The sequence below is a fragment of the Alsobacter sp. R-9 genome, from assembly GCF_054612375.1.
This window is the reverse complement of the sequence record NZ_JBTSWJ010000006.1, coordinates 223,578-280,206: the sequence shown is the minus strand read 5'-3', so window position 1 is coordinate 280,206 and position 56,629 is coordinate 223,578. Positions and strand designations below refer to the sequence as shown.

46 protein-coding genes (2 of these 46 only partly in view) are annotated in these 56,629 nt (G+C 70.7%); 22 read left to right on the top strand and 24 right to left on the bottom strand.

The genetic code is table 11. The features are described 5' to 3' along the window. The 3 genes from ACX9GQ_RS12340 to ACX9GQ_RS12330 form a co-directional block, all read right to left on the bottom strand. Positions 1–964: the 5' portion of a Gfo/Idh/MocA family protein gene (locus tag ACX9GQ_RS12340; RefSeq protein WP_459629843.1), read on the bottom strand. The gene continues 83 nt to the left of window position 1, outside the view; only the first 964 of its 1,047 coding nucleotides appear in the window; the start codon lies at positions 962–964; its stop codon lies off the left edge, out of view. A gap of 39 nt (positions 965–1,003) precedes the next feature. Further along, positions 1,004–1,558, bottom strand: a complete 555-nt coding sequence (locus tag ACX9GQ_RS12335) for a DUF4142 domain-containing protein (protein ID WP_459629842.1) — start codon at positions 1,556–1,558, stop codon at positions 1,004–1,006. A 92-nt stretch (positions 1,559–1,650) separates the two neighbouring features. Beyond that, a complete protein-coding gene (locus ACX9GQ_RS12330) occupies positions 1,651–4,395 on the bottom strand; it encodes a glycoside hydrolase family 2 protein (protein WP_459629841.1) in 2,745 nt (914 codons plus the stop codon). 373 nt (positions 4,396–4,768) lie between these two features. Here ACX9GQ_RS12330 and ACX9GQ_RS12325 point away from each other — a divergent pair, with 373 nt between their 5' ends. The 4 genes from ACX9GQ_RS12325 (at position 4,769) to chlG (ending at position 9,453) form a co-directional block, all read left to right on the top strand. Further along, complete coding sequence (locus tag ACX9GQ_RS12325) at positions 4,769–6,070, top strand: glycosyltransferase (RefSeq protein ID WP_459629840.1); 1,302 nt, start codon at positions 4,769–4,771, stop codon at positions 6,068–6,070. Continuing rightward, positions 6,063–7,187 carry a UDP-galactopyranose mutase gene (glf, locus tag ACX9GQ_RS12320; RefSeq protein WP_459629839.1) on the top strand — a complete coding sequence of 375 codons (1,125 nt, stop codon included), beginning with the start codon at positions 6,063–6,065 and terminating at the stop codon, positions 7,185–7,187. Before ACX9GQ_RS12325 ends, glf begins: the two co-directional genes overlap by 8 nt. A gap of 123 nt (positions 7,188–7,310) precedes the next feature. After that, positions 7,311–8,534, top strand: a complete 1,224-nt coding sequence (locus tag ACX9GQ_RS12315; protein WP_459629838.1) for an MFS transporter — start codon at positions 7,311–7,313, stop codon at positions 8,532–8,534. Positions 8,535–8,565: 31 nt separating this feature from the next. Beyond that, the gene (chlG, locus tag ACX9GQ_RS12310) at positions 8,566–9,453 is read left to right on the top strand and encodes a chlorophyll synthase ChlG (RefSeq protein WP_459629837.1); all 888 of its coding nucleotides are present in this window, start codon (positions 8,566–8,568) and stop codon (positions 9,451–9,453) included. Positions 9,454–9,460: 7 nt separating this feature from the next. Here the strand turns inward: chlG and ACX9GQ_RS12305 are convergent, their stop codons facing one another. Further along, a complete protein-coding gene (locus ACX9GQ_RS12305; RefSeq protein ID WP_459629836.1) occupies positions 9,461–10,879 on the bottom strand; it encodes a lipopolysaccharide biosynthesis protein in 1,419 nt (472 codons plus the stop codon). Between the two features lie 253 nt (positions 10,880–11,132). Here ACX9GQ_RS12305 and groES point away from each other — a divergent pair, with 253 nt between their 5' ends. After that, on the top strand, positions 11,133–11,423 hold the full coding sequence (groES, locus tag ACX9GQ_RS12300; protein WP_459629835.1) for a co-chaperone GroES: 291 nt from the start codon (positions 11,133–11,135) through the stop codon (positions 11,421–11,423). A 58-nt stretch (positions 11,424–11,481) separates the two neighbouring features. Then, positions 11,482–13,119 (top strand): chaperonin GroEL, encoded by a 1,638-nt coding sequence (groL, locus tag ACX9GQ_RS12295; RefSeq protein ID WP_459629834.1) that lies wholly within the window; start codon positions 11,482–11,484, stop codon positions 13,117–13,119. Positions 13,120–13,316: 197 nt separating this feature from the next. On the opposite strand, the gene ACX9GQ_RS12290 is transcribed toward groL, so the two are convergent. The 8 genes from ACX9GQ_RS12290 to ACX9GQ_RS12255 all read right to left on the bottom strand — a co-directional run bounded on the left by ACX9GQ_RS12290 (position 13,317) and on the right by ACX9GQ_RS12255 (position 22,256). Next, positions 13,317–13,757, bottom strand: coding sequence for an META domain-containing protein (locus ACX9GQ_RS12290; RefSeq protein ID WP_459629833.1), 441 nt, complete (start codon positions 13,755–13,757; stop codon positions 13,317–13,319). A gap of 284 nt (positions 13,758–14,041) precedes the next feature. Further along, complete coding sequence (hisG, locus tag ACX9GQ_RS12285; protein WP_459629832.1) at positions 14,042–15,028, bottom strand: ATP phosphoribosyltransferase; 987 nt, start codon at positions 15,026–15,028, stop codon at positions 14,042–14,044. Continuing rightward, positions 15,025–16,149, bottom strand: coding sequence for an ATP phosphoribosyltransferase regulatory subunit (locus ACX9GQ_RS12280; RefSeq protein ID WP_459629831.1), 1,125 nt, complete (start codon positions 16,147–16,149; stop codon positions 15,025–15,027). Before ACX9GQ_RS12280 ends, hisG begins: the two co-directional genes overlap by 4 nt. Positions 16,150–16,368: 219 nt before the next feature. Then, positions 16,369–17,439 carry a M23 family metallopeptidase gene (locus ACX9GQ_RS12275; protein WP_459629830.1) on the bottom strand — a complete coding sequence of 357 codons (1,071 nt, stop codon included), beginning with the start codon at positions 17,437–17,439 and terminating at the stop codon, positions 16,369–16,371. A 287-nt stretch (positions 17,440–17,726) separates the two neighbouring features. After that, positions 17,727–19,241, bottom strand: a complete 1,515-nt coding sequence (gene hisS, locus ACX9GQ_RS12270) for a histidine--tRNA ligase (protein ID WP_459629829.1) — start codon at positions 19,239–19,241, stop codon at positions 17,727–17,729. Positions 19,242–19,312: 71 nt separating this feature from the next. Next, a complete protein-coding gene (locus tag ACX9GQ_RS12265; RefSeq protein ID WP_459629828.1) occupies positions 19,313–20,029 on the bottom strand; it encodes an ABC transporter ATP-binding protein in 717 nt (238 codons plus the stop codon). Beyond that, positions 20,026–21,261 (bottom strand): ABC transporter permease, encoded by a 1,236-nt coding sequence (locus ACX9GQ_RS12260; RefSeq protein WP_459629827.1) that lies wholly within the window; start codon positions 21,259–21,261, stop codon positions 20,026–20,028. The genes ACX9GQ_RS12265 and ACX9GQ_RS12260 overlap by 4 nt, the downstream gene beginning before the upstream one ends. Beyond that, positions 21,258–22,256: an efflux RND transporter periplasmic adaptor subunit gene (locus ACX9GQ_RS12255; RefSeq protein ID WP_459629826.1), complete on the bottom strand. Its 999-nt coding sequence runs from the start codon at positions 22,254–22,256 to the stop codon at positions 21,258–21,260. The genes ACX9GQ_RS12260 and ACX9GQ_RS12255 overlap by 4 nt, the downstream gene beginning before the upstream one ends. 280 nt (positions 22,257–22,536) lie before the next feature. Here ACX9GQ_RS12255 and aptA point away from each other — a divergent pair, with 280 nt between their 5' ends. From aptA to ACX9GQ_RS12235, 4 genes are all read left to right on the top strand, one after another. Further along, the gene (gene aptA, locus ACX9GQ_RS12250; protein WP_459629825.1) at positions 22,537–23,886 is read left to right on the top strand and encodes an omega-aminotransferase AptA; all 1,350 of its coding nucleotides are present in this window, start codon (positions 22,537–22,539) and stop codon (positions 23,884–23,886) included. A gap of 342 nt (positions 23,887–24,228) precedes the next feature. Further along, entirely contained in the window at positions 24,229–25,098 is an 870-nt protein-coding gene (locus ACX9GQ_RS12245) for an HAD family hydrolase (RefSeq protein WP_459629824.1), read from the top strand. Between the two features lie 181 nt (positions 25,099–25,279). Continuing rightward, the gene (locus ACX9GQ_RS12240; protein ID WP_459629823.1) at positions 25,280–27,412 is read left to right on the top strand and encodes an ABC transporter ATP-binding protein/permease; all 2,133 of its coding nucleotides are present in this window, start codon (positions 25,280–25,282) and stop codon (positions 27,410–27,412) included. A 79-nt stretch (positions 27,413–27,491) separates the two neighbouring features. Then, positions 27,492–28,064, top strand: coding sequence for a tetratricopeptide repeat protein (locus tag ACX9GQ_RS12235; protein ID WP_459629822.1), 573 nt, complete (start codon positions 27,492–27,494; stop codon positions 28,062–28,064). A 3-nt stretch (positions 28,065–28,067) separates the two neighbouring features. Here ACX9GQ_RS12235 and ACX9GQ_RS12230 read toward each other — a convergent pair whose 3' ends face one another. Then, positions 28,068–28,457 (bottom strand): RidA family protein, encoded by a 390-nt coding sequence (locus tag ACX9GQ_RS12230; RefSeq protein ID WP_459629821.1) that lies wholly within the window; start codon positions 28,455–28,457, stop codon positions 28,068–28,070. Between the two features lie 128 nt (positions 28,458–28,585). Between ACX9GQ_RS12230 and ACX9GQ_RS12225 the strand changes: the two genes are divergently transcribed. After that, entirely contained in the window at positions 28,586–30,241 is a 1,656-nt protein-coding gene (locus tag ACX9GQ_RS12225) for an EAL domain-containing protein (protein ID WP_459629820.1), read from the top strand. Positions 30,242–30,245: 4 nt separating this feature from the next. On the opposite strand, the gene ACX9GQ_RS12220 is transcribed toward ACX9GQ_RS12225, so the two are convergent. After that, positions 30,246–31,490 (bottom strand): DUF1501 domain-containing protein, encoded by a 1,245-nt coding sequence (locus tag ACX9GQ_RS12220; protein WP_459629819.1) that lies wholly within the window; start codon positions 31,488–31,490, stop codon positions 30,246–30,248. Positions 31,491–31,498: 8 nt separating this feature from the next. Further along, complete coding sequence (locus ACX9GQ_RS12215; protein ID WP_459629818.1) at positions 31,499–32,932, bottom strand: DUF1800 domain-containing protein; 1,434 nt, start codon at positions 32,930–32,932, stop codon at positions 31,499–31,501. A gap of 239 nt (positions 32,933–33,171) precedes the next feature. Here ACX9GQ_RS12215 and uvrB point away from each other — a divergent pair, with 239 nt between their 5' ends. The 5 genes from uvrB (at position 33,172) to ACX9GQ_RS12190 (ending at position 39,422) form a co-directional block, all read left to right on the top strand. Continuing rightward, complete coding sequence (gene uvrB / locus ACX9GQ_RS12210) at positions 33,172–35,916, top strand: excinuclease ABC subunit UvrB (protein ID WP_459629817.1); 2,745 nt, start codon at positions 33,172–33,174, stop codon at positions 35,914–35,916. 119 nt (positions 35,917–36,035) lie between these two features. Next, positions 36,036–36,836 carry a hypothetical protein gene (locus tag ACX9GQ_RS12205; RefSeq protein WP_459629816.1) on the top strand — a complete coding sequence of 267 codons (801 nt, stop codon included), beginning with the start codon at positions 36,036–36,038 and terminating at the stop codon, positions 36,834–36,836. Between the two features lie 214 nt (positions 36,837–37,050). Then, complete coding sequence (locus ACX9GQ_RS12200) at positions 37,051–37,848, top strand: hypothetical protein (protein WP_459629815.1); 798 nt, start codon at positions 37,051–37,053, stop codon at positions 37,846–37,848. A gap of 121 nt (positions 37,849–37,969) precedes the next feature. Next, positions 37,970–38,818, top strand: coding sequence for a polyphosphate kinase 2 (gene ppk2 / locus ACX9GQ_RS12195; RefSeq protein WP_459629814.1), 849 nt, complete (start codon positions 37,970–37,972; stop codon positions 38,816–38,818). Between the two features lie 79 nt (positions 38,819–38,897). Further along, positions 38,898–39,422, top strand: coding sequence for a DUF427 domain-containing protein (locus ACX9GQ_RS12190; protein ID WP_459629813.1), 525 nt, complete (start codon positions 38,898–38,900; stop codon positions 39,420–39,422). A gap of 229 nt (positions 39,423–39,651) precedes the next feature. On the opposite strand, the gene ACX9GQ_RS12185 is transcribed toward ACX9GQ_RS12190, so the two are convergent. Next, positions 39,652–40,770, bottom strand: a complete 1,119-nt coding sequence (locus ACX9GQ_RS12185) for a PQQ-dependent sugar dehydrogenase (RefSeq protein WP_459629812.1) — start codon at positions 40,768–40,770, stop codon at positions 39,652–39,654. Between the two features lie 51 nt (positions 40,771–40,821). Continuing rightward, positions 40,822–41,025 (bottom strand): hypothetical protein, encoded by a 204-nt coding sequence (locus tag ACX9GQ_RS12180; protein ID WP_459629811.1) that lies wholly within the window; start codon positions 41,023–41,025, stop codon positions 40,822–40,824. A 233-nt stretch (positions 41,026–41,258) separates the two neighbouring features. On the opposite strand from ACX9GQ_RS12180, the gene ACX9GQ_RS12175 reads away from it, so the two are divergent. Beyond that, entirely contained in the window at positions 41,259–42,461 is a 1,203-nt protein-coding gene (locus tag ACX9GQ_RS12175; protein WP_459629810.1) for a pyridoxal phosphate-dependent aminotransferase, read from the top strand. A 434-nt stretch (positions 42,462–42,895) separates the two neighbouring features. Beyond that, a complete protein-coding gene (locus ACX9GQ_RS12170; RefSeq protein WP_459629880.1) occupies positions 42,896–44,965 on the top strand; it encodes an elongation factor G in 2,070 nt (689 codons plus the stop codon). A 599-nt stretch (positions 44,966–45,564) separates the two neighbouring features. Here ACX9GQ_RS12170 and ACX9GQ_RS12165 read toward each other — a convergent pair. Genes ACX9GQ_RS12165 through ACX9GQ_RS12155 form a run of 3 tightly spaced genes read right to left on the bottom strand, consistent with a single transcriptional unit; the run spans position 45,565 to position 48,506 of the window. After that, positions 45,565–46,482, bottom strand: coding sequence for a LysR family transcriptional regulator (locus ACX9GQ_RS12165; protein WP_459629809.1), 918 nt, complete (start codon positions 46,480–46,482; stop codon positions 45,565–45,567). Next, complete coding sequence (gene trxB, locus ACX9GQ_RS12160) at positions 46,482–47,444, bottom strand: thioredoxin-disulfide reductase (RefSeq protein WP_459629808.1); 963 nt, start codon at positions 47,442–47,444, stop codon at positions 46,482–46,484. The genes ACX9GQ_RS12165 and trxB overlap by 1 nt, the downstream gene beginning before the upstream one ends. A gap of 54 nt (positions 47,445–47,498) precedes the next feature. Then, on the bottom strand, positions 47,499–48,506 hold the full coding sequence (locus ACX9GQ_RS12155; protein WP_459629807.1) for a mitochondrial fission ELM1 family protein: 1,008 nt from the start codon (positions 48,504–48,506) through the stop codon (positions 47,499–47,501). A 104-nt stretch (positions 48,507–48,610) separates the two neighbouring features. On the opposite strand from ACX9GQ_RS12155, the gene ACX9GQ_RS12150 reads away from it, so the two are divergent. After that, the gene (locus tag ACX9GQ_RS12150; RefSeq protein WP_459629806.1) at positions 48,611–49,333 is read left to right on the top strand and encodes a class I SAM-dependent methyltransferase; all 723 of its coding nucleotides are present in this window, start codon (positions 48,611–48,613) and stop codon (positions 49,331–49,333) included. 121 nt (positions 49,334–49,454) lie between these two features. On the opposite strand, the gene ACX9GQ_RS12145 is transcribed toward ACX9GQ_RS12150, so the two are convergent. Further along, positions 49,455–49,859, bottom strand: a complete 405-nt coding sequence (locus tag ACX9GQ_RS12145; protein WP_459629805.1) for a GtrA family protein — start codon at positions 49,857–49,859, stop codon at positions 49,455–49,457. A 246-nt stretch (positions 49,860–50,105) separates the two neighbouring features. Here ACX9GQ_RS12145 and carB point away from each other — a divergent pair, with 246 nt between their 5' ends. From carB to ACX9GQ_RS12130, 3 genes are all read left to right on the top strand, one after another. Further along, the gene (carB, locus tag ACX9GQ_RS12140; protein WP_459629804.1) at positions 50,106–53,438 is read left to right on the top strand and encodes a carbamoyl-phosphate synthase large subunit; all 3,333 of its coding nucleotides are present in this window, start codon (positions 50,106–50,108) and stop codon (positions 53,436–53,438) included. 112 nt (positions 53,439–53,550) lie between these two features. Then, positions 53,551–54,024, top strand: coding sequence for a transcription elongation factor GreA (gene greA / locus ACX9GQ_RS12135; protein WP_459629803.1), 474 nt, complete (start codon positions 53,551–53,553; stop codon positions 54,022–54,024). Positions 54,025–54,058: 34 nt separating this feature from the next. After that, positions 54,059–54,607, top strand: coding sequence for a hypothetical protein (locus tag ACX9GQ_RS12130; protein ID WP_459629802.1), 549 nt, complete (start codon positions 54,059–54,061; stop codon positions 54,605–54,607). A gap of 141 nt (positions 54,608–54,748) precedes the next feature. On the opposite strand, the gene ACX9GQ_RS12125 is transcribed toward ACX9GQ_RS12130, so the two are convergent. The 3 genes from ACX9GQ_RS12125 to ACX9GQ_RS12115 form a co-directional block, all read right to left on the bottom strand. Next, positions 54,749–55,210, bottom strand: a complete 462-nt coding sequence (locus ACX9GQ_RS12125) for an Lrp/AsnC family transcriptional regulator (protein WP_459629801.1) — start codon at positions 55,208–55,210, stop codon at positions 54,749–54,751. Between the two features lie 158 nt (positions 55,211–55,368). Continuing rightward, positions 55,369–55,689, bottom strand: coding sequence for a c-type cytochrome (locus ACX9GQ_RS12120; RefSeq protein ID WP_459629800.1), 321 nt, complete (start codon positions 55,687–55,689; stop codon positions 55,369–55,371). Positions 55,690–55,780: 91 nt separating this feature from the next. Next, positions 55,781–56,629, bottom strand: partial view of an MATE family efflux transporter gene (locus tag ACX9GQ_RS12115; protein WP_459629799.1) — the 3' portion only. 567 nt of this gene lie beyond the right edge of the window; the window shows 849 of its 1,416 coding nt (coding positions 568–1,416); its start codon lies off the right edge, out of view; it ends in the stop codon at positions 55,781–55,783.

The following is a 56,629-nucleotide window of genomic DNA, read 5'->3' as shown; positions in this document are numbered from 1 at the left end:
CCGCCGACAGGGGCGCGACGCCCCGCACCGCTTCGCCGAAGGCTTCGGCCTGGAGCTGGTACTGGTCGACGGCGGGGAACTCGATCTCCCTTGCGCTGCGTCCGCCCGGCTTCGAGCCGTCGTCGAGGAAGATCCGGCAGGGCTGGTCCGGCGGCGCGTTGAAGGGGATCTCGATCTCGATGCGCCCTTTTGTGCCCAGCGCCTGCACCCGCTGGAACGGCACGAGCTGCGTCGAGACGGTGAAGCCCAGGTGGCGGCCCCGGCCGAAGTCGAGAAGGCCGCTTGTCAGAACGTCGGTGCCGAACGCGGCCGAGCGCTCGACCAGCGCCGCGGCGCGGAGCGGGTCGGCGCGGAAGAGCAGGCGCCCGGACATCACGGCGTAGCAGCCGATGTCGAGCAGGCCGCCGCCGCCAATGTCGGCCCGGTTGCGGATGTTGGCGGGATCGTCGTTGAAGTAGCTGAACAGGACCTGCACCGACCGAAGCTCGCCGACCGCGCCTTCGGCGACCAGCTGCGCCGCACGTTTCCACTGGGGGTGGTGGCGGATCATGAAGGCCTCGGCCACCAGCACCCCGGCGGGGACCTGCCGCAGCGCCTCCGCTTCGGCCGCCGTGATCGCGACCGGCTTCTCGCACAGCACGTGCTTGCCGGCGCGCGCGGCGGCCAGCGTCAGCGGCACGTGGAGATGGTTGGGCAGCGGGTTGTAGATCGCCTCGACGTCGGGATCGGCGATGAGCGCCTCGTAGCTGGCGTGCGCGCGCGCCGCGCCGCATTCGGCGGCGAAGGCGGCGGCTCGGTCGGCGTCGCGCGAGGCGACGGCGACGATGCGCAGCCTGTCGCTGCGCAGCATGCCGGGCACCACCTTCTGGCGGGCGATCCGGGCGGCGCCGAGGATGCCCCAGCGAACGGGTTGGGTCGGTGATGTCACGGCGGTGTCTCCCGGGCCCGGACGGGCACGGCCCATTCAGGCCCGGAAGCCGTCGTCACGCAAGCCGAAGTCTCCTCAGGACATGGGGGCGCCGAGGCGCTCCAGCATCCGGGCGTGGCCGCGCAGGGCCGGCAGCGTCCGGGACGCGAAGCGGCGCAGGCCGGGGTCGTCGCCGCGCCGGGCGTAGTCGCCGAACAGCGCCAAAGCCTCGCGATGGGCCTGCGCCTGCATGGTCAGGTAGGCGTCGTCGAAGGCCGGCCCGGACGCCGCGCGCAGGCTCGCCAGCATGGCCGCGTGCCGGGCATCGAGCTGCATCGGCGGCGCCGCCATGCCGCTGCGCTCGAGGACAGCCATCATCTGCTGGGTCGCGCGGGTGTGGTCGCGGATCATCCGGTCGGCGAAGCGTCTCACGGCGGGGTTCGAGGCGCGCTCCATGGCGACGCGGCTCGTCTCGATCTCGAACAGGTTGGCACCGGCCGCCATGGTGGCGAATTCCGCCGCCGACGAGGCGGTGGTGGCGGGTGTCGCCGACATCATCGGGGCGAGCGGCATCGGCGCGCAGGCGGCGGCCGAGAGCGCCAGCGCCACGGCGAGCATGGGAGGCCGCATGGTGTGCGGGAGGGTGGACATGGGCGTCTCCTTGGAGGGGATGAGGAGACCCGGCAATGCGGGGGCTGCCCGCGTTGTTCCATTTCGCTGCCGTGACGACCGGCACCGTGGCGTCAGGCTGCCTCCTCGCCCGGACCGAGGGGCGGCTCGTCGCTGTCGGAGGCGGGATCGCGGGCGCGCAGGGTGGCCAGCCCGATCAGCTGGTCCAGGAGCACCGTGGCCGTGGGATCGGCTCCGGGGGGATCGCGCAGCACGCGGAACGTGGAGACCACGACTCGGCCCCGGCCGTAGGGGCGTTCCAGCGACAGGGCGACCGGCTTGTGGATCCAGCCGATCACGAGGCCGGCATGCACGCGCGACTGGAAGTCGAGCAGGTTCGGCCCCGCGATCACGTGGTCGGGGATCACGCGGTCGAACGTCTCGTCGATCATCGGGCCACCCGGCAGGGCCGCGAAGGGGCCCCGGCGGACCAGCCAGGCGAAGGTCGAGGCCCAGTCGCCGGCCCAGAGCGTGTCCTTGCGCGCCTTCACGGCCACGTTCTGCCAGTGCGGGAAGAACGGATAGAGGCTCATGGGCGCAGCCGGCAGCAGGACCAGCCGCCCGCCGCGGCGCACCGCGTCGGCCAGCGGCTTGTCGAAGGCCTGTGCCACCACGACGTCGGCCGTCTGCAGGTCGTCGGCGAGGCGGTGGCCGATCGCGGCGAGCCGCTCCCGCACGGCAGGATCCGGTGACCAGACGAGTCGCCGGCCGTCGCCGGCCGGGTCTCGGCGCGGGTGGAGCGCGGTCTGGATCCGGTTCGTGGCGAGCAGGCGGTGGCCGTCGTCGCGCAGCGTGAACGCCACCTCCACCATCCGCGGCTCGGCTGTCTCCGGCAGCCCGACGTCGACGATGCCGGACGCCGCGCCGGCGAACGGCATGGAGACCGGATCGGCGCCGTCGACCGACATCTCGACCACGCCGGGGCCGAGTGCCGGACCGGCGCCGTGCGCCACGGAAAGGTCGATCCGCATCGTCTCGCCCGACCAGTGGGAGAGCCGCTCCCAGCGCGGGATGACGACCGTGTCGGCGTTGATCTCGGCGAACACGCGGTGGAACACCCGCGGGTTGCGTCGCATGTCGAGCAGGCCGTTCGCCTCCCAGTGGACGTCGGTGAACTCGGTGATGACGTAGCCGGCGATGCCCGGGCGGCGGCGCATCGTCTCGATTTCGTACTTCAGCGCCCGGTACTGCTGCCACTGGCAGGCCATGACGAAGCCTCGCATCGAACCGAAGACGCGGCCCAGGCTCCAGTCGTTGAAGCGGTTTTCGACGCCGTGGGCGTACATGATCCCCTCGCCCCAGTCGTGGCCGGTCTCGAACCACCAGGGTTCCTCGCCGTTCTCGTCGCGCAGGTCGGCCGGGTCCGGCAGGCCCCAGTTCCCGAACTCCGAGCACATCAGGGGCTCGTCACCGCGGATCACGGCGTCGCCCTCGGGGCTGAACAGCCAGTCCGGGCGGCTCGCCAGCTTCTCCACGAAGTGGTCCCAGGCGCGGCGGTTGTCGGGATAGGCGGCATAGTAGTGGATGTCGGCGATGTCCGTCTCGACGTGGAAGGACGGGGCCAGCGGCGAGTTGTCCACCACGAGGCGCGTGGGGTCGTACGCCTTCAGCCAGTGGTAGGTCTGCTTGAGCCACGCGCGGTGGTCGGCGTCGTGCACGAGGTCGACGCCCCAGTTCTCGTTGATGATCGTCCAGATGACGATGGAGGGGTGGTTCCCGTCCCGGTCGACGATGCCCTTGAGCAGGCGTTCCTTGCGGGCACGGGAGCGTTCGGTGGAGAGGCCGCCGTTGGGCAGCTCCGTCCAGATCAGCAGGCCCATCCGGTCGGCCACCTCGTAGTACCGGGGATCGGGCGCCTTGATGTGGCAGCGCAGGCAGTTCAGGCCGAGTTCCTTCGCCTTGCGGAACTGGTCCTCCAGGAACGCAGTGGAGGGAACGGTGCAGATCGTGTCGGGGTAGTAGTCCTGATCGAGCGCCGCCCGCAGCACGATGGGCTCGCCGTTGAGATACAGGCGCCCGTTCCGTGCCTCGATGGTGCGGAAGCCGAAGTGGTCCGCCGTCGTGTCGATGGGGTCGCCGCCCTGCATCAGCGAGACGGACAGCGCGTAGAGGTTGGGCTTGTCGGGCGACCACGGCCTCGCCTGGGGCACGTGCAGCACGACGCAAAGCTCCTCGTCGCCCGGAAGCACCGTCTCCGTGGTGGCGGCCACGACCTCGCCGTCGGGCGCGGTGATCATGAAGCGGAGCGCGTGGCCGTGGTTCAGGGGCGCGAAGAAGTGGGCCGTGGCGCGGACCTCGCCCGTCGCGAGGTCCGGAACGATCCGCAGCCGCGACACGTGGTCGTGGTGGCGCTGCTCGATCCAGACCGACTGCCAGACGCCGGAGAGCGGCCCGTACCAGCTCTGCTTGCCAAACGGAATCTCGGCAAAGGGGGCGTCGGGGTAGAGGGTGGGATCGTCGGTGGGGCTCTCGACGCGGAGCTTGAGTTCGTTCTCGCCCTCGACGAGGTATTCGCTCACGTCGAAGGCAAAGGGCAGGAACCCGCCTTCGTGCCGCCCCACCGGGATTCCGTTGAGCCAGACCCGGGTGTGGTGGAACACGGCGCCGAAGTGCAGGACGAGCCGACCGTTCTTGAAGCCGACCGGCACGTCGAACACGCGGCGGTAGATTCCGGTGCCGGCCCGGGTGCGCAGGTCGCGGAACTGCGCCTGCCACGGCCCAGGCACCGTGATCGAGCGGACCTGGATCGGCTCGATCTGGCGGTCGTCGGCCACGTACAGGAACTCCCAGACGCCATCCAGCGCGATCGTCGGTCTCATGCGCGGGCCCTTGCTTGCCGGTGTGCGGGACGCATCGTGGGGAAGGGGATCGGTTCGCGGGCGCCAGGGCGGCGCGGGCGTTCAGCGGGCGCGGCCGGCTCCGGGAGGAGCGGGGGCCAGGGCACGAGCGAGCATCGGCGTGATCATGGCCGCCTCCCTTTTCTCCTCAACTGCAGCGATGCCGATCCGGTTCCCCGTCGTGGTCCGCCGCGTGCCGGAGCGGCGTTGACGGCGCGGGAACCAGCACCCGCGTGCCACGTTGCAGCAGCAGCCCTCTCCGCGGCGTCTCCCACGTTTTCAACGGATCCCGCCGTCACCCACGGTTGATCGGACCGGCCGCGGAGCCATGCCCTCTTGCAAGGACGGTCCGGCCATGCCGCAGACACCGCCGCTTTCCCGCCATGCCCGCAGCCTTGGCCGACCCCAGACGTCGACCGGCGGCTCGCCCGCCTCGATGCTCGCCCGCGCCGCCACGACGCTGGTCGACGGACCGGGACCGGCCGCCGCGTCGAAGCCTTTGCTGATCTGCTTCTCCCACCTTCGGTGGAACTTCGTCTTCCAGCGGCCACAGCACCTCCTGACGAGGGCCGCGCGGCACTACCGCGTCGTCGTCTTCGAGGAACCGGTGTTCGGCGCCGTCGAGAGCCCGTCGCTCGACGTCTCTTCGTCTCCCGAGGGCGTGACGGTGGTGGTGCCGCAACTGCCCGACGGGATGAGCGAGCGGGCCGGGGCGCTGGCGCAGCGGCACCTGCTGGATGCCTTCGTCGCCCGCGAGGGCGCGCCCCAGATCCTCTGGTACTACACGCCGCTCGCCATGCAGTTCTCCACCCATCTCGCGGCGCCGGTCCGGCTCTACGATTGCATGGACGAGCTGAGCGGGTTCCGGAACGCGCCCGCCTCGCTGCCGCTCATGGAGCGGCGCCTGATGGCCCGGGCCGACCTCGTCTTCACCGGCGGCATGAGCCTCTACGAGGCGAAGCGCGGGCGGCACCCCAGCGTCCATGCGTTCCCCTCCAGCGTCGAGCAGGGCCACTTCCGACGCGCCAGGGCACCCGACCGGACCGACCCGCAGGACCAGGCCGGCCTGCCCCGGCCGCGGCTGGGATTCTTCGGAGTCGTCGACGAGCGGATGGACCTCGGCCTCGTCGAGGCCGCCGCGTCGCTGCGGCCGGACTGGCAGTTCGTGATGCTGGGGCCGGTCGTGAAGATCGACGAGGCGTCCCTGCCGCGCCGGCCGAACCTGCACTGGCTCGGCGGCAAGGCCTATCGCGACCTGCCGGACTATCTCGGCGGCTGGAACGCGGGCATCATGCCCTTCGCCCTCAACGAGGCGACCCGCTTCATCAGCCCGACCAAGACGCCCGAGTTCCTCGCGGCGGGGCTCCCCGTCGTCTCGACCCCCGTGGCCGACGTCGTGCGGCCCTACGGCGACCGCGGGCTCGTCGCGATCGCGGCCGACCCCGGGGCGTTCGTCGCAAGGGCGGCAGAGCTCATGGCGGGGCCGCCGGCGGGATGGCGGGAGGCGGTGGAGAGGCATCTCTCGACCATGTCGTGGGACCGCACCTTCGACGCCATGCACGCGCTCATCCGGCGGGTGGCGGCAGACAAGGCGCGGACCGACCGACCCGCCGTGGCCGTTCCGCCGCGGGTCGCCTCGGAGGGCGCCCATGTTTGACTGGCTCGTCGTCGGGGCTGGCTTCGCCGGCAGCGTCCTGGCCGAACGCCTGGCCAGCCAGCGCGGGGAGCGGGTGCTGGTGATCGACCGGCGCAACCACGTGGGCGGCAACGCCTACGACCGCACGGATGATCACGGCCTGCTGATCCACCAGTACGGGCCGCACATCTTCCACACCAACGCCCGGTCGATCGTCGACTACCTCTCGTCGTTTACCGCATGGAGGCCCTACGAGCACCGGGTGCTGGCGGAGGTCGACGGGATGCTGGTGCCCATCCCGATCAACCTCGACACGGTGAACGCGCTCTACGGCCTCTCGCTGAAGGAGGACGAGGTCGAGGCCTTCTTCGCACGGCAGGCGGAGGCCGTCGAAACGATCCGCACCTCCGAGGACGTGGTCGTCTCCCGGGTCGGCCGCGACCTCTACGAGAAGTTCTTCCGCGGCTACACGCGCAAGCAGTGGGGGCTCGACCCATCCGAGCTGGACAAGTCGGTGACGGCACGCGTCCCTGTCCGCACCAACCGGGACGACCGCTACTTCAACGATGCGTTCCAGATGATGCCGCTGCACGGATACACGCGGATGTTCGAGCGCATGCTCGACCACCCCAGGATTCACGTGATGCTGCAGACGTCGTTCGAGCAGATCCGCGAGGTCATCCCCTACCGACGGTTGATCTACACCGGCCCTGTCGACGCCTTCTTCGATTACCGGTGCGGGCCGCTGCCGTATCGCTCGCTGCGCTTCGAGCATGTCGCGCTCGACAAGACGTGGCACCAGCCGGTGGCCGTGGTGAACTACCCGCAGACGCAGGACTACACCCGCGTCACGGAGTACAAGCACCTCACCGGCCAGCGCCACCCGATGACGGCTCTCACCTCCGAATACCCGAGCGCCGAGGGCGATCCCTACTACCCGATCCCGATGCCGCGGAACGCCGAGCTCTACCGGCGCTACGAGGCGCTGGCGCGGGCGACGCCGGACACCTGGTTCGTCGGCCGGCTCGCGACCTACCGCTATTACAACATGGACCAGGTGGTCGGGCAGGCGCTGGCCACCTTCCAGAGGATCCAGCAGGGGCTGCCCGCGTCGGCGGCCGCCGAGGCGGCGGAGTAGCGGCAGGGGAGGCGCCCGCGCGGCGCCTCCCCTGCCTGACCGCGGCCGTGCGCAGAGCGACGGTGCGCCCGGCGCAGGGCTTTTCGCACCGCACAGTGCCCCGACTTCCAGTATCAAGCGGGGATGACGCTTCGCGAGCTCATCCTGCGCCACGGCGGGACCGTGGCCTTCGGCTACGGCCTGGCCCTGAGCTCGTCCTTCGGCCAGACCTTCTTCGTCTCCCTCTCGGGGCCGGGCATCCGGGAGGCCTTCGGGCTCTCCCACGGCGGCTTCGGCGCCGCCTACTCGCTCGCGACGCTGTGCTCAGGGATGCTGATGATCTGGGCCGGCGGCGTCCTCGACCGCGTCTCCACGGAGGCCTACGCGGCCGTCTCCGTGCTCGGCCTGGCGCTGGCGGCCCTGTCGATCTCGCTGGCCCCGGGCGTGGCCGCGCTGGTCCTCTCGCTCTTCGCGCTCCGGCTGTTCGGGCAGGGCATGCTCGGCCACGCGGCCATTACCAGCACCGCGCGCCTGCCGCAGGCCATCCGCGGCCGCGCCGTGGGCATCGCCACGCTGGGGTTCTCGACGGGCGAGATGGTGATCCCCGGCATCGGCCTCGCCGTTCTCGCATCCTTCGGCTGGGAGGTCCTGTGGCGCGGTGTCGCCGGCGTGCTGGCGGTCGTGCTGCTGCTCATCCTGTTGAAGGCCTGGCGCGACAAGACGGTGGAGGTCCGGCCGGTCTCCACCGTCCCGGACGCGGCGTCGCCACCGGCCGGCTTGCTCCAGCGGAGGCGGGACGTGCTGCGCGACTGGCGGTTCCTCTGCTACGTCCCGGCGATGATCGCCCCGCCTGCGATCGTGACCGGCTACTTCTTCCATCAGCGGTTGATCGGCGAGCAGGTCGGCTGGGGCCTCGAGGCGCTGGCACTGGGCGTCCCCTCCTATGCCGTCTCCGGGCTCATCTCGACCATGGTGGCCGGCTCCCTGGTCGACCGGTTCCGCGCGGTACGCATGTGCCGCTTTCACCTCAGCGGGATCGCGGTGGCGTCGCTCGCCCTGGCGCTCTGGCCCGGCACGCCACCCGCGGTGCTCCTGTTCCCCCTGATGGCAGTCTCCGCCGCCGGCAACGGCGTCGTCACGCCGGCCCTGCTGGCCGAGCTCTACGGCACGGCCCGCCTCGGCACGATCCGGGCGCTCGCGGGGGCGATCATGGTGGTCGGCTCCGCCACGACGCCCGTTCTCTTCGGCATGCTGTTCGATGCGGGCGTCGGCATCGGCGCCATCGGCATCGGCAGCGCGCTGTACCTTGCGGTGGCTTCGGCCTTGACCATCCCCATCGGCCGCGGGGTCCGTGTCAATCCAAATTGACGCTCTGCGGTGTGAGGTCTAGCGTTCGGGCATGTCCGGCCGGCCTCTCACCTATCCTGCGCCCTCGGCGGTTCTCGAACTGCTGAAGCCGATCACGTGGTTCCCGCCGATGTGGGCCTTCGCCTGCGGCGTGGTCTCGTCGGGCGTCTCGATCTCGGCGAACTGGGGCGTGGCCCTGGTAGGGGTCCTGCTGGCCGGCCCGCTCGTTTGCGCCACCAGCCAGGCGGTCAACGACTGGTACGACCGGGAGGTCGATGCCATCAACGAGCCGCAGCGCCCCATTCCGTCGGGGCGCATCCCGGGGCGCTGGGGCCTGTGGATCGCCTGTGCGTGGACGGCGCTCTCGCTCGCCGTCGCTGCAATGCTGGGGTCGTGGGTGCTCATCGCGGCTGCGCTCGGCCTCGCGCTCGCCTGGGCCTACAGCGCCCCGCCGCTGCGTCTCAAGCGCAACGGCTGGTGGGGCAACGCGGCCTGCGCCGTGTCCTACGAGGGGCTTGCATGGGTCACCGGAGCCGCCGTGATGCTCGGCGGCGCACTGCCGCCGGCCCCGGCGCTCTGGCTCGCGGCGCTCTACAGCATCGGCGCACACGGCATCATGACGCTCAACGACTTCAAGTCGATCCGCGGCGACACGGAGATGGGCATCGACTCGCTGCCGGTGATGCTCGGCGCGGACGGCGCGGCCCGTGTGGCGTGCGCCGTCATGGCCCTGCCGCAGGTGGTGGTCATCGCGCTGCTGCTGAAGTGGGGACAGCCGCTGCACGCGCTGGGCGTTCTCGCGCTCCTCGCCGGGCAGGCGGTGCTCATGCGCCGGTTCCTGCGCGCGCCGGTGGAGCAGGCGCTCTTCTACAGTGGCTTCGGCGTCCCGCTCTACGTCAGCGGGATGATGGTCGCGGCCTTCGCCGTGCGCGGGTTCTGACGCGGCACTAGCCTCCCGCGCGCTCCACCCGCAGGGTCCGCCACCGCGACCGCGCGCCGGCGCCGTCCAGCAGCACGAGCACCATTCCATAGACGCCGCCGCCCACGGCCATGCTGGCGAGGAGCCCGGCCGCGGGGTGGCCGATGCCACGCAGCGGCCAGACGGCCGCGGTCATGGCCACGAGCGCGGCGACGATTCCCGCGCATTGGCTCCAGGGCACGGGCACCGGAGCGCGGGCGGCCACGAGCACCGCGGCGAGGAGGAGCGCTCCTCCCATCGCGAGGCTGAAACCGACGGCGTAGCCGATGGGACCGAGAGCCGGGGCCAGCCCCATGCCCAGGGCGACGGTACCGCCGAGCCCGGCCGCATGGGGAAGCAGCATCGGCAGCGTCCGGCTGCGGATCTGGAAGGCGGGAGACAGGGCGAACTGGATCAGCGCCCATGCGGCGAGGCCCGGGAGCAGCGCGAGCGAGTAGGCGGCGAAGGCGCCGCGGAACGCCTGCGGCACCAGGAGCCCGTCGACGTGCGGGAGGACGAGGCCATAGCCCAGTGCCGTCGGCAGCAGCACGGCGAGCACGACGACGAGGTTCTCGCCGACCTGCCGGCGGGCGGCGTCCTGTCCGTCCGTCGTCTCCTTCCGCACGGCGAGTTGGAACAGCAGCACGTCGAGGGCCGTGGCGGTGACGGCCACGACGCGGATGCCCATGTCGTAGGCGAGGGAGAAGCGCCCTGCCTCGGCCAGCCCGGCGTCCCCCGCCACCGCGGCGCGTGTCCAGAAGGCCTGAACCATGGCGAAGCCGCCGGCGGCCATCAGTGGCACGCCGTAAAGGGCGAAGCGGGCGACGAGATCACGGCGGGCGAGGGCGAGCCGGGCGCCGGGGTCGCGCAGGCCCCGCCCCCCGAAGCCGAGGCAGGCCGCGAGCGCTGCCGTTCCCGCCGCGAGCGTCGCGGCGGCGTCGTGGGTGAGGGCGGCCGCCGGCACCATCAGCCCCAGCATCAGGCCGTTGCGGAGCAGGACGAGCCGGGCGTAGTGCGCCTGCAGGAACCGGGCCCGGGCAAGGGCCGAGACGTAGTCGAAGAGTGCGTTCAGCGTGCAGAACAGGATCGCCAGCGCGGCCACGCCCGGGTGCGCGAGAACCGCCTGTCCGGCCACAACCGCTACCAGCGCGAGTGCTCCGAGCACCCCGGCGGTCGCGGCGACGGCGGCGTCGAGCGCGGCGCGCACCGCGGGGTCCTGCCCGTCCCGGCCGGCGTGGCGGGTGGCGGCGTGGCGCAGCCAGTCGAGCGCGGGTGACGCGAGGGCGCCGGCTCCCGCGACGCTGACCGCATAGAGGCCGAAGGCCGACGGCCCCAGCGCCGCGGCCAGCAGCAGGCCGAGCGCGAAATTGCCGAGCGAGTTGACGAGGAAGCTTGCGATCAGGCCCAAATCGGCGTCCGGAAGCGGTGGCGCGGGCCGCCATCGGCCCGCCTCGTTCGCGTGCGACGGTAACCAAACCGGGTGGCGGATCGATTAAGACGGCGCGCCGCCGTGTTTTGGCGATGCGCTCGGCCTTGACAGCGCGATGGGGCCTGCCTATCTCCGCAACGCCTTTGGCACTCGCTCAGACTGAGTGCTAACAGGTCCCCGTTCAGGATCGCTTCAGCGCCGTTGGGCGCGTCGCCGAGAGGAAAGAGACACCATGAAGTTCCGTCCGCTGCACGACCGCGTCGTCGTCCGCCGCCTCGAGTCCGAGGAGAAGACCAAGGGCGGCATCATCATCCCGGATTCCGCCAAGGAGAAGCCCCAGGAGGGCGAGATCATCGCGGTGGGCTCGGGTGCCCGCGACGAGACCGGCAAGCTCGTGCCGCTCGACGTGAAGAAGGGCGACCGCGTCCTGTTCGGCAAGTGGTCGGGCACGGAAGTGAAGATCGACGGCCAGGACCTCCTGATCATGAAGGAGTCCGACATCATGGGCGTGATCGGCAAGTAAGGCTCCGGCCTGCTCGCACACGCCACCCCGTAAATCCCTGCATTAGGAGCTAAACGTCATGGCTGCCAAGGACGTACGCTTTTCCTCCGACGCCCGCGACAAGATGCTGCGCGGCGTGGACATCCTCGCCAACGCGGTGAAGGTGACCCTCGGCCCCAAGGGCCGCAACGTCGTCATCGAGAAGAGCTTCGGCGCTCCCCGCATCACCAAGGACGGCGTCACCGTCGCCAAGGAGATCGAGCTCGAGGACAAGTTCGAGAACATGGGCGCCCAGATGGTGCGCGAAGTGGCCTCGAAGACCAACGACGTCGCCGGTGACGGCACGACGACGGCCACGGTGCTCGCCCAGGCGATCGTGAAGGAAGGCGCCAAGGCGGTGGCCGCCGGCATGAACCCGATGGACCTGAAGCGCGGCGTCGATCTCGCCGTCGCCGCGGCCATCAAGGACATCTCGGCCCGCGCCAAGAAGGTGAAGTCCTCGGCCGAGGTGGCCCAGGTCGGCACGATCTCCGCCAACGGCGACTCGTCGATCGGCGAGATGATCGCCCAGGCGATGCAGAAGGTCGGCAACGAGGGCGTCATCACGGTCGAGGAGGCCAAGAGCCTCGAGACCGAGCTCGACGTCGTCGAGGGCATGCAGTTCGACCGCGGCTACCTCTCCCCGTACTTCATCACGAACGCGGAGAAGATGGTCGCCGAGCTCGAGGACCCCTACATCCTCATCCACGAGAAGAAGCTGTCGTCGCTGCAGGCGATGCTGCCGATCCTCGAGGCGGTCGTGCAGACGGGCAAGCCGCTGCTGATCATCGCCGAGGACGTCGAGGGCGAGGCCCTCGCGACGCTCGTCGTCAACAAGCTGCGCGGCGGCCTCAAGGTCGCGGCGGTGAAGGCCCCGGGCTTCGGTGATCGCCGCAAGGCGATGCTCGAGGACATCGCGGTCCTTACGTCGGGCCAGATGATCGCCGAAGACCTCGGCATCAAGCTCGAGTCGGTGACGCTCAACATGCTCGGCCGCGCCAAGAAGGTGCGCATCGAGAAGGAGAACACCACGATCGTCGACGGCGCCGGCAAGAAGAAGGACATCGAGGCCCGCGTCCAGCAGATCAAGGCGCAGATCGAGGAGACCACCTCGGACTACGACCGCGAGAAGCTGCAGGAGCGTCTGGCGAAGCTCGCGGGCGGCGTCGCGGTGATCCGCGTCGGCGGCGCGACCGAGGTCGAGGTGAAGGAGAAGAAGGACCGCGTCGACGACGCGCTCAACGCCACCCGCGCTGCGGTGGAAGAGGGCATCGTCCCCGGCGGCGGCACCGCTCTCCTGCGCGCCAAGGGCGCCGTGTCGAAGCTGAAGTCGGACAACGCCGACGTTCAGGCCGGCATCAACATCGTGATGAAGGCCCTCGAGGCCCCCATCCGCCAGATCGTCGAGAACGCGGGCGTCGAGGGTTCGATCGTCGTCGGCAAGATCGGCGAGAACAAGTCGCAGACCTTCGGCTTCAATGCCCAGACGGAGCAGTACGTCGACATGCTCGACGCCGGCATCGTCGACCCGGCCAAGGTGGTCCGCACGGCTCTCCAGGATGCCGCTTCGGTGTCCGGCCTGCTGATCACGACCGAGGCCATGGTGGCCGAGCTGCCGAAGGACAAGCCGGCCCCGGCGATGCCGGGCGGCGGCGGCATGGGCGGCATGGACTTCTGATCCACCGTCCGGTCACGGAACACAGAAAGGGCGCCGCGAGGCGCCCTTTCTCGTTTGGACGCATCCCGGGAGGCGTCGGCAGCCACCGCGGCGGACCAGGTTCGCGCGCACGCGCATCCTGCCGGCAGGCGGTGCCGGAGAACCCCTTCAGTCGGAGAGATTCGAGAGTGCGGGCGCCGGCGTGCGCGCCGGGCGCCTCAGAGCGTGCGGTCGAAGCGCAGTTCGCCGTTCTGGCCGGTGATGACGAGCTGGCCGTCCTTCACGTCCCACGTCGCGGCCGTGCGCAGGATGACCAGGAAAGCACGCTCGCGGTCCATCAGGGCCTTGTCGCAGGCCTTGCGGGTCACGGCGAGGGGGCCGACTGCGAAGCGCTGCTGCGCCAGCGGGTAGGCGGACGCGGAATAGGTATTGCAGCCGGCGAAGCCGCGGGCGCGCAGGGACTCGTCGACGATGATCGTCGGCTTGTTGTCGGCAATCGGCTTGCCGGCGAAAGTCTGCAGCGTCCACTGAGAGCCGAAGGGGAACTGCTTCGGCTTGGCGCCCTGGGCGAGGGCCGGCGCGCCTGCGGCGGCGACACCGGCTGCGGCGGCAAGGCCGAAGAGGGCGGCGCGGGCGGACGACGAAAGGCGCAGGGGCATGGTCGCGATGGACTCCGTGAAGCGGCGCGGAGAATAGACATGTCGCCCCATCGCCGCAACGCCGGGTGGCATGCTCCGCGAAGGAACATTTTTTCTCAGGCTGTCGTGATCCGGGCCCGACGACAGGGCGTAGATCAAGCCGACGTCCCCCGACGTCTCTCCCCGGCAGGCGGCATACCCCCCGTAAGCTTGCCTGCCATCTTCGCCGAGGCCGCCCTCTCCCCCGGGGGCGGCCTCTTTTTTGGGCGGAGGACCGGTGCAAGGACCAGATCCCTTCCCCGTCCTCAGCCGATTCGCCGCTCCAGCCGCTCGATGAGCGGGTTGGACGCCGTGAAGACGTAGTCGGCCTCCGCGACCGAAACGCGGGTGGCGCCCTGGCCGACGAGCCATTCCGCCAGCGCGAAGACGGTGTTCCGCGGGCACTCCAGCACGATGCGCTCGCCGAGGTCCGTTCCTGTCCACAGGCCGCGGGCACTGAAGCGCGCCTCGGCCGTCGCGATGTCGGCGGGAGTCGCCCCGGGCCACAGCGCGCGGACCTCCCGCGAGGTGCGGGCCTGCTCCTCGGCGGCGATGCGCGCGAGGATGGAGGTGACGGCCGCGCGGGCGCGGGTCCCCCACGGCGCCGTCACGGAGGCGACGAGGTTCGCCTCGCTGCGCAGCATGATGCCATCCTCCACCACCTTCAGCGCGTTGGCGGCGAGCGTGGCGCCCGTCGTGGTGATGTCGACGATGAGCTCGGCCGAGCCGGACGCGGGGGCCCCCTCGGTGGCGCCGAGGCTCTCGACGATCCGGTAGTCGGCGACGCCATGGCTGGCGAACCAGGCGCGGGTCAGGTTCACGTACTTCGTCGCGACCCGCATCTTGCTGCCGTGGCGGGCGCGGAAGGCGGAAGCCACGTCCTCGAGGTCGGCCATGCGGCGCACGTCGATCCACGCCTGCGGCACCGCCACGACCACGTTGGCATGGCCGAAGCCGAGCGGCGTCAGCAACTCCAGCTTGCGGTCGGCGTCGGGGATCGACTCACGGATGAGGTCCTCGCCGGTGATGCCGAGGTGAGCGCCGCCCTGCGAGAGCTCTCGCGCGATCTCGGAGGCGGAGAGGAACAGGACCTCGACGTCCGCGACGCCGGCGATGGTGCCGCGGTAGTCGCGGCTGCCGCGTCCCTGCACCAGCGGCAGGCCGGCGCGGGCGAAGAAGGAGAAGGTGTTCTCCTGCAGCCGGCCCTTTGAGGGGACGGCGAGGGTGAGGGGGGCGTCCAGCGACACGCTCATCGCACGGCCTCCGCGAGGCGTTCGAGCCAGATCGAGCAGCCGACGGCGGGAACGGCGCGGTCGGCGCCCAGCGTCTGCAGCAGGCGGTCGTAGCGGCCGCCGCCCACGAGCGGCGGGGCAGCGGGGCGGCGGGCGTCGCGGATCTCGAACACGGCGCCCGTGTAGTAGTCGAGGTTGCGGCCGAACGCGGCGGAGAAGGCCAGCGTCGTCACGTCGACCCCCCGTGCGGCGATGAATCCGGTGCGGGCGTCGAAGGCGTCGAGCACCGCGCCGAGGTCGAGCCCGGCCTCCGCTGCGATGGCCCGCAGGGCCGCCGATGCGGCGTCGGGGTCGCCCCGGACGGCGAGGAAGCGCGCCAGCACGGCCCGCGTCTCGGCGGGAATGCCGCCGTCGGCCTCGGCCGCGGCCTGCGCGAGGAAGCGCTCGGCGATCTCGGCGGCCGTGCGCCCGCCGACCGACGCGATGCCGGCGATCTTGAGGACGTCCTCGACGAAGGCGCGCGCCGCGCGAGGATCCTGCCCCTGCATGGCCTTGAGGAGGCCGGCATGTTCGCCGCCGGCCGCGCTGGCGTCGGCGAACTGGTCGAGCATGGCGGCGTCGAGGGTGCCCTGCGCATAGGCGCGCTTCAGCTTGCGGGCACGCGCCGGCGGCAGGTCGAGGGCGTCGAGCAGGGCGGAGAACAGTCCGACGTCGCCGAGACGGATGTCAGGCCGGGCAAGGCCCGCCGCCTCCACCGCCTCGAGGGCGAGGGCGAGGACCTCGGCGTCCGCGGCCTCGACGTCGGAGCGGCCGAAGGACTCGATGCCGACCTGCACGAACTCGCCGACCTCGCCGGGCCGCAGGCGGAACACGGGGCCGCAATAGCTGAAGGAAGCGCTGTCACCGGCGCCGGCCGCCAGCCAGGCACGGGCGACGGGGATGGTGAACTCGGGCCGCAGGGTCCATTCCCGGCCGTCGGCGTCCGTGGTGACGAACATGCGGCGGCGGATGTCCTCGCCCGACAGGTCGATGAACACCTCCGCCGGCTGCAGCACGGGCGGCTCGATGCGCGTGTAGCCGGCCTCGGCGAAGCGCGCGAGCAGCGCCTCCGCCCCGTCCGGTGTGCTCGTCTCAGGTCCCACGTCTCGTCCCCTGCGTCCGGGCGCCTCGTGCTGGCGGTCGCATGCCGTTGCCGAACAAGCCGGAATCCAGCTTTGCGCGGCATGCTCTAGCAGGCTGCGCCGTCTCGCGCGACCCCGCGCCGCCGATCGGCGCGCAAGAGCGCGCGAAGACCGCGGAGGCCGCCGCCGATCCCTCTAGCACGGCGAGTGTGAACGAGCGGTCAGCGACCGGCAGGGTGATCAGCCGTCGATGCGGACGGTGAAGGTGTGCGAAAGGACCGGCTTCTGGTCCCGCAGCACCTCGTAGAGGGCCGTGTACTCCCCGGCGGGGAACCCGGAGGGCGGGCGCTTGCGGCCGGCGAAGATCATCGACTGGGCCTGGTCGCGCGGCAGCGGCTTCAGCGCGGACTGCACGACCTGCCGGCCGTCCGGGCCGGTGATCGTCATGCGCTGGACGTCGCCCTGCTTGAGGCCGATAGCCCGGGCGAAGGCGACCAGCGCCTCGCTGTCACGAGAGGGCGGCGTCGCGCCGGCCGCTCCGGCCTCGATGGCCGGCATGTCGACCGGTCCTGCGGCAAAACCGGTATTGAGGACCGCGCGCGGAGCGTAGGCGAGGGCCTGCGCGACCGCCGGCGACCAGGCCACCCGCTGCCCGCCCGTGCCGCAAGTGCCGGGCGCGGCGTCGAGGGCGAAGGGATCGACCACCGTGTCGCCGCGGCGGACGGTGAAGTGGAGGTGCGGGTACTCGGTGTTCCCGGAGAGCCCGACGAGACCGAGCCTGTCCCCGGCGCCGACGGTGTCACCCGGCTTCACGGCGATGCTGCCGCGCGCCATGTGGCAGTACTGGGTGGTCCAGCCGCCGCCGTGGTCGATGACGAGGCCGTTGCCGCATTCCCGGCCGGCGACGGCGGCGAGCGTCCGCTCGCGGACGGAGATGTCGGGCTCCTCGTCCCGGATGGCGCGGACCTTCCCCGGCGCCGCGGCCAGCACGGCGACGCCACGCTTCTGGTCAGCCATGGAGAGGACCCGGATGTCCGTGCCATTGTGCTTGTCGTAGGTGCGCGTGCCGCAGGTGAAGTCCTTCGCCCCTTCGCCGGGATCGGCGTCGACGTAGTTCTGCACGAAACAGCTCGTGCCGATCCGGCAGTCGATCGGCAGGACGAAAGGAACCGGCGGCGCTGGGGACTGGGCGAGCGCGATGGCCGGCGTCAGGAGGAGCATGAGCCCAAGCCCAAGCCCGGCCATGGCATTCCGGGGGCCGGCGAAGGGCAGCGGGCAGAGCAGGGCGGAGGGGGCGTCGTCGCGGGTCATGGCCGCAGTCTACCTGCGATCGCGGCGCCTTCGCGACGAACCGCCGGTGGTATCGTCACCGGAATCCTTCCGGCGTTGCATTCAGGGCAATGTCTGCGCGCTCCGTTCACTTCGCCGGCAGCATCAACACCGTCATCCCCGGCAACCGCGAAGCGGTTGGGAAGGGGATCCAGACGCTGAGCACGCGTCCTCGCGGCCTCCCCTGGATCCCTTTCCCCTCCGCGGCCTTGCCGCTCCGGCCGGGGATGACGCCGAGGTTGAACGCTTCGTCGCGTGACTGCCGCCCCTCAGCGGTGCCGGGCCAGCACCTTGCGCACCGCCTCGACCAGCCCGGTCTCGGGCACGGCGAACTGGGCCTCGGCCTGCTGGCGCAGGTAGGTCTCGCGGTCGGGGGCGGAAGACAGCGTGGCGCCGAGCACGAGGTCCTTGATCGACACGGTGCCCTCGGCGCGCTCGTTCGAGCCCTGGATGACCGCGCAGGCGGCGTTGCGGCGGTTGGCATACTTCAGCTGCGCGTTCATGCCGCCGGCGCCGCCGAGGTAGAGCTCGGAGCGGATGCCGGCGTCGCGCAGCGTCTTCACGAAGCCCTGCAGGCGGGCCATCACGGCGCTGCGGTCCTCTGCCTTGTCGACGAGCGACAGCACGACGACCGGGCCGGCCTCCTCCTGCGCGCCGACCTTGCCGAGCACCTTCAGCGCCGCGAGCAGGCGGGAGACGCCGATGGAGAAGCCGGTCGCCGGCACGGGCTCGCCGCGGAAGCGGGCGACGAGGCCGTCGTAACGCCCGCCGCCGGCCACGGAGCCGAAGCGCACCGGGCGGCCGTCGTCGTCCTTCACCTCGAAGGTGAGTTCGCCCTCGTAGACCGGCCCCGTGTAGTACTCGAGGCCGCGGACGACCGAGGGGTCGATGGTGACCCGGCCGTCGTCGTAGCCCGCCGCCGCGACGAGGGCGGCGATCTCGGCGAGTTCCGCCACGCCCTCGGCGCCGCGCTCCGAGCCCGTTACCACGCCGGCGAGGTTGGCGACGGTGGCCGCTGTCGTGCCGCCACGCGCGGCGGTGAAGGCGAGGACGCGCTCGATGGCATCCGGCTCCAGCCCAGCTCCCTTGGTGAAGTCGCCGGACACGTCCATCCGCCCGGCGCCGAGCAGGGCGCGGACGCCCTCCGGCCCCACCTTGTCGAGCTTGTCGATGGCGCGCAGCACCGTCAGGCGGCGGCCGGCGTTGGCGTCGCCGGCGAGGCCGATGGCCTCCAGCACGCCGTCGAGCACCTTGCGGTTGTTGACCTTCACCACATAGTCGCCGCGCGGGATGCCGACGCGCTCCAGCGTGTCGGCCATCATCATCGCCGCTTCGGCGTCGGCCGCGACGGAGGGGGCGCCGACGGTGTCGGCGTCGAACTGCATGAACTGGCGGAAGCGGCCGGGGCCGGGCTTCTCGTTTCGGAACACCCAGCCCACCCGGTAGCTGCGGTAGGGCTTGGGCAGCCGGTCGAAGTTCTCGGCGACGTAGCGCGCCAGCGGCGCGGTGAGATCGTAGCGCAGCGACAGCCACTGATCGTCATCGTCCTGGAAGGAGAAGACGCCCTCGTTCGGCCGGTCCTGGTCGGGCAGGAACTTGCCGAGCGTCTCCGTGTACTCGACGAACGGCGTCTCCACCGCCTCGAAGCCGTAGAGCTCGAAGATCTCGCGGATGCCGGCCAGCATGCGCTCGGTGGCGGCGATGTCGCCCGGGCCCCGGTCGCCGAAGCCGCGGGGCAGGCGCGCCTCCACCTTGCGGGGCTTGTCGGTGCCGTCGTTCGCCATGGTCCTGCCGTCCTTCGGGAATGTGCGGGGGCGTGGTAGCGCGGCGGGCCGGCAGGGGCAAGCGTGCGGGCTCAGCCGCCCGTGGCCTCGTCGTGGGTCTGCCGGGCGTCGGACGCGATGCGCCCGTCGACGAGATGCACCCGCCGGTCGGCGCGGGCGGCGAGCCCGAGGTCGTGCGTGACGACGCAGACCGCCTTGCGCTCCTCGTCCACGACCCGGCGCAGGATGGCGAGGACCTGCTCGCTGGAGGCCGTGTCGAGGTTGCCGGTCGGCTCGTCGGCGAGGATGAGCGGCGGGTCGTTGGCGAGCGCGCGGGCGATGGCGACGCGCTGGCGCTGGCCGCCGGAGAGCTGGTCCGGCCGCTTGCGGATGTGGGCGGCAAGGCCCAGCGCGTCGAGGAGGGCGGCGGCACGCTCGCGCTGGCGCGCCTCCGGCAGCCGGGCCAGCGCCCGCATCGGCAGCATGACGTTGTCGAGCGCGCTGAACTCCGGCAGCAGGAAGTGAAACTGGAAGACGAAGCCGAGATGGGCGAGGCGCAGGGCGGCCCGCTCGTCCTCGTCGATGCGCGTCGTGTCGCGCCCGTCGATGCGGATGATGCCGGAGGTCGGCACGTCGAGCAGGCCGAGCAGGTACATCAGCGACGACTTGCCGGAGCCCGACGGGCCGGTGATGGCGACGAATTCGCCGTGATGAACCGCGAGGTCGATATCGCGCACGAGGGTGGTGGGGATCTCCCCGCCCAGGATGCGGGTGGCGCCGACCGCCTCGACCACCGGCGCGTCGGTCACGACGCCCCCCGGATGATCTCGACCGGGTGCACCCGCGCCGCCTTTCGCGCCGGGAACCAGCCGGCGATGACGGACGAGGCCAGCGCAACCCCGCCGGCGAGCGCATAGTGGCGCCACGTGTAGAGGACGGGCAGGCGCGTGGCGTCGGTGAAGCCGGTCCGGAACTCGATCAGCCCGAGGGCGGTGCACATCAGGTACCCGAGCACCCATCCGATGACGGCGCCGACGACGCCGATCACCGTCGCCTCGAGCACGAAGATGTTGCGCACCGTGTGCTCGGGCAGGCCGAGCGACTTCATGATGGCGATGTCGCGCGCCTTCTCGTGGGTGATCGTCGAGACGATGTTGAAGGTGCCGAACGAGGCGACGAGGAGGATGGCGCCGACCACCATGATCATGATGGCGTTGCGGATCTGGAAGGCGGAGAGCAGGTCCTCGTGCGCCTCCTGCCAGGACACGGCCTTGTAGCCGGTCTGCGTCTCGATGCGGGCGGCGACCTCGCGGGCCGCCATGGCGTCGTCGACGCGCACGCGCAGCTCGTTCACGAGCCCGGTCTGGTTGGCGAGGATCTGGGCGGTTCGCACCAGCGTGTAGGCCTGCGTGTCGTCGACCATGCGGCTTCCCGAATGGAAGAGCCCCACGACCTGCGCGTAGAGGGGGCGCCCGTCCGCCGCCGTCACCGACAGCGTGTTGCCGACGCGCACGCCGATGCGGGTGGCGAGCCGGTCGCCGAGGATGATGGCGTTCGACGCCTTCCAGAGGTTGTCGAGCGAGCCCTGCTGCATCTGCGAGGCGAGCTGGGAGACGTGCTTCTCGCGCCGCGGGTCGATGCCGATGACGGTGGCGGCCGTGTCTCGACTGCCGAAGCGGATGATGGCCTTCGACTGGACCGAAGGCGCCACCGAGCCTGGGATCCAGCCCTCCAGCGACGCCATGATGGCGTAGGGGTTCTTGATGCCGCGCCGTTCCGCCTCGGTCGACAGGCTGCGGATCTCGACCGCGGCGTAGCGGTCCTCCGCGGGCTGGCGCGTCGCCTCGCGGCGGTCGTCCTCGACCGAGATGTGGGGCAGGCTGTCCACGAGCTGGCGGATGAAATCGTGCTGCGACCCCTCCATCAGCGCCGCCATCATCACCGAGAAGCCGACCCCCGTCGCGACGCCGAGCACGCCGACCACCGTCTGCCGGAGACGCGAGCGGACGTGGGTGAGGGCGACGTCGAGGACGAGGTTCATGGCTGCGGGACCCGAACGCGTTCGCCGTCCTGCAACTCGGCGGCAGGGGAGACGATCCGCTCGCCCTCGGCCAATCCTTCCGTCACCTCGACCATGCGCGTGCCGCGGATGCCGAGGGTGACGGGGACGCGCGTGACGCGCGGGCTCTCGAGGCGGAACACGGCGCCGCCCGCGACCGCCTCGGATGGGATGACGAGGGCCGACGGCGTCTCGCGCACGACGATGTTCGCCTCCACGCTCATGCCGATCAGCAGCGGCGTATCGTCGGGCAGGCCGAGATAGACGCGGAACGTCTTGGCGACGGGATCGCCCTTGGGCGTGATGTCGGAGACCGTGGCGGTGAGGGTGCCGGCGCCGAAGCCCTCGTTGCGAAGCAGCACCTTCTGGCCCGGCTTCACGCGGGGCACGTCCTCCTCGTTGACCTCGGCGACGATGCGCAGCGGCTTCGGCTGCCCCACCCAGAAGACGACGTCGCCCTGGCCGACGATCTCGCCCAGCGAGAAATCCTGCCGCAGCACCACCCCGTCCATGGGCGCGCGCAGGATCAGCGCCTCCATGCGCTCCTTCACCACGGCGATGCGGGCGGTGGATTCCTTGAGGCTGGTGTTGGCCTGGTCGACGGCGGTCGCCGAGGCGGCGTTGCGCTCCAGGAGCCCGGAGAGGCGCTGGAACTCCTTCTCGATCAGCGCCCGGCGGGCCTCGAGCTCGGCGAGGCCGGCGCGTTCCTCGGCGTCGTCCTGGCGGGCGAGGATCTGACCGGCCGTCACCGTCCGGCCCTCGCAGTCGCACATCTCGACAAGGCGCTTGCGCTGCAGCGGCACCACCTTCGCCCACCGCACCGGCTCGACGGTGCCGGTCGCGTAGACCACCTCGGCAACGGAGCCGCGCGTCACCTGGACGACACCGACGAGCGGGCCGCGGCCATACTCCCACCACGCTGCAGTGGCCGCCGCCACCACGGCGATCCCGCCCAAGACCCACCGACCGATCGCCACGCCGTCCACCCTGATGACTTCGACCCCAGACTAGCAGGAACCCGGCTGCGGTGGCGTCAGGAAGAACACCGGGACCCCGGCTCCGGGACCGTCGGGTGCGCGCAGGGCAGGTGTGCGCGCGTTCGTGCGACGAACCGGGCGGAAAGTCGCACAATCTGCGAGTCTGCGGTCGGCGCCGGCCGCAGACTCGCAGAGGCTTCGAACCGCGCCAACTTCCTTCGTGGAGGGGCTCCTGCTACGCTTTCATTCCGTTGCCTGTCCCTGCGAGGAGCTCCGCGCCATGTCGGCCGCCCAAGATGCCTTTTCGAGCCGCTCGGCGGCGCCCAACGATCTCGAGGCCTTCTGGCTGCCCTTCAGCGCCAACCGGAGCTTCAAGAAGAACCCCCGGATGATCTCCGGGGCGAAGGACATGCACTACATCACCCCGGACGGCCGCCATGTGCTGGACGGTGCCGCGGGCCTGTGGTGCTGCAACGCCGGGCACAACCGCAAGCCGATCGTCGAGGCGATCCAGCAGCAGGCGGCCGAGCTCGACTACTCTCCGGCCTTCCAGTTCGGCCACCCGAAGGCGTTCCAACTCGCCTCGCGCATCGCCGCGATGGCGCCGGGCGACCTCGACCACGTCTTCTTCACGAACTCGGGCTCCGAGGCGGTCGACACCGCGCTGAAGATCGCGCTTGCCTACTGGAACGTCCGCGGGCAGGGGCAGAAGACGCGCCTGATCGGCCGCGAGCGCGGCTACCACGGCGTCGGCTTCGGCGGCATCTCGGTGGGCGGCATCGTCAACAACCGCAAGTTCTTCGGCTCGCTGCTCGCCGGCGTCGACCACCTGCCGCATACCTACAACCGCGCCGAGCAGGCCTTCTCGCGCGGCCAGCCGGAGTGGGGCGCCCACCTCGCCGACGACCTCGAGCGCATCGTGACGCTGCACGACGCCTCGACCATCGCGGCGGTCATCGTCGAGCCGATGGCGGGCTCCACCGGCGTGCTTCCGCCGCCCAAGGGTTACCTCGAACGGCTGCGCGCCATCTGCGACAAGCACAACATCCTGCTCATCTTCGACGAGGTGATCTCCGGCTTCGGCCGGCTCGGCACGCCCTTCGCGGCCGACCGCTTCGGCGTGCAGCCGGACATGATCACCTTCGCCAAGGCGGTGAACTCCGGCACGGTCCCCATGGGCGGCGTGATCGCCCGCAAGGGCATCTACGACACCTTCATGAAGGGGCCGGAGCACGTCATCGAGCTGTTCCACGGCTACACCTACAGCGGCCATCCGCTGGCGGCGGCGGCGGGGCTCGCGACGCTCGACCTCTACCGCGAGGAGAAGCTCTTCGAGCACAACGCCGCGATCGAGGAGACCTGGTACGACGCGGTGATGACGCTGAAGAGCCTGCCCAACGTGCTGGACATCCGCACCATGGGCCTCGTCGCGGGCATCGACCTCGCCTCGCGTCCGGATGCCTTCGGCCAGCGCGCCTTCGACGTCATGGACCGGGGCTTCCGCGAGTTCGACGTCATGATCCGCATCACCGGCGACACGCTGGCGCTGTCGCCGCCGCTGATCATCACGAAGAACCAGATCGACGAGCTGATCGACAAGGTCGCCAAGGTGATCCGCGCCGTCGCCTGAGGGCAGGGCGCAAGGCTGGCCGTTCCGTCGCCCTCCCGGAAAGAAGGGGGGCGTCCCTCCTGTAGAGGCGGCGCGACCCGCTCCCCCATGTGGGGAGGGGCAGGGGCAGGGGTGCGGGGCCAAGATGCAACGCTGCCGGACCCCGTCCCGACAGAGCCGTGCGGATCGACGCGCCCCCCACCCTCGATCCCTCCCCACGAGGGGGAGGGCGGCGCGTCGTGCCGGTGGCTGGCGATCGTGGCAGGCGCCTTAGCCCGCGGCCGCCCCGTGCCGACCGTGTTCCTTGACAGGCGCGGCCGCGGCCCTTACCGCCCCGGGGTCCTCCACCGCCCGGAACCCTTCATGACCGCCACGCCCGTCCCCGTCCTCCACGGCTTCGCGCCGCTGGCGTCCCGCTACGACGTGATCCTCTGCGACATCTGGGGCGTGCTGCACGACGGCCTGAAGGCCCATGCCGGGGCAGGGGACGCGCTGCGCCGGTTCCGCGCCGGCGGCGGCACCGTGATCCTCGTGTCGAACGCGCCGCGCCCGTCCGAGACGGTGGTGCCGCACCTCGATCAGCTGGGGGTCATCCGCGAGGCGTGGGACGGCATCGTTACATCCGGCGACGTCACCCGGGCGATGCTGTCGGAGACGGACGATCCCTATTTCTGGCTCGGGCCCGACCGCGACGGGCCGCTGTTCGACGGCCATGCCGAGCGCTCGGTGGCGTTCGAGGCGGCGCGGATGATCGTCTGCACCGGCCTCATCGACGACCGGACTGAGACGCCCGCCGACTACGCCGACGTGCTGGCGCAGGCGAAGTCGCGCGACATGACCTTCCTCTGCGCGAACCCCGACCTCGTGGTCGAGCGGGGCAACGAGATCATTTACTGCGCCGGGGCGCTGGCGGAGGCCTATGCCGACCTCGGCGGCCGGGTGCTGTGGGCGGGAAAGCCGCACCGGCCGGTCTACGAGGCCGCGCTCAACGTGGCGGAATCGATGCGCAAGGCGGTGACACCGCTGACGCGGGTGCTCGCCATCGGCGACGCGCTGCGCACCGACGTCGCCGGTGCCAACGCGCTCGGCGTCGACTGCCTGTTCTGCGCCCGCGGGATCCACACCCATGAGTTGGGGCTCGCCGATGGCCCGCTCACCGACGAGCGCCTGTCGCGGTTCCTCGCCGCGGCCCCGCTGCGCCCCACGGCCGCCATGGACAAGCTGGTCTGGTAGACCGCATCCCGCCGGCCTTCACGGGCGGTGCGGCGTCGCTTGCGCAGGCGCCCGCGATCGTGACGGGCTGGGCCAAACCTTTCGAAGGGTTCATTTTGGCGGGCCTGCCGCCCCATGCTAGGGGTGTCGCGACGCTCCGCCGGGTCGCCCGGCGGCACCCCCGTTGCTGAAAGGCCACCGCATGTCCGACACCCCCGCCCGCGCTTCGGGCCCGATGCCGGTCATCCCCGCGCTCGTCGTCCTCGCCTTCGCCCTCCTCGCCGGTGCTCTCGGTGCAAGCTGGGGCGACAAGATGATCATCGGCATGGGCGTCGTCGGCGTGCTCTTCGCCGGGGCGCTCTACCGGTCGGCGCCGGTCTCGTCGTTCCTGCGCATCTTCCTCGGCATCTTCGCGGTGGAGTACGTCGCCTTCGGCGCCGCGCTGCTGCTGGTCAAGGCGAAGCTCTGGCCCGAGGCGCTGGCGGACTTCTCGCCGCCGGCGAGCCTTCCGGTGACGGTCGGCATCTTCGGCCTGCTCGTCTTCGCGATCTCGCACGTGCCGGTGATCCGCACCATCATGCGCATCGCCGACCGCTACTTCGACACGCCCGAGATCGGCGTCGCCCGCATCTGGCCGTTCGGGACGGTGCGGATGCGCGAGGCGACGCTGGCGCGCATGGCGGTGGTGTTCCTCGTCGTCGTCAACCAGGCGCAGGTGGCGATCAACGTGCGCCTCTCGTTCTTCAACCGGGACTGGTTCAACGCCATCCAGGAGAAGAACGCGGACCTATTCTGGTCGCTGCTCTACACCGTGTTCCTGTTCTGGGCGGCCATCTACATCGCCAGCGCGATCATCGAGTTCGTGGTGAAGTCGGGCCTCACCATCCGCTGGCGGCAGTGGCTGACGGACCGCTACGCCGGCGAGTGGCTCGGCGACGGGACCCACTACCGCATGGCGCTCGGCGGGAACGACACGGACAACCCCGACCAGCGCATCGCCGTCGACATCGACCGCTTCGTCGAGTCGACCTACGGCTTCTCGATCACCCTGCTCGCCACTGTGAGCTCGCTCGTCTCCTTCTCCATCATCCTGTGGAACATCTCGTCGGCCTTCACGATCCCCGGCACGGAGATCGTGGTTCCAGGCCTGCTGTTCTGGACGGCGCTCGTCTATGCCGGCGTCGGCACGCTGATCACGCACTGGATCGGACGGTCGCTGGTGGGGCTGAACTTCGCCCAGCAGCGCTACGAGGCGGATTTCCGCTTCTCGCTCGCCCGCCTGCGCGAGTACGGGGAGCAGGTGGCGCTGCTCGACGGCGAGAAGGCCGAGCGCCAGATCGTCATGGGCCGCTTCGGCAACGTCATCGGCAACTTCTGGCAGATCGTGAACCTGCGCAAGAAGCTGATGGCCTTCACCGCCAGCTACGGGCAGATCAGCCCGATCATCCCCTACGTCATCGCGGCGCCGTTCTACTTCCTCGGCAAGGTGCAGCTCGGCACGCTGACGCAGACGGCGGGCGCCTTCGGCCGCGTCGAGGGGGCGCTCAACTTCTTCGTCGACTATTACGTCTCGCTCGCCGACTACAAGTCGGTCATCGACCGCCTGACAACCTTCAACGACGCCATCGACCGGGCCCGCGCGCTCGGCCAGACGCCGCCGCGCATCGCCATCGACCAGGCGGCCCAGGACGGGGTCGGCGTCGAGCGGCTCTCGCTCTCGCTGCCGGGTGGCCGGCGCATCGTCGACGTGGAGGCGCTGGAGCTGAGGCGCGGGGAGTCGGCGCTGATCACCGGCCCGTCGGGCTCGGGCAAGTCGACGCTGCTGCGCGCCATCGCGGGAATCTGGCCGTTCGGCGAGGGACACATCCGGGTGCCGCGGGGAGCCAGCGTCATGCTGCTGCCGCAGCGGCCCTACCTGCCGCTCGGCTCGCTGCGCGGCGCGGTGACCTATCCGGGCGTCGCCGGCAGCTATTCCGACGACCAGATCCGCGAGGCGCTGGCTGCGGCGCGGCTGCCGGACCTCGTCGACCGGCTCGACCAGGAGGACGCGTGGTCGGCCCGCCTCTCCGGCGGCGAGCAGCAGCGCGTCGCCATCGCACGCGCCCTCCTCGCCAAACCCGACTGGCTCTTCCTCGACGAGGCGACGTCGGCGCTCGACGAGTTCACGGAGGCCGCCCTGTACAGGATGCTGGCGGAGCGGCTGCCGGGCACGACGATCGTGTCGATCGGCCATCGTTCGACGCTGCTCGGCATGCACGCGCGGCACCTCGAGATGCAGCCGCGGCCCGACGGCACCTTCGGCCCGGCCGACGCCGCGGCCCGCGCCACCGCCTGACGGTGCGGAACCCGGGGCGACTCGCCTTCGGCCGCGTTTGCGGCTTGAATGCAGCCGCCCCGAACGCCGGACCCCCGCGATGCGCCTACCCCCGCTGCTCCTTGCCCTGTCTGCCGCCGCCGCGATGCTGCCGCTCGGCCCTCCGGGCGCCATGGCCCAGGAGGATCGTGCCTGGGAGGAGTGCAAGAGGAACCCCGAGCCGGACTGGGTGATCTTCAACTGCACCGCCGTGATCGACGGCGGGATGCCGCGCAGCAACACGCGCAAGGCCCGCGCCCATGTGCTGCGCGCCGGAGCCTACGAGCGAAAGAAGACGATCGAGACCGCCCGCGCCGACCTGAACCGGGCCGTCGAGCTGGCGAAGGCGAACGCAGACATCCTCATGGCGAGGGCCGAGTTCCGCATCCGCCAGGGGGAACTGGAGGCCGCCACCGAGGACGTCGAGGCCGCCTTCGCCGTGGCCCCCAACGCGGCGCGGGTGTGGTTCGGCCGGGCCACGATCGCCCGGCAGCGCGGCGACATCGCGGGCGCCGTCGCGGCACTCGACAAGGTCATCGCCCTGGACCCTCGCTATCCCCGCGCCCGTACCTTGCGGGGCGAACTGGGCAGCGCGACGCCTGCCACGCCCGGCACGGCGCGCACCGGCAGCTGACGTTCAGTCCTCGCGGACGGCCTCGCCCTCGATCTCGAACAGGAAGGCCGGGCTCGCGAGCCCGATCGCCTCGATGTAGGTGCAGGCCGGCGCGTGGCCCCTGAGCCGACGGTCGCGCACGGTGCGGAACGCGGCGACGGAGCCTGCCGGCACGCACAGCCCGGTGATCTTGACGAGGTCGTGCACGGTCATCCCCGCATGGGCGAGCACCGCCTCGAGGTTGTCCCAGGCGACCTCCATCTGGGCCTCGAGGCCGTCGGCCACGGTCCCGTCCGGGCGCACGCCCACCTGGCCCGAGATCAGCAGCCGCCGACCCTTGGCGGCGTGGAGCGCTCCCTGCGAATAGCGGGAGGCCGGGGGGACGATCCCCGGCGGGTTGAAAAAGTCGGGCATGCCGCGTCGAAGCCTCCTGTTCCCGGTTGCCGCCGGCGTCGGCGTCACTTTACTGGACGACAGGCGGAAGCGAAGGCGATTCGGCATCGGGACGACCGGCGCCGTCGAGCCGGGTTTGGATGGGCGACGTGAGGCGCAGGAACGACGCCATCGTCATCGGGATCGCGATCGTCACGGTGGCCCTCGCCGTCGCCGCGACCGTCTGGGCCGGGCTGCGCGTGTCGTGGACCACGGCTGCCCTCGCCGGCATGGCGGTCCTGCTCGTCGAACTCGCCATCGCCGCGCGCTGGTTCCGCGGGCCGCGCCCCGCGGCCGGGAGTTCGCGGTTCCCTTCGCCTGCGCCATCCTTCACGGCTCCACCGGTGCCTGCCCCGGCGCCTCCCGATGACGGCACGATGGCCGCGCGGCTGGAGTCCATCGAGAACGGCCTGCGCACGGTGGCCCGCCGCTGCTTCGAGCTCGACCAGCGGATGCAGGAGCTCGAGCGCAGCGCTGCCCAGCGGGACCACGCGACGCTGAAGGCGGTGAGCGTCGAACTCGGTGTCGTCGGGACGTTGGTGCGGGACTTGGCCGAGGTCGTGGCGTCCCACGAGACGGAGCTCTTCGGGGACGGCGAGCGGCGGCGGCCCGATCCCTCGGCGGCAGGACGGCGCGAGGCGCCGATCGTGGAGCCGCCCACGGAACGGATCGTGCCCAACGCGCCGGTCCGCAAGCCGGCCAGGGCCAACGTGCCGGTGGCCGAGGCGGCCGACTCCATCGCGCCGATGGACGTGCTGAAGGACCTGCCGAGGGAACTCGTGCCGGACGCTCCCGAGCCCGCGCCGGAGGCGCCCGTGGCCGCCCCGGCGCCCGCAACGCCCGCCCCAACGCCCGCGGCGGCATCGCGCCCCGCCGCGCCCGCCGAGCCTGCGGCCGCCAGCCAGGCGGTCCGGCGGGCGCTGGTCTCGGGGGCCATCGACCTCTTCCTGCACTCCATCGTCTCCCTTCCCCAGCGCAAGGTGCGCATCTACGAGGCGCTCGGCCGGGTGCGGGAGCCCGACGGCAGCTTCGCCGAGTCGGACACCGTGGCGCAGGCCGCGGCGCGGCTGGGGCTGACCGTCAAGCTGGAGACCGACCTGTTCCGCGCCGTGTGCAAGGTCGCGTCCCATCTCGCCGCCCGCGAGCGCGACGTGCCGGTGATGTGCCCGGTCAGCCTCACCACGCTGTGCGAGCCCGGCTACTTCGCGGTGCTCTCCACCGCGGCCGAGCAGGACCGACAGGTGGCGGTCCGGGTCGTGCTGCGGCTGCGGCAGGCGGAACTCGCCCGGGCCGGCGTGCTGGAAGGCGAGGCCATGGAGGCGGTGCGGGCGCTCGGCTTCCGCTTCGCGCTGGACGGCGTCAGCGACCTCAGGCTCGACGCCCGCGACCTCGCGGGCCGCGGCATCCGCTACGTGAAGGTGCCGGCACCCCTGATGCTCGCCGCGTCGGAGGGCGACGTGCCGACGGAAATCCATCCCGCCGACCTCGCCGATCTCCTCGCCCGCCAGAGCGTCACGCTGGTCGCGTCCGCCGTCGACAGCGAGGCGATGGTTCTGGAGGTGCAGGAGTTCGCGGTGCCGCTGGCGCAGGGCCCGCTGTTCTCGGGCCCGCGCCCTGTCCGCGGCGAAGTGCTGACCAACGACGCCCCGCCGCCCCGGGAGCCCGCGGCTCCGTCGCAGCCTGCCGCCGCTGCCGCGACCGCGCCCGAGCCCGCGAAGCCGCAGCGCCAGCCGCTGCGGGCCTTCCTGCGCCGCACCAGCGCCTGACGCGTCAGGCGACGAGGCCGCGCATCGGCGCGAGCGCCTCCGTCTCCGGAAATACGACCCGTCCGAGCGTGGCGGCCGACAGGCCGAGCTGGTCGGCAAGCACGCCCTTCATCACGGCCCGCAGGTCCGTCGTCGGGCGCAGGTCGCGGCCCTCGTGCAGGTCGGCCGGCTTCAGGCCGGGCCAGTCGGCGATGATGCGGCCTCCGGCGACGGCGCCGCCCACCAGGAACGCGACGGTCGCGGTGCCGTGGTCGGTGCCGACCGTGCCGTTGACGCGGGCGGTGCGGCCGAACTCCGTCACGACGAGGATCGTGGTGTCGGCCCAGGCCGGGCCCAGCGTGGTCTCGAAGAGCCCCAGCGCCGCGTCGAGGCCGGACAGCAGCGTGGCGAGCCGGCCCTTGGCGGCGCCCTCGTTGGCGTGGGTGTCCCAGCCCTCGAAGGCGAGGGCGGCGACGCGCGGGCCGTCGGGCTCCGCCAGCAGCCGCGCAGCGCCGGCGGCGACCTGCTTCATGCCCTCCACCGTGTCCGGTCCGCCACGCGGTCGCGCCGCGTCACCGGAAAGGCCCGACTTCATGGCGAGGCGGTCGGTGTCGAGGCCCTTGCCCAGCGCGTCGGCCAACGCCGGGTCGCGGTGGCGGTAGAGGTCCATCACGCGGGCGGCGAGGTCGTCGCCGGCCTTGGGCAGGCTCTGCGGCGCCCAGCCGAGGACGGGCACGCCGCCGCGGATGACCAGTGGCGCCACCGCGCCGACGCCGACGCCGCCGCGCGTCGCGACGCGCTCGCCGGAGGGGAGGGCGCCGAGCGCGCGGTTCAACCAGCCCGAGTCGAGGCGGCCAGGACCCGGCTGGCCACTCTCCAGCACGTCCTGCCCGTCGAAGTGCGAGCGCTCGCGGTAGTTGGTGGCGGCGGCGTGCACCACCAGAGCCTGCTTCGCCCGCCACAGGCGCCCGAAGGTCGGCATGGCGGGGTGGAGCACGAAGAAGCCGTCGAGGGCGAGGCCGGCATTGTCACCGTCCCGCGCCAGCGCGATGCCCTCGCGCATCGCGACGTAGTCGGGATCCCCGACTGGCGCCACGGCGGACAGGCCGTCGAGCGCGCCGCGCAGGACGATGGTGACGACGCGTGGGTCGCGGGTGCCCGCCGCGGAGGCGAGGCGCGGCAGGAAGGCCCATGCCGTGAGCATGCCGCCCATGCCGAGGACGGCGCGGCGGGACGGCGTCAGCGCTTCGCAGAGCGAGGATTCAGACATGGCGGACCTCACCGGCGCTGGAACTCGGGCGACATGAAGAGCAAAGCGAGGCCCTGCGGCCGGCTCTCGGCACGGGCCACGGCCTGCCGGGTCTCGGGGGAGGCGGCCGGACCCAGAACCTGCTCCAGCAGGTCGCGCGGGTTGAGCTGCGCCGACTGGCGACCCCACTGGGCGGCGAGGTCGAGCCGCGCCGCCATGCCTTCGGGCGAGGCCCAGCTCGCGACGCGATCCGGAAAGCCGTTGGGGCCGGGCGGCTGCCACAGCGGCTGGCCGAGGGCGGAGAGCCAGCCCAGGGCCTGCGGCGGCTCGGGCACGCGGCCCGTGGCGCGAAGGCCCGCGGCGAGAAACTCGACGGGGCTGCGAAGCTTGCCGGGCGGCGTCGACCATGCCTCGGGCGCCGTGACAAGGGCCTTGGTCACCTCGAAGAGGTCGCCGTCGGTGTCGCGGAAGCGCTTCTCCAGCACCTCGACGAGTGCCGGCGGCGGCTCGTCGGAGACGAAGTGGCGAGCCAGCTTGCGGGCGACGTGGCGGGACGTCGATGGGTGACGCGCCAGCGCGTCCAGCGCGGCCATGCCCTGCTCCAGCCCGCCCTCGGCATAGCTCGCGCGCAGCACCTCGTGGGCGCCGGGCTCGTGGCGCGCCGGCGCGAAGGTGAACCGACCGCCGTGGAGGAGGTCCTCGTCCGTGCTCGTCACGGTCCAGCCGGTGATGATCCGGGCAAGCGCCGTCACGTCGGCCTGCGTGTAGCCGCCGTCGACGCCCAGCGTGTGCAGCTCGAGAATCTCGCGCGCGAGGTTCTCGTTCAGGCCCCGCCGGCTGTTGCGGCCGTTGCGGGAGTTCGGACCGATGGAGGCATTGTTGTCGAGATAGTAGAGCATTGCCGGATGCGTCTCGACCGCCTTCAGCATGTCGGCGAAGCGGCCGAGCACGTGGGGCCGGATGGCCTCGCGCTCGTAGGCGCCCGCGCAGGCGCGCAGGTTGCCGCCCTTGGCGACGGACACGCAGAAGTGGTTCGACCAGAACAGCGCCAGCCGCTCCAGGAGAGGCGTCTCGGTCTGGGCGAACTGGGCGAGGCGCGCGCCGGCCTCGGCGCGGAACAGCACCTGCTCCACCTGCGGCTCCGGGCGCGGGCCCATCGGCTTCGGGACGGCGGCGGCCAGCGGCCGCTGGTCGGCCATCGCCATCGGGGCGGCCGGGCCGCTCCCGGACGATGCCATCGCCTGCCGCTCGCGCTCCCGCTGCATCTCGGCCAGCCGGTTGGCGCGCAGGGCCTCCTGCGAAGACGCCAGCCCGCCGGCCTGAACCTCGGCCGCGGCGCCCCGCTTCAACTGGGACGACACGGCCCCGCGCGGGTCGCCCGCGATGCGCTGCGCGTCGCCGGGACGGGCGCCGAGGCCGAAGCGGTTCAGCGCGTGGAGCAGGTCCTGCGAGCCGGCGGCCATGGCGCCTCCTGCAATCTTCGATTGATATGCATCATTTGCCGGGACTATGACTGCACCGCGGCAAAGATTGATAAAACCCGATGTTTCGGGGGCTGATCACAAGCTAAGCGCGAACACGCCCTGCAGAGACAAGCGTTCCTTTCTTATCCGCTTGCAAAGTGGTGAACCAGCAACCGGAAGGCGAACGAACGTCGAACGAAGCGCTTGCCGGAGCCGGCGAGTCGTCCCATCTTCCGGCCATGGCCAGATCCCCGAAGTCCCCGTCGCGGCCGACGCGCGCCAAGGCGTCGAAGCCCGAGCTGAAGCCCCTCGACGAACACCTTGCGGCGCTCCTCAACCCGGCGATCAACCGCGAGCGCGGCGGCTTCGGCGAGGGGCCGCAGGCGCCGTTCGATCCGGGGTCGGCACAGCCGGCAGACCCGGCGCTGGCGCGAAAGCTCGGCCTCGGCAAGGGGGCGCCGGTTCGCGGCAAGGGCACGGACGAGGCGCCGAGCCCGGGCTCGCGCCGGCGCGATGTCGGCCTGTCGCGCGACGACATCCTGAATGCCGCGCCCAAGCGCGTGCGGCAGGGCAACGTGCTGCGCGACGATGACGAGGACGCGCAGCTCGTGCGCAACGGGATGACCGGCGCAACTGCGACGGTCGACTCGCTGAAGGCGCTGCTCGAGCTCGGCGACCCCAACCTGCGCGAGCGCAGCGTGTGGGCGCCGCACCGGCCGCCGCGACCGGAGAAGTCCGAGGGCGGCATTGCCTTCAAGCTGGTCTCGGAGTTCGAGCCGCGCGGCGACCAGCCGCAGGCCATCGCCGAGCTCGTCGACGGCGTCGACCGCCACGAGCGCGACCAGGTGCTGCTCGGCGTCACCGGCTCGGGCAAGACCTTCACGATGGCGCAGGTGATCGCCCGGACGAACCGTCCCGCGCTGATCCTTGCGCCGAACAAGACGCTGGCGGCACAGCTCTATGGGGAGTTCAAGAGCTTCTTCCCGGACAACGCGGTCGAGTACTTCGTCAGCTACTACGACTACTACCAGCCCGAGGCCTACGTCCCGCGCACGGACACCTACATCGAGAAGGAATCGTCGATCAACGAGCAGATCGACCGCATGCGCCACGCCGCGACGCGCGCGCTGCTGGAGCGGGACGACGTCATCATCGTCGCATCCGTGTCGTGCATCTACGGCATCGGCTCGGTCGAGACCTACACGGCGATGACGTTCTCGATCCGGGCGGGCGAGACGCTGGACCAGCGCCAGCTCCTCGCCGACCTCACCGCGCTCCAGTACAAGCGCTCGATGGGCGACTTCCAGCGCGGCACGTTCCGCGTGCGCGGCGACGTCGTCGAGATCTTCCCGGCCCACTACGAGGACCGCGCCTGGCGCGTCAGCCTGTTCGGCGACGAGGTGGAGTCGATCCAGGAGTTCGACCCGCTCACCGGCACCAAGACGGCCGACCTCGAGTTCGTGAAGATCTACGCGAACTCCCACTACGTCACGCCCAAGCCGACGCTGCAGCAGGCGGTGAAGAGCATCAAGGAGGAGCTGAAGCAGCGCCTCGAGGAGCTCTACCGCATGGGCCGCCTGCTGGAGGCGCAGCGGCTGGAGCAGCGCACGCTCTTCGACCTCGAGATGCTGGAGGCCACGGGCTCGTGCGCCGGCATCGAGAACTATTCGCGCTACCTCACCGGCCGCAAGCCGGGCGAGCCGCCGCCGACGCTCTTCGAGTACCTGCCGGACAACGCGCTCGTCTTCACGGACGAGAGCCACGTCACCGTGCCGCAGATCGGCGGCATGTACCGCGGCGACTTCCGCCGAAAGGCGACGCTGGCCGAGTACGGGTTCCGCCTGCCGTCCTGCATGGACAACCGGCCATTGCGCTTCGAGGAGTGGGACGCGATGCGGCCGCAGACCGTCCACGTCTCGGCGACGCCGGGCAACTGGGAAATGGAGCGCACCGGCGGCGTCTTCGTCGAGCAGGTCATCCGTCCTACGGGCCTCATCGACCCGGTGGTGGACGTGCGTCCGGCGCGCGCGCAGGTCGACGACCTGCTCGGCGAGGTGCGCGCCGTCTCGGCCGCCGGCTACCGCACGCTGGTGACGGTGCTGACGAAGCGCATGGCCGAGGATCTCACCGAGTACCTGCACGAGAACGGCGTGCGCGTGCGCTACATGCACTCGGACATCGACACGATCGAGCGCATCGAGATCCTGCGCGACCTGCGGCTCGGCGCCTTCGACGTGCTCGTCGGCATCAACCTGCTGCGCGAGGGCCTCGACATCCCCGAATGCGCGCTGGTCGCCATTCTCGACGCCGACAAGGAGGGCTTCCTGCGCTCCGAGACGTCGCTGATCCAGACCATCGGCCGCGCCGCCCGCAACGTCGACGGCCGGGTCATCCTCTACGCCGACCAGGTGACGGGCTCCATGGAGCGCGCCATCGCCGAGACCAACCGCCGCCGCGAGAAGCAGCAGGCGTGGAACGAGGCGAACGGCATCACGCCCGAAAGCGTGAAGCGCAACATCGGCGACATCCTCGAGAGCGTCTACGAGCGCGACCACGTCCGCGTCGACACCGGCGTGGCGAAGGAGGGGCAGCTCGTTGGCCACAACATGAAGGCGACGCTGGCCGACCTCGAGAAGCGCATGCGCGAGGCCGCCGCCAACCTGGAGTTCGAGACGGCCGCGCGGCTGCGCGACGAGATCAAGCGCCTGCAGGCCACCGAGCTCGTGCTGGCCGACGACCCGCTCGCCACTCAATCGGACGTGGACGAGAAGACCGGCGGCTACCGCGGGCCGCGCAAGTACGGCGAGGCCGCGAACCTTCCCGCCAAGGTCCCGGACACGCGCGCCCGCAAGCCGACCCTCGACGAGATGGGCCCCCACAACCTCGGCGGCGGCACCGGCCGCCCGCTGGGCGCCGACGCCGCGGCCCGCAGCAAGGCGGGCCGGCCGGGCACGCGGGCGTTCAGGGGGAAGAAGGGTGGTTGAGCAAGGCCGGGACAGTTAATCCCGGTTGAGGGCATTTGTCAGAGCTGTTTCACTGCCGCTTCAATCGTTCGAATTATATCGACTTCCATTGATCTGTTCTTTTTCCGGAGGCTCAGCGCATGGTCCGCGCCTTTTTCGTTCGTGTTGTTGCCGCCTTTCTTGGTCTGGGGGTGATCGGCAGCGTCGCGGGCGCTTCGGCTGAGGCCCAGGAAACCCGGACAGCGCCCGTGCTCGCATACGTCGCGCCGCCGGAACTCTTCCGGCTCGATGGCTCCGCGCCCGCTGATCCGAAGATCGTTGTCCCGCCGTTCGGTCCCATGCCGGCATATGATCGGCCTAACGGGAAAAGGATCGGGACGTTCGCCGGCAGGTTGACAACGTCGGGCGGAGATGAAGGAGGCGCTGGCCCTATTCGGCTCCAGATCGGGTTTCCTGTGGTCAAGCGCGAGTTGCACCTTAATCTCGGGGAGTCGGGCTACATGATCCTCGGGCTGACCACCGAAGACGAGCCTGTCGTCGAGGGGGATGTCACCTGGTCCCGGATCGTTCCCTGGATGGACGGCAAGCGCGTTCCTGCCGACGCGGTCTGGATCAGGACGGCGTCGAAGGACGTCCTCTCCTATTTCGACAAAGCCACGACCCTGCAGGGGGTCGAAGTCTGGTGCGAACGCCCGGGTGCCTGCCGGAAGGCGCCTCAGAAGCTGAAGGACTTGTTGGCGGAAATCAACGACTCGCAGGAGCCGTTCAGTTATTCGCTCAAGGCGGTGAGGGCGTCGAGCGGCGTCTATTATCGGTTGGTGGTGCAGAAGCGACCGGGGCTCATCATCCCCAAGGACATCCTGCCGTACCTTGACGGCTACTTCCCAGCGTTTCGCCCTGACGGCACCCACGTCGGTCAGTTGGAGGGCCAGGGTTGCTGACGGGATTGCGTTTCAACCTTTGGAGTTATCGCCGCGGTCCGCAGCAAGACGGGCCGGCCGGGGACGCGGGCGTTCAGGGGGAAGAAGGGTGGTTGAGCAAGGGCGGGATGCTTAACCGGCGTTGAGGGACATTTGCGTACGGCCTTCATCGGCGCTTCAGTCGTTCGAATTATACCGAAGGTCATTGATTTGTTTCTTGCCGGACGCCCAGCGCATGTTTCGCGCCTTTTTCCTTCGTGTGTTTCCAGTCCTTTTCGGCCTCGCCGCCACGGGTTCCGTCGCCGGCGCTTCAGCCCAGACCCCCGAGGCCCGGTCGGCGCCCGTCATCGCCTACGTGGCCCCGCCCGAGCTGGTCCGGCTCGAACTCTGGAGCCAGGGCGAGCCGCAAACCTATGTGTGGCCGTTCAAGCCCATGCCCGCCTACGACCGGCCCAACGGGAAGAGAATCGGAACGTTCATCGGCAGCGACCCCCCTGCGACCGAGAATGGCGGTGGTGGCATGGGTGACGTCAGGCTCCAGATCGGCTTCCCCCGCGTCAAGCGGGAGCTGGGCGTCAACCTCGACATGTGGAGCTATGACGTCTACGGGCTGACGACCGAGGACGAACCGCTCGTCGAGGGCGAGTTCACCTGGTCCCGGATCGTCCCGTGGCACGAGGGCAAGCGGGTTCCCGCCGACGCCGTCTGGATCAAGACGCCGACGAAGGACGTCCACTCGTACTTCGACAGGGCCACCTATCTGGAGGGTATCGACGTCTGGTGCGAACGCCCGGGGGTCTGCCGGACAGCGCCGCAGAAACTGAAGGACCTGATCGCGAAACTCAACGACGACTTCGGAGCCTACACACTCAAGGCGATCAGGACGTCCAGCGGCATCTACTATCGAATGGACGTGCGGAAGAACCCGGCGCCGACCATCCCCAAGGACATGCAAACCTTCGTCGAGGGCTTCTTCCCGGCTTTCCGTCCCGACGGCACCCATGTTGGACAATTTTACCCCAAGGGCTGCTGACGGAGGCGCCCCCCGCCCAGACGAGCGCCGCGCCTTGGCTCCGGGCAGGCATCCGTGTTCTGCCCGACGCCGGGCCGTTCCGGCTCCTGCTATCGTCGTCGCATCCGACCGGGGGGAGACGATGAAACGTCATGGCAAGGCCCGCGAGGCCGCGAAAAAGCAGGGCAAGGGTCCGGAGGTCGCCGACGCCGGTGCCGGCAAGCTCTCGCGCAAGGACTACGAGAAGCATCTCGCCAAGCTGCATGCGGAACTGGTGGCGCTGCAGCTCTGGGTGCAGGAGACGAAGGCCAAGGTCTGCATCGTCTTCGAGGGGCGCGACGGGGCCGGCAAGGGCGGCACGATCAAGGCCATCACCGAGCGGGTGAGCCCGCGCGTGTTCCGCGTCGTCGCTCTGCCGGCGCCGACCGAACGCGAGAAGACGCAGATGTACGTGCAGCGGTACCTGCCGCACCTGCCGGCGGGCGGCGAGATCGTGATCTTCGACCGCAGTTGGTACAACCGCGCCGGCGTCGAGCGGGTGATGGAGTTCTGCACGGAGGAGCAGGCCAGGAAGTTCCTCGCCGTGGTGCCGGCCGTCGAACGCGCGATCGTCGAGAGCGGCGTCATCCTGCTGAAGTACTGGCTCGACGTCTCGCCGGAGGAGCAGACGCGGCGCATCCGCCAGCGCATCGACGACCCGCGCAAGGTGTGGAAGCTGTCGCCCATGGACCTCAAGTCGTACAGCCGCTGGTACGACTACTCCCGGGCCCGCGATGAGATGTTCGCGCGCACGGACACGGCATGGGCGCCGTGGTTCTTCGTCCAGTCGGACGACAAGAAGCGCACGCGCCTCAACATCATCGCGCACCTGCTCAAGCAGATCCCGTACGAGCGCGTGAAGCGCGAGAAGGTGGTCCTGCCTGACCGGCAGAAGGCGAAAGGCTACGTCGAACCGGATTATCCGTACCGGCTCGTGCCTGCGGCATACTGAAGCCTGCCGTCGGCTTCACGTTGACGGCGGGAGCCGAAGCGGCCGTGGTCGCGTTGTGGGATTTTCAGGAGAGCCCGCCATGCGACTGCCACCCCCCGTTCCCGATCCCGTCGGCCCCGGCCAGGAGAGCGTCTGGACCTATCCGCGCCCGGCGATCATCCGGCGGTCCACCCGGCATGTCCGGATCGTGTTCGGCGGGGTCGTGATCGCCGACAGCCGGAGGGCGTGGCGGGCGCTGGAGACCAGCCATCCGCCGACCTGGTACATCCGCCCCGACGACGTGCGCATGGAGTTCTTCCACCGCTCGCCGGGCTCCGGCAGCGTGTGCGAGTGGAAGGGCCCGGCGATCTACTACGACATCGACGTCCCGCCCGGCGGCGGCCATTCGGGCGGCTCGGCGAAGCGGGCGGCATGGTCCTACCCGCGGCCGACGCCCGGCTTTGCCGAGATCACCGACTACATCGCCGTGTACCCCGCGCTGATGGACGCCTGCACCGTGGACGGCGAGACCGCGCGTCCCCAGGAAGGCGGCTTCTATGGCGGCTGGATCACCAGCGACCTCGCCGGCCCGTTCAAGGGACCGCCGGGGACCGAGGGCTGGTAGGGAGCGGGGCGGCCTGCCGCTCGCGTCCCGGCCCTTCCGGCGCATGCTCGGCCTCCGTCCAGGCTGTCATCCCCGGCGACCGGCGCAGCCGGTCGGGAAGGGGATCCAGACCTCCCGGACGATCCTTCGGCTGGATCCCCTTCCCGCGCCTGCGGCGCGCCGGGGATGACGGCGGGAAGGGGCAGCGCAAGGGACGCCGGGAGGCGCGGCGCCCCCTTCACCGTTCCCCTCAAGGCTTCAGCCGCAGGATGCGCCCGTCGGGGTTGTCGGTCACCAGGTAGACGAACCCGTCCGGGCCCTGCCGGACGTCGCGGATGCGTTCGTTGAGGCCGGTGAGGAGCCGGTGCTCGCGGGCGATGCCGTCGCCCTTGAGTTCGAGCCTCACGAGCATCTGCCCGCGCAGGGCGCCCACGAGGAGGCTGCCCTTCCAGCCCGGATAGGCGTCCGACGTGACGAAGGCCATGCCGGACGGCGCGATGGACGGGTCCCACACGTAGACGGGCTGCTCCATCCCCGGCTTGGCCGTGCCCTCGCCGATCTTCGCGCCTGAATAGTCGACGCCGTAGGTAATGACCGGCCAGCCGTAGTTGCGACCGGGCTGCGGGATGTTGATCTCGTCGCCGCCGCGGGCGCCGTGCTCGATCGTCCACAACTGGCCCGTCTGCGGGTGGATGGCGGCCGACTGAGGGTTGCGGTGCCCGTAGGACCAGATCTCCGGCAGCGCGCCGGCCTTGTCGAGGAACGGGTTGCCGGGGGCCGCGCCGCCCGTGGGGCGGATGCGGACCACCTTGCCGAAATGCGTGCCGAGGTCCTGTGCCTTCTCGCGGGCCGAGAACCGCTCGCCGAGCGTGACGTAGAGCATCCCGTCCCGGTCAAAGGCGAGGCGCGAGCCGAAGTGCATGGAGGAGCGCAGCGTCGGCATCTGCCGGAAGATGACGCTCACGTCCTCCAGCGACCGGTTGTCCGGCGAGAGCCGGCCGCGCGCGACCGACGTCCCGCTGCCGTCCTCGCGCGGCTCGGCATAGCTCCAGTAGACGAGTCGGTTGGAGGCGAAGCCGGGGTCGACGGCAATGTCGAGGAGGCCGCCCTGGCCCTGGGCCTGAACCGGCGGCACGCCGGCGAGCGGAGCGGAGACGACGCCGTCTTTCACGAGGCGAATGCGGCCGGGCCGCTCGGTGACGAGCATGGTGCCGTCGGGGAGGAAGGCGAGGCCCCAGGGGTTGGAAAGGCCGCCCGCGACGGTTTCCACCTTGGGCTGGGCCGGCTGGGCGACCGCGTTGCCGGCAGGAAAAGCGAACGCCGCCGCGAAGGCGGCGGCGGCGAAAACGTGTCCGATGCGTTCCGTCATGGTCCTCTCCGGCCCCGGCCTCGCGGCACGTAGGGTCGGGGAGGGGAAGGTTCAACGGGGCGCGACGATCGGCGCGGCCGGATCGAGCGTCAGCGCCTCGGCCGGGCGGGCCATCAGCACGGTGACCGTGGCGACCGCCATCATGGCCGCCAGCCAGAGCGACAGGACGAGGTGCCGGCGGGCCTCGACGCGCACCTCGGTGGGGCGGCGGGTGGCGGTGCGGGGCATCGTCAGGGGGGCGTAGCAGTCGGTCATCGGTCTTCTCCGGGGGCGTCATCGCCTGTCGTGAGAGGACCATGCCCGAGGTCGCGTCCCGCGGATGTGCGAAAACGCACACGGCGCGCGGCGGTCGGCGGGTGCCGGGGAGGCGGCGAAAGCATCGACTTTCTCTTGCCTCCCCGGGGAGCGGAGACTACGGTCCCGCCGCCCGCGAGCCGAGCCGCGGCTGCATCGACCTTCGTATCCGCCGAACTCTCCGGAGCCCTGCCATGGCCTTCCTCGCCGACGCCCTCAACCGCGTGAAGCCCTCCGCCACCATCGCGGTCACGCAGAAGGCGCGCGACCTGAAGAACCAGGGGCGCGAGATCATCAGCCTGTCGGTCGGCGAGCCGGACTTCGACACGCCCGAGAACATCAAGCAGGCCGCCATCGACGCGATCCGCCGCGGCGAGACGAAGTACACGCCCGTCTCCGGCATCCAGCCGCTGCGCGAGGCGATCGCGAAGAAGTTCAAGCGCGAGAACGGCCTCGACTACAAGGCGAGCCAGACCATCGTTTGCACCGGCGGCAAGCAGGTGCTCTACAACGCCTTCCTGGTGACGCTGAACCCCGGCGACGAGGTCATCATCCCGGCGCCTTACTGGGTGAGCTACCCCGACATGGTGCTGCTGTGCGGCGGCACGCCCGTGTTCGTCGACTGCCCCCTCGAGAACAACTTCAAGCTGAAGGCCGAGGACCTCGACCGGGCCATCACGCCGAAGACGAAGTGGCTTGTGCTGAACTCGCCGTCGAACCCGTCGGGCGCCGCCTACACGCGCGACGAGCTCAAGGCCATCACCGAGGTTCTGCTGAAGCACCCCCACGTGTGGGTGCTGACGGACGACATGTACGAGCACCTCGTGTTCGGCGACTTCGTCTTCACGACGCCGGCGCAGATCGAGCCGAACCTCATGGACCGCACGCTGACCATGAACGGGGTCAGCAAGGCCTACGCCATGACCGGCTGGCGCATCGGCTACGCCGCCGGGCCGGACAAGCTGATGAAGGCCATGGACATGGTGCAGGGCCAGCAGACGTCGGGCGCCTGCTCCATCGCCCAGTGGGCCGCCGTCGAGGCGCTCAACGGCCCGCAGGACTTCATCCCGATGAGCCGCAAGGTGTTCGAGGAGCGCCGCGACCTCGTCGTGTCCATGCTGAACCAGGCGAAGGGCCTGAAAACGCCGGTGCCGGAGGGCGCGTTCTACGTGTACCCGTCCTGCGCCGAGCTGATCGGCAAGACCGCGCCGTCGGGCAAGGTGATCCAGACGGACGAGGACTTCGTGTCCGAGCTCCTGGAGGCCGAGGGCGTCGCGGCGGTGCACGGCTCGGCCTTCGGCCTCGGCCCGAACTTCCGCATCTCCTACGCCACGTCCAACGCCCTGCTCGAGCAGGCCTGCGCCAAGATCCAGCGCTTCTGCGCCAGCCTGCGCTGAACCGCCCCAGGCCGACCGCGGCGTCGCTCCTCATCCGCCTCCGCTGACGCGGAGGCGCCTTCTCCCCGTGCGACGAGGAGAAGAGACGGCTCCGCACGTTCCGGGGACGCTTACGGCCTGCGTCTCCCTGCGGGCATGGAGGGTGACGCGGTCGGACCGTCCGGGCACTTCCTTCTCCCCGCCCGCGGGGAAGGTGGCCCGAAGGGCCGGATGAGAGGGGGCCGCCCCGCCTCGTTGCGAGCCATCCGAGTGGCCGACTGCGGAGGGCCCACGAGCTCCTGCGGCGCCGCTCCCGCATCCGGAAGAGCCCTCATCCGATTCTCCTTGCCATCGCTCCGGGAGGGGCAGAGCATCGGTCCTGCCACAGTGGCCAGACCGTCGGGAGACGTTGGCCGTCACGTCCGGCCAGCGCCCTAGCTCCATGGGAGGAGATGATGGGTTCTACAGGCTCGGAGCGTGCTCAATCGGCAAGAGGATCGAGGGGTCCGCGGTGCATCGCCATCGTCGGGCCCTTCCAGAGCGGCAAGACCACGCTGCTCGAGGCGATCCTCGAGCGAACGGGCGCGGTGCAGCGCGCCGGCCGGGTGCCTGATGGCACCAGCGTCGGTGACGGCAGCGCCGAGGCGCGGGCCCACGGGCACGGCGTCGAGCTGAACGCCGCCACGGTCAGCTTCATCGACGACCGCATCACCTTCCTCGATTGTCCCGGTTCGGTGGAGTTCTCCGCCGAGGCACGGCCGGTGACGCCGGCCTGCGACGCCGCGATCGTGGTGTGCGAGGCGGACGAGCGGAAGCTGCCGGCCCTGCAGGTGATCCTGCGGGAGCTCGAGGAGGCCGGGGTGCCGCGCTTCCTCTTCCTCAACAAGATCGACACCCATGCCGGGCGCGTGCAGGAGACGCTGCAGATGCTGCAGACGGCGTCGCGCACGCCGCTGCTCCTGCGCCAGATTCCGATCTGGAAGAACGGCATCGCCGTCGGCTTCATCGACCTGGCGCTGGAGCGGGCCTTCATCTACCGCGAGCACGCCGCCAGCCAGGTCGTCGACATCCCCGCCGACGAGATCGGGCAGGAGAAGCAGGCGCGCTTCTCGATGCTGGAGCGTCTCGCAGACTATGACGACAGCCTCATGGAGGAGCTGATCGAGGAGATCGAGCCGCCGCGCGACCAGATCTTCGACGATCTCACCCGCGAACTGCGCGAGGGGCTGGTCGTGCCCGTGCTGCTCGGCTCGGCCGAGCGCGGCAACGGCATCACGCGGCTGCTCAAGGCGCTGCGCCACGAGGCCCCGGCCGTGGCCGAGACCCGCGCCCGGCTGGGCGTGACGCCGGACGGCGGGGCCATCGCCCACGTGATGAAGACCATCCACACGGCCCATGGCGGCAAGCTGTCGCTCGCCCGGGTGCTGCGCGGCTCCTTCAAGGAAGGCGACGTGGTGCTCGGATCGCGCGGCGCGGAGGTGCGCGTCGGCGGCCTGCAGCGGCTGACGGGCGGCGCGGGCGTGCGCGAGGCCGAGGCCCGCGAGGGCGACGTCCTCGCCTTCAACCGGCTGGAAGGCATCCACACCGGCGACACCTTCGCGGTCGGCAAGTCCCAGCCGCGCGCCATGGCCTCGACGGCGCCGCCGGACCCGGTGTTCACGGTCGCCATCGCCACGCGCGACCGCAAGGACGACGTCCGGCTCAACGCGGCCCTCGGCAAGCTCGCCGAGGAGGATCCGGCCCTGCTGGTCGACCACAACGGCGAGGCGGGCGAACTGCGACTCGCGGGGCAGGGCGAGGTGCACCTGAAGGTGGCGATCGAGCGCCTGGCCGGGCGCTACGGCGTGCAGGTGGACCGGCACGGCACGCGCGTCGGCTATCGCGAGAGCATCCGCCACAAGGTCAGCGTGCGCGGCCGCCACAAGAAGCAGACCGGGGGCCACGGGCAGTTCGGCGACGTCGTCATCGAGGTGGAGCCCCTGCCGCGCGGCACGGGCTTCCAGTTCGTCGACCGCATCACCGGCGGCGTGGTGCCGCGGCAGTACATCAGCTCCGTCGAGCACGGCGTGCGCGAGGCGCTGGCGGAGGGACCGCTCGGGTTCCCGGTCGTCGACGTGCAGGTGACGCTCACCGACGGCTCGTACCACTCGGTCGATTCGTCCGACATGGCGTTCCGGGCCGCCGCGCGCCTTGCCATGGCCGAGGCGCTGCCGAAGGCCGGGCCGATGCTGCTGGAGCCGGTGCAGGCGGTGGAGATCGCCATCCCGACCGATGCGATGAGCAAGGCCAGCGGGATCGTGTCGTCCCGCCGGGGCCAGATTCTCGGCTATGACAGCCGGCCGGGCTGGGACGGCTGGGACATCCTGAAGGCGCTGGTGCCGGAGGCCGAGATCGGGGACCTGATCATCGAGCTCAGGTCGGCCACCGCCGGCGTCGGCACGTTCCACGCGAGCTTCGACCATCTGGCCGAGCTCGCCGGGAAGCCGGCCGAGGCCGTGGTCCGCAACGAGGCGGCGCGCCACTGACGCTGTGCGAAGGATGCCGGGGCCGCTGCGGCCTCCGGCGTCCGCCGCCGCTCGTCGCTGCGCAAAAAAAAAGGCCGGACGCCTGGGCGCCCGGCCGTTGGATCTGGTCCGGATCAGAAACCCGAAAACCGTCCAGAGGGGAACGGTCCAACGCCATCTCGACACCGGGAGGGGAAGGTGGAGAGAGCGACCGGAACCGGGTCTGGATATGCCTTCTCCGACCCCTGCCTACAATGCATAAGCCAACATGCCTGCCATGCACGCAGCGGGAAGGCACGTCAGAAGTACGTGAAATTACGACGATTTTACGCGCCGAGCCTGTGCTGGTGCGGGGCGGCTGCCTCCGGTTTGTCTTGGCATCGGTCAAGAATGAAGCAGGCTTTCGAAGACTTTTCGAGGCCTGCCGCTCCTGCAACCCGGCGCGCGCTCCTGCCGGTTCCGGCCGTCCCGTACCGTCCCAGGTGAAGCCTCGCGTGCGGGGCGCGGCGATGCGTCGCGCCCCGCCGACGACTGACGATCCGAAGCGCGGATCCCTTTCCGGCGCCTGAGGCGCGCCGGGGATGATGGCGAAGGGCCGTCGAACGTCGGGAGCCCGCGACTCAGTAGGTCCAGCGCTGGGCCTTGCTGACGAGGAAGTCGCGGAAGACCTGGACGCGCGCGACGCTCTTCATCTCCTCGGGATAGACGAGGTAGCTGTCGAGCGACGGCATGTCGTTGAAGTTCAGCACCTGGACGAGGTTCGACTCCTGCTCGACGAGGTAGTCGGGCAGCACGGCGATGCCGACGCCGCGTTCCACCGCGCGCTTCAGCGCGGTGATGTTGTTCACCGTCAGCGCGGCCGGGCGCGGGTTCTTCGGGTCCCGGCCGACGGTCGTCAGCCAGTGGACGTCGACGAGGTAGGAGGGGGTCACGCCGCCGTAGGTGAGGATGCGGTGGCCTTCCAGCTCGGAGAGTTCCTTCGGCGCGCCGTGGCCCTTGATGTACTCCGTCGAGGCGTAGGCGTGGAAATGCACCGTGAACAGCTTGCGCTGGATGAGGTCGCCCTGCTGCGGCTGGCGCAGCCAGATGGCGACGTCGGCCTCGCGCATCGACAGGTCGAGTTCGTCGTCGGTGAGCAGCACCTGCAGGCGCACGTCGGGGAAGAGTTCGAGGAACTCCCCGAGGCGCGGCGTCAGCCAGTTGCTGCCGAGGCCGAGCGTCGTCGTCACGCGCAGGTCGCCGTGCGGCCGCTCGCGACTGTCCGTGAGCCGGGCGCGGGTCGACTCGAGCTTGAGCATCATCTCCTTGGCGGTGCGGAACAGCGCCTCGCCCTGCTCGGTGAGGATGAGCCCGCGCGCGTGGCGGTGGAACAGCGGCACGCCCAGGTCGCGCTCCAGCGCGCCGACCTGCCGGCTCACTGCCGACTGGCTCAGCCCCAGCGCGTCGCCGGCGTGGGTGAAGCTGCCGGCCTCGGCGGCCGTGTAGAAGATGCGGACCTTGTCCCAGTCGAGGGACGAGTTGATCGTGGAAAGCGGCATTACTCGGCAGCCTGACGTTCGAGGGCGTGGCCGGCCAGCCACCGCTCGGCCTCGAGGGCTGCCATGCAGCCGAGGCCCGCGGCCGTGACGGCCTGACGGTAGGTTTCATCGGTGACGTCCCCGGCGGCAAAGACGCCCGGGATGTTGGTGGCGGTGCGGCCCGGCACCGTGTCGATGTAGCCGGACGGGCGCATCGTCACCTGCCCGACGAAGAGCTCGGTCGCGGGCTTGTGGCCGATGGCGATGAAGACGCCGTCCGTCTTCACCTCGCGGGTGGCGCCCGTCCTGACATTCTTCAGCCGCACGTGGGTGACGCCGGGCGGCGTCTGGCTGCCGCAGATCTCGTCGATCGCGCTGTCCCAGATCACCTCGACCTTCGGGTGGGCGAAGAGGCGGTCCTGCAGGATCCGCTCGGCGCGGAAGCTGTCACGGCGGTGCACCACCGTGACCTTGGCCGCGAGGTTGGCGAGGTAGAGCGCCTCCTCGACCGCGGTGTTGCCGCCGCCGACCACCACGACCGCCTTGTTGCGGAAGAAGAAGCCGTCGCAGGTGGCGCAGGCGGAGACGCCGAAGCCCTTGAAGGCCTCCTCGGACGGGATGCCGAGCCATTTCGCCTGCGCGCCGGTGGCGATGATCAGCGCGTCGCAGGTGTAGGTGTCGCCGCTGTCGCCGGTGAGGCGGAAGGGACGGCTGCCCAGTTCCACCTTGACGATGTGGTCGGACACCATCCGGGTGCCGACGTGCTCGGCCTGCTTCTGCATCTGCTCCATGAGCCAGGGGCCCTGGATCACGTCGGCGAAGCCCGGATAGTTCTCGACGTCGGTCGTGATCATCAGCTGGCCGCCCGGCTGGAAGCCGGAGATGAGGACGGGTTCCAGCATGGCGCGGGCTGCGTAGATGGCTGCGGTGTAGCCGGCCGGTCCGGAGCCGAGGATGACGAGCTTGGCGTGCAGGCTGGGCATGGCGTCCCTTCAAGGTGGGCAAACAGAACCCTCGACGGCGCGGCGGACGCCGGATCAGTCAGGGGTTCCGTGCAGGATCCGATGGCGCGACAGGCGCTCTGCGAGCACCGCGGCGATGACGGGAGTTGAGTTTAGGGGTTCGTATGCATGGCTTTCAAGACGCCCCTGTGAAATTTGCACGGCTCCGTGATCGCGCAACCCCTGCACGAAGGCCTTCGCCTTCCGCGCGCTGCCCGGACGGCGTTCGGAAGGCTCGAAAACGAGGACGGGCCTGCCCGTTGCGCAGGCTTCGCCCACCATGTTCACCGAATCGGCCGTCACGAGGACGGCGTCTGCCAGCGCCAGCATCGGCACGTACGGGTTGTCCCCCGTCCCGTCCCACACGAAGCCGCCGGCGCGGCGGACGGTCGCAGCCACCTTTTCGGCCAGTGCGGGCGGGGTGCGGCGGCTCGTCGTCGCCATCAGCGAGACCCCTTGCGCGGCGAGGTCCTCCACCTGACGGGCGAGCCTCCCGATGTCTTCGTCCGTGAACCGGTGATGCCGGCTGTCGCCGCCGACGAGCAGGGCGACCCGTGGGGAGGGCAGTGCGGCCAGCGCGGGAGGGGGGGCCGCCCGCGCCGTGGCGAGCCGCTCCGCGTGGATGCGGTGGGGCGAGGTGAGCGTGACGATGACGTTGTCCCCGCGCAGCGCGTCGTGCTGCGGCACCCAGATCAGGTCGGCCGTGCCCGTTCCGGTGCGCGGATCCTTGAGGAAGACGGTGAAGGTGCGCCCCCGTGTCTCCCGGCGGATGCGGCGCAGCGAGGCGACGGCACGCCGCCCCGACGCGATCACGAGGTCGGGGTAGGGCGGGCGGATCGGGCTGCCCGGCCGGCCGGGCGCCTCCCGAGGATCGACGGGACCCCACGGCATCAGCCACGACCACGGCGGGCGGGGCGCGACGCGGCGCACCTCCGGTGTCAGGCCCAGCGCCTCGGCGACGCCGATGCACTGCACCTCGTCGCCGGCCTTGCCGTCGGTCAGGACCCAGCAGGTGGTGGTCGGGGGCACGAGCGCGGCCGTCATGGCGCCGGCTTTAGCAGAAATTGGCCGGAGTCGCGTCCCATTCCCGGTGTGCAACCGGTTGCAGAGGGGCGCGGGCGGGCCCATTCTCCCGGCCCGCGCAGCGCATGGGCGAGGACATGGCGTCGAACTGGCTGGATTTTTTCAACGGCGAGCACTCCATCTACGTCAACGCGCGGCACAAGATGCTGCACGACCGCCGCGTGGCGCAGGACGTGGCGGCCCTCGTCGAGGCGCCGGGAGCCGTGGTGCTCGACTTCGGCTGCGGCGAAGCGACCGAAGCCGCCGTCGTCGCTGCCCGCTGCAGCCGGCTGTACCTGTCGGACGCGGCTCCGGCCGTGCTGGGGCGCGTGGAGCAGCGCTTCGCCGGGCACCCCGTCATCCGGGCCGTCACACCCGCCGAGGTGGAGGCGCTGCCGGCCGGAAGCCTCGACCTCGTCGTCGTCAATTCGCTGCTGCAGTACCTGCCGCGCGCCGACCTCGTGCGCTGGCTGTCGATCTGGCACGACAGGCTGCGCCCCGGCGGGCGGCTCGTGCTGGGCGACGTCATCCCGCCCGACGTGAGCCCCCTTACCGACGCCGCCGCCCTGCTGCGCTTCGGCCTCGAGGGCGGTTTCCTCACCGCGGCCGTCGCCGGGCTCGTGCGCACCGCGCTCTCCGACTACCGCACGCTGCGGGCCCGCCTCGGGCTCACGACCTACGAGGAGGGCGACATCCTCGCCCTCGTCGAGACCGCCGGCTTCACCGCGTCGCGCCGCCACCCCAACATCGGCCACAACCAGGCGCGCATGACGATCGTGGGGGAGAAGCGGGCGGAGGAGGGCGGCTGAGGGGGCGATCAACGTCACTCGCCTTCGGGGCGCCGCCACACGCCCACCGCCCCTCATCCGGCTGCGCAGCGGGTGCGGGCTGTCGCCCGCTGCCGCCTCCTTGGACGGCGCCTCGCAGCCGTCAGGGAATCCTGCCGCGGCCGAAGGTCCACCAGCGGTTCGCGGCGAAGCTCCACAACATGACGATCCCCGTCGTGGCCACCTGCGCCGGCAGGTAGGGCAGGGCGAGCCGGCCCGTCAGGAGGGCCATGATCAGCCCTGTGAGCACGAATCCGACGCCAGCCACCACCGCAAAGCGCCACGTCGCCTCGCGGTGCGGGCGGTCGCTGGCGAAGACGTGCCGCCGATTGAGAAGGTAAGACACCACGCCGCCGAGGATGTAGCCCGCCAGTGTCGCCGGCACCGGTCCCGCCCCGGCGCCCTCGACGAGGCCGATGAGCGTGCCGTAGTGGGCCACGGCGGCGACGAGGCCGACGCCGAAGAAGGCGGAGAACTGGCGGGCGAGGGTGCGCGGATCGAGGTCCATGGCCCTCGATAGCCCGGGGCGGAGCCGGGCGGAAGCCGTGGATCGCCTGCCCTTTCCGCTTCCCTCACCGGCGATTCTCGTCTAGGAACTCGCGACTTCAGCACGAGGTCGATGCGCGCGCCGTCCGGGTGCGGGGTCCTGCCGGGACGCCGCGACGGGTGCAGAAAAGCGCGGGCGGGGGCCGGTTTCCGGCCCTTTTTCATGAGCGGGCGCCTCTCGCACCCGCCCAAAGCGACGAAGGGCGACATGCCGAAGCGGACAGACATCTCCACCATCCTCATCATCGGTGCCGGCCCGATCGTCATCGGCCAGGCCTGCGAGTTCGACTATTCGGGCACGCAGGCGGTGAAGGCGCTGAAGGAGGAGGGCTACCGCATCGTCCTCGTCAATTCGAACCCGGCGACGATCATGACCGATCCGGACATGGCGCACCGGACCTATGTCGAGCCGATCACGCCCGAGATCGTCGCCAAGATCATCGAGACCGAGCGCCACGTCATCCCCGGCGGCTTCGCCCTGCTGCCGACGATGGGCGGCCAGACGGCGCTCAATTGCGCCCTGTCGCTGAAGAAGATGGGCGTTCTGGACAAGTTCGACGTCGAGATGATCGGCGCCACGGCCGAGGCGATCGACAAGGCGGAGGATCGCGAGCTCTTCCGCGACGCGATGACCAAGATCGGGCTGGAGACGCCGCGCTCGCACCAGATCAAGACCCTCGCCGGCGCCCTCGAGGCGCTGAACGACATCGGCCTGCCCGCGATCATCCGCCCGTCCTTCACCATGGGCGGCACCGGCGGCGGCATCGCCTACAACAAGGCGGAGTTCATCGAGATCGTCGAGCGCGGCATCGATGCCTCGCCGACGAACGAGGTGCTCATCGAGGAGAGCGTGCTCGGCTGGAAGGAGTTCGAGATGGAGGTGGTCCGCGACCGGGCGGACAACTGCATCATCGTCTGCTCCATCGAGAACATCGACCCGATGGGCGTGCACACGGGCGACTCGATCACCATCGCCCCGGCGCTGACGCTGACCGACAAGGAATACCAGTGCATGCGCGACGCCTCGCTCGCCGTGCTGCGCGAGATCGGCGTCGAGACGGGCGGCTCCAACGTCCAGTTCGCGGTCAACCCCGAGAACGGGCGGATGATCGTGATCGAGATGAATCCGCGCGTCTCGCGCTCCTCGGCCCTGGCGTCGAAGGCGACGGGCTTCCCCATCGCCAAGGTCGCGGCCAAGCTCGCGGTGGGCTACACGCTCGACGAGATCGCCAACGACATCACCGGCGGGGCCACCCCGGCGTCGTTCGAGCCGACGATCGACTACGTCGTCACCAAGATCCCGCGCTTCGCCTTCGAGAAGTTCCCCGGCGCCGAGCCCACCCTCACCACGTCGATGAAGTCGGTCGGCGAGGCGATGGCCATCGGCCGGACCTTCCAGGAATCGCTGCAGAAGGCGCTGCGCTCGCTGGAGACGGGGCTCACCGGCCTCGACGAGATCGAGATCGAGGGCCTCGGCCAGGGCGACGACAAGAACGCCATCCGCGCCGCGCTCGGCACGCCGACCCCCGACCGCCTGCTCAAGGTGGTGCAGGCCATGCGGCTGGGCTTCGACGTCGAGCAGATCTACCAGGCCTGCAAGATCGACACGTGGTTCCTCGAGCAGCTCGCCGGCATCGTCGAGACCGAGGAGAAGGTGCGCAGGTTCGGGCTGCCGACGACGCCGGGGGCGTTCCGCCAGCTCAAGAGCATGGGCTTCTCCGACGCGCGGCTCTCCGTGCTGGCGAAGCTGCCGGAGGCCGAGGTCACCAAGCGGCGCCGGGCGCTCGACGTGCGGCCGGTCTACAAGCGCATCGACACCTGCGCGGCCGAGTTCGCGTCGCCCACGGCCTACATGTACTCGACCTACGCGCCGCCTTTCGCCGGGCAGCCGGCCGACGAGGCGAAGCCGTCCGACCGCCGGAAGGTCGTCATCCTCGGCGGCGGTCCGAACCGCATCGGCCAGGGCATCGAGTTCGACTACTGCTGCTGCCACGCCTGCTTCGCGCTGTCGGACGCCGGGTTCGAGACCATCATGGTCAACTGCAACCCGGAGACGGTCTCCACCGACTACGACACCTCCGACCGGCTCTACTTCGAGCCGCTGACGGCCGAGGACGTCATCGAGATCCTCAAGAAGGAGCAGGAGAACGGCACGCTGCTCGGCGTCATCGTGCAGTTCGGCGGGCAGACCCCGCTGAAGCTCGCCAAGGCCATCGAGGCCGCCGACATCCCGATCCTCGGGACCTCGCCCGACGCCATCGACCTCGCCGAGGACCGCGACCGCTTCAAGCGGCTCCTCGACAAGCTCGGCCTCAAGCAGCCGCAGAACGGCATCGCGTACTCGGTCGAGCAGAGCCGGCTCGTCATGCTGGACCTCGGCCTGCCGCTCGTCGTGCGCCCGTCCTACGTGCTCGGCGGCCGCGCCATGGAGATCATCCACGACGAGGCGCAGTTCGATCGCTACCTGCTCGGCACGCTGCCCGAGCTCGTGCCGAACGACATCAAGGCGCGCTACCCCAACGACAAGACGGGGCAGATCAACACGGTGCTGGGAAAGAACCCGCTGCTGTTCGACCGCTACCTGTCGGACGCCATCGAGGTCGACGTCGACTGCCTCGCCGACGGCAAGGACGTGTTCATCGCCGGCATCATGGAGCACATCGAGGAGGCGGGCATCCACTCGGGCGACTCGGCCTGCGCCCTGCCGCCGCACTCGCTGAAGCCGGAGGTGATCGCGGAGCTCGAGCGGCAGACGCGGGAACTGGCGCTGGCGCTCGACGTTGGCGGCCTCATGAACGTGCAGTACGCGCTCAAGGACGGCGACATCTACGTCCTGGAGGTCAATCCGCGCGCCTCGCGCACCGTGCCCTTCGTCGCCAAGGTGATCGGCGAGCCGATCGCCAAGATCGCCTCGCGCGTCATGGCGGGGGAGAGCCTGGGCTCCTTCGGGCTCAAGCCGAAGGCGCTCGACCACATCGGCGTGAAGGAGGCGGTGTTCCCGTTCGCCCGCTTCCCGGGCGTCGACGTGCTGCTCGGGCCGGAGATGCGCTCGACCGGCGAGGTGATCGGCCTCGACCGCTCCTTCGGCGTGGCCTTCGCCAAGAGCCAGCTCGGCGGCGGCACCAAGGTGCCGAAGGCGGGGACGGTGTTCGTCTCCATGCGCGACGGCGACAAGGAGCGCATCCTGCCGAGCATGAAGATCCTGTCGGACCTCGGCTTCCAGATCGTCGCCACCAGCGGCACGCAGCGCTTCCTCGAGGAGAACGGCGTCAAGGCGGCGAAGATCAACAAGGTGCTTGAAGGCCGGCCGCACGTGGTGGACGCCATCAAGAACGGCGGCATCCAGCTGGTGTTCAACACCACCGAGGGCAAGCAGGCGCTCGCCGACAGCCGGTCCCTGCGCCGGGCGGCCCTCTTGCATAAGGTGCCGTATTACACCACGCTAGCAGGCGCGGTCGCGGCCGTGCAGGGGATCAAGGCCTATCTCGGCGGCGATCTCCAGGTGCGTGCGCTGCAGGATTATTTCGGGGCGCGGGCCTGATTTCGGTCGGGCGCGGGCTTTTTTCGTTGTCCCACGACTGTCGCCTCCCGGGGACCCTATTCGGGTCCGCGGCGGCGTCGTCTCCCAAGGCAAGTCTGCGACGGAACCGACGATGGACAAGATTCCGATGACCCCCGGCGGCTACAAGGCCCTCGAGGAGGAGCTGCGCAACCGCCAGCAGGTGGAGCGCCCGCGGATCATCGCCGCCATCTCCGAGGCCCGCTCGCACGGCGACCTGTCGGAGAACGCCGAGTATCACGCCGCCAAGGAACAGCAGTCGCTGAACGAGGGCCGGATCGCCGAGCTCGAGGACAAGCTGTCGCGCGCCGAGATCATCGACGTCTCCAAGCTGTCGGGCTCCACGATCAAGTTCGGCGCCACGGTGAAGCTCATCGACGAGGACACCGAGGAGGAGAAGACCTACCAGATCGTCGGCGAAAGCGAAGCCGACGTGAAGTCCGGCAAGGTCTCCATCACCTCGCCGATCGCCCGCGCCCTCATCGGCAAGAAGACCGGCGACAGCGTCGAGGTCAACACGCCGGGCGGCGGCAAGAGCTACGAGATCGTCGACGTCCTCTTCGTCTGAGACGGCCGCAACGCCCTCGACGCCGGAACCCGCCATGAGCCTCGCTGATCTCTCCGCCCCGCGCCCGATGCTGGCGCGCCTCCTCGCGTTCTCCCTCGCCGTGACGGCGGCCCTTCTCCTGTTCGCTGCCGCGCCGGCGATGGCGCAGCAGCGGTTCAGCGCCATCGTCGTCGACGTCACCCCGCTGCGCACCAAGGGCGGCGGGCCGTTCGGCCTCAGCCAGTACGGCCTCTTCGCCGACCGGACGCAGCAGGTGATGCTGCAGGAGGCCCGCCGCATCTTCGCCGCCAACCTCGCGCCGGGTGACCGCCACGCTCCCACGCTCGTCATCCGCATCGACGCCGTCCAGTTCGGCACCGGCAGCAGCGGCGAGCCGAACCAGTCGGTGATCCGCGTGACGGACTACATGGAAGGGGCCGCCCTGATCATCGCCGGCGGCAAGGTGATCCGCCAGGAGCCGATGCTCGGCGCCTACGAGAACGTCATGGGCCCCGGCCTGATGTTCGCCGACAATGCCGGCCCGCGCCTTCAGGCGCTTTGCGCCTTTTACGCCGGCTGGCTGAAGCGCAAGCTGGGCGTGTAGCCGTCGCGCAGGCGCGCCGCGCGCCTGACGGCGCACGGGCCCTCCGCAACTGGCCTCCGCCTCTCCATTCCCAAGGCAGCCTCGACAAGGACGCCCTCGCGGACGGCGCGGCTCGCCGTCCGGCCAGCCCGCCGGCCCGCCTCACACGGGCGCGATGGGTTCGTCCTTCACCTTGTCCAGCGCCACCGCGGTGCGGATGGTGCGGACGTTCGGCAATGCGGTGAGGTCGGCAACGAGCTGCTGGAAGGCCCGCAGGTCGGGCGCCACGCCCTTGATGATGAAGTCGATGTCGCCCGACAGCGTCCAGCACTCGCGCACGGCAGGCCACTCGCGCATGGCTGCACGGAAGGCCGCGAGGTCGGCCTCGGCCTGGCTGGCGAGGTGGACGAAGGCGAAGAAGACGATGTCGTAGCCCAACCGCTTCTCGTCGACGAGCGCGCGGTAGCCGGTGATGACGCCCGTCTCCTCGAGCGCCCGCACGCGGCGCAGGCTCGGCGGGGCGGACAGGCCCAGCCGGCGCGCCAGCTCCACGTTGGTCATGCGGCCGTCGGCCTGCAGTTCGTGGATGATCCTGAGGTCGACATCGTCGAAGTCGGAAGCCAAGGTCCGGCGGTCTCCTGAGTGGCGCCACCTGTTTAAAGCATCGCGGGGCCGGCTGGATACCGGCCGCAGGACAGGACGGCGCGCTGCCGGGCCTCCGGCGGCCGGGCGTCCCAAGGCCCACGCAAGAACCTTGCCGGGGCGCGCTGCGGGCGCGCCGGCTACTTGTTGACGCTCTTCAGGAACGCGAGGAAATCGTCGATCTCGCGGGGTTCCATGCGGAACTCGGGCATGGCGATGCCCTCGTGCCCCACGGTGATGCCCTCCGCGAGCGCTTCCTGAAGGCTGTCGATCGGGTAGCGCTCCGACAGCGTGCGGAAGGGCGGCGCCTTCGGGTTCGGGCTCTCGCCCGAGGTGCCGATCGCGTGGCAGATGGCGCATTTCTTCTCGGCGATGTCCTTGCCGCGCGCCGGGTTGCCGGCGGCGAGGGCCGGCGCGGCCGCGAGGACGAGGCCGGCGGTGAGGACGAGGACGCGGCGCATGGGTCTCCCCATTTCAGAAAAGGACGATTCGGAGGATGCCCCAGCCTAGCCGGGCGCATCCCCGGCCGCCATGGCGACGAACGTCGTGGCTTCAGTGGGGAACCGGCGACGCGTCGGCGGGCATCAGGCCGAGATCGTCCCGGCGCATCCAGCGCCAGGTCATCAGCACGGCCACGACGGCGAGGCCGGCGGCGAGGCCCATCCAGATGCCGGTGCCGCCGAGCGGCGTGAGGAAGCCGAGCAGAGCGGCCATCGGCAGGCCGATGCCCCAGTAGCCCGCCAGCGCGTACATCATCGGGACGCGCGTGTCGTGCAGTCCGCGCAGCATGCCCGCGCCCAGCACCTGGGCGCCGTCGGCGACCTGGAACACCGCGGCGACGGCGAGGAAGACGACGGCCAGCTCGATGACAGCCGCGTTCGAAGGCAGGTCGAGGTCGAGGAACGCGCCGATGAGCGGCCGCGGCGTCGTCACCATGACGAGGGCCATCAGTGCCATGAAGCCCGTGCCGAGCGCGAAGGCGGTCCAGCCGGCGAGGCCCACGGCCTCCCGGTCGCGGGCGCCGTAGGCGAGGCCGACCCGCACCGTCACCGCCTGCCCGAACCCCATCGGCACCATGAAGGTGAGGGATGCGATCTGGATGGCGATGGCGTGCGCGGCCAGCGCCGTGGACCCGATGAGCCCCATCAGGAACACGGCCGCGTTGAAGATGCTGACCTCGAAGAACAGCGTCGCGCCGATGGGCAGCCCCAGCCGCCAGAACTGCGCGAGGCGCGCCCAGTCCGGCCGCCAGAAGCGGCCGAACAGCCGGTAGCGCCGGAACCGCCTGTCGCGCATGACGACCGCCGCCAGCAGGCCGAACATCAGCAGCGAGGACAGCGCTGTGGCGATGCCCGAGCCGACGAGGCCGAGGGCCGGCGCGCCGAGATGGCCGAACATCAG

What these genes read in the sequence shown, in the direction of transcription:
- ACX9GQ_RS12335 (WP_459629842.1), bottom strand. Translation starts at nt 1,558, where the DNA reads ATGTCCACCCTCCCGCACACCATGCGGCCTCCCATGCTCGCCGTGGCG.
- ACX9GQ_RS12330 (WP_459629841.1), bottom strand. Translation starts at nt 4,395, where the DNA reads ATGAGACCGACGATCGCGCTGGATGGCGTCTGGGAGTTCCTGTACGTG.
- ACX9GQ_RS12325 (WP_459629840.1), top strand. Translation starts at nt 4,769, where the DNA reads ATGCCGCAGACACCGCCGCTTTCCCGCCATGCCCGCAGCCTTGGCCGA.
- glf (WP_459629839.1), top strand. Translation starts at nt 6,063, where the DNA reads ATGTTTGACTGGCTCGTCGTCGGGGCTGGCTTCGCCGGCAGCGTCCTG.
- ACX9GQ_RS12315 (WP_459629838.1), top strand. Translation starts at nt 7,311, where the DNA reads ATGACGCTTCGCGAGCTCATCCTGCGCCACGGCGGGACCGTGGCCTTC.
- chlG (WP_459629837.1), top strand. Translation starts at nt 8,566, where the DNA reads ATGTCCGGCCGGCCTCTCACCTATCCTGCGCCCTCGGCGGTTCTCGAA.
- groES (WP_459629835.1), top strand. Translation starts at nt 11,133, where the DNA reads ATGAAGTTCCGTCCGCTGCACGACCGCGTCGTCGTCCGCCGCCTCGAG.
- groL (WP_459629834.1), top strand. Translation starts at nt 11,482, where the DNA reads ATGGCTGCCAAGGACGTACGCTTTTCCTCCGACGCCCGCGACAAGATG.
- ACX9GQ_RS12290 (WP_459629833.1), bottom strand. Translation starts at nt 13,757, where the DNA reads ATGCCCCTGCGCCTTTCGTCGTCCGCCCGCGCCGCCCTCTTCGGCCTT.
- hisG (WP_459629832.1), bottom strand. Translation starts at nt 15,028, where the DNA reads ATGAGCGTGTCGCTGGACGCCCCCCTCACCCTCGCCGTCCCCTCAAAG.
- ACX9GQ_RS12275 (WP_459629830.1), bottom strand. Translation starts at nt 17,439, where the DNA reads ATGACCCGCGACGACGCCCCCTCCGCCCTGCTCTGCCCGCTGCCCTTC.
- hisS (WP_459629829.1), bottom strand. Translation starts at nt 19,241, where the DNA reads ATGGCGAACGACGGCACCGACAAGCCCCGCAAGGTGGAGGCGCGCCTG.
- ACX9GQ_RS12260 (WP_459629827.1), bottom strand. Translation starts at nt 21,261, where the DNA reads ATGAACCTCGTCCTCGACGTCGCCCTCACCCACGTCCGCTCGCGTCTC.
- aptA (WP_459629825.1), top strand. Translation starts at nt 22,537, where the DNA reads ATGTCGGCCGCCCAAGATGCCTTTTCGAGCCGCTCGGCGGCGCCCAAC.
- ACX9GQ_RS12245 (WP_459629824.1), top strand. Translation starts at nt 24,229, where the DNA reads ATGACCGCCACGCCCGTCCCCGTCCTCCACGGCTTCGCGCCGCTGGCG.
- ACX9GQ_RS12240 (WP_459629823.1), top strand. Translation starts at nt 25,280, where the DNA reads ATGTCCGACACCCCCGCCCGCGCTTCGGGCCCGATGCCGGTCATCCCC.
- ACX9GQ_RS12235 (WP_459629822.1), top strand. Translation starts at nt 27,492, where the DNA reads ATGCGCCTACCCCCGCTGCTCCTTGCCCTGTCTGCCGCCGCCGCGATG.
- ACX9GQ_RS12230 (WP_459629821.1), bottom strand. Translation starts at nt 28,457, where the DNA reads ATGCCCGACTTTTTCAACCCGCCGGGGATCGTCCCCCCGGCCTCCCGC.
- ACX9GQ_RS12220 (WP_459629819.1), bottom strand. Translation starts at nt 31,490, where the DNA reads ATGTCTGAATCCTCGCTCTGCGAAGCGCTGACGCCGTCCCGCCGCGCC.
- ACX9GQ_RS12215 (WP_459629818.1), bottom strand. Translation starts at nt 32,932, where the DNA reads ATGGCCGCCGGCTCGCAGGACCTGCTCCACGCGCTGAACCGCTTCGGC.
- uvrB (WP_459629817.1), top strand. Translation starts at nt 33,172, where the DNA reads ATGGCCAGATCCCCGAAGTCCCCGTCGCGGCCGACGCGCGCCAAGGCG.
- ACX9GQ_RS12205 (WP_459629816.1), top strand. Translation starts at nt 36,036, where the DNA reads ATGGTCCGCGCCTTTTTCGTTCGTGTTGTTGCCGCCTTTCTTGGTCTG.
- ACX9GQ_RS12200 (WP_459629815.1), top strand. Translation starts at nt 37,051, where the DNA reads ATGTTTCGCGCCTTTTTCCTTCGTGTGTTTCCAGTCCTTTTCGGCCTC.
- ppk2 (WP_459629814.1), top strand. Translation starts at nt 37,970, where the DNA reads ATGAAACGTCATGGCAAGGCCCGCGAGGCCGCGAAAAAGCAGGGCAAG.
- ACX9GQ_RS12190 (WP_459629813.1), top strand. Translation starts at nt 38,898, where the DNA reads ATGCGACTGCCACCCCCCGTTCCCGATCCCGTCGGCCCCGGCCAGGAG.
- ACX9GQ_RS12185 (WP_459629812.1), bottom strand. Translation starts at nt 40,770, where the DNA reads ATGACGGAACGCATCGGACACGTTTTCGCCGCCGCCGCCTTCGCGGCG.
- ACX9GQ_RS12180 (WP_459629811.1), bottom strand. Translation starts at nt 41,025, where the DNA reads ATGACCGACTGCTACGCCCCCCTGACGATGCCCCGCACCGCCACCCGC.
- ACX9GQ_RS12175 (WP_459629810.1), top strand. Translation starts at nt 41,259, where the DNA reads ATGGCCTTCCTCGCCGACGCCCTCAACCGCGTGAAGCCCTCCGCCACC.
- ACX9GQ_RS12170 (WP_459629880.1), top strand. Translation starts at nt 42,896, where the DNA reads ATGGGTTCTACAGGCTCGGAGCGTGCTCAATCGGCAAGAGGATCGAGG.
- ACX9GQ_RS12165 (WP_459629809.1), bottom strand. Translation starts at nt 46,482, where the DNA reads ATGCCGCTTTCCACGATCAACTCGTCCCTCGACTGGGACAAGGTCCGC.
- trxB (WP_459629808.1), bottom strand. Translation starts at nt 47,444, where the DNA reads ATGCCCAGCCTGCACGCCAAGCTCGTCATCCTCGGCTCCGGACCGGCC.
- ACX9GQ_RS12155 (WP_459629807.1), bottom strand. Translation starts at nt 48,506, where the DNA reads ATGACGGCCGCGCTCGTGCCCCCGACCACCACCTGCTGGGTCCTGACC.
- ACX9GQ_RS12150 (WP_459629806.1), top strand. Translation starts at nt 48,611, where the DNA reads ATGGGCGAGGACATGGCGTCGAACTGGCTGGATTTTTTCAACGGCGAG.
- ACX9GQ_RS12145 (WP_459629805.1), bottom strand. Translation starts at nt 49,859, where the DNA reads ATGGACCTCGATCCGCGCACCCTCGCCCGCCAGTTCTCCGCCTTCTTC.
- carB (WP_459629804.1), top strand. Translation starts at nt 50,106, where the DNA reads ATGCCGAAGCGGACAGACATCTCCACCATCCTCATCATCGGTGCCGGC.
- greA (WP_459629803.1), top strand. Translation starts at nt 53,551, where the DNA reads ATGGACAAGATTCCGATGACCCCCGGCGGCTACAAGGCCCTCGAGGAG.
- ACX9GQ_RS12130 (WP_459629802.1), top strand. Translation starts at nt 54,059, where the DNA reads ATGAGCCTCGCTGATCTCTCCGCCCCGCGCCCGATGCTGGCGCGCCTC.
- ACX9GQ_RS12120 (WP_459629800.1), bottom strand. Translation starts at nt 55,689, where the DNA reads ATGCGCCGCGTCCTCGTCCTCACCGCCGGCCTCGTCCTCGCGGCCGCG.